Origin of the sequence: Pseudomonas sp. MIL9 (assembly GCF_016887925.1) — a bacterium.
GTDB lineage: Bacteria > Pseudomonadota > Gammaproteobacteria > Pseudomonadales > Pseudomonadaceae > Aquipseudomonas > Aquipseudomonas mohnii.
In genome coordinates this window covers 57,672-109,712 of sequence record NZ_JAFEHE010000029.1, presented here as the reverse complement: position 1 = coordinate 109,712, position 52,041 = coordinate 57,672, and the positions used below count along the sequence as shown (strand labels likewise).

Annotated in this window: 45 protein-coding genes and 1 pseudogene (1 of these 46 cut by a window edge); 21 read left to right on the top strand and 25 right to left on the bottom strand. The window is 58.9% G+C overall.

Features of this window, described 5'->3' with window-relative positions; translation table 11 throughout:
* Positions 1-81 precede the first annotated feature (81 nt).
* The 5 genes from JQF37_RS26970 to JQF37_RS26950 form a co-directional block, all read right to left on the bottom strand.
* Positions 82-603 carry an N-acetyltransferase gene (locus JQF37_RS26970; RefSeq protein ID WP_065896669.1) on the bottom strand — a complete coding sequence of 174 codons (522 nt, stop codon included), beginning with the start codon at positions 601-603 and terminating at the stop codon, positions 82-84.
* A gap of 53 nt (positions 604-656) precedes the next feature.
* Entirely contained in the window at positions 657-2,183 is a 1,527-nt protein-coding gene (locus JQF37_RS26965) for an IS66 family transposase (RefSeq protein ID WP_130211635.1), read from the bottom strand.
* Between the two features lie 62 nt (positions 2,184-2,245).
* Positions 2,246-2,581: an IS66 family insertion sequence element accessory protein TnpB gene (tnpB, locus tag JQF37_RS31560; RefSeq protein WP_130211636.1), complete on the bottom strand. Its 336-nt coding sequence runs from the start codon at positions 2,579-2,581 to the stop codon at positions 2,246-2,248.
* A complete protein-coding gene (locus JQF37_RS26955) occupies positions 2,578-2,910 on the bottom strand; it encodes a transposase (protein WP_130211637.1) in 333 nt (110 codons plus the stop codon). Before JQF37_RS26955 ends, tnpB begins: the two co-directional genes overlap by 4 nt.
* Before the next feature lie 770 nt (positions 2,911-3,680).
* Positions 3,681-3,851 carry a hypothetical protein gene (locus tag JQF37_RS26950; protein WP_204149865.1) on the bottom strand — a complete coding sequence of 57 codons (171 nt, stop codon included), beginning with the start codon at positions 3,849-3,851 and terminating at the stop codon, positions 3,681-3,683.
* Positions 3,852-4,014: 163 nt separating this feature from the next.
* Here JQF37_RS26950 and JQF37_RS26945 point away from each other — a divergent pair, with 163 nt between their 5' ends.
* The 3 genes from JQF37_RS26945 (at position 4,015) to JQF37_RS26935 (ending at position 5,180) form a co-directional block, all read left to right on the top strand.
* Positions 4,015-4,338, top strand: a complete 324-nt coding sequence (locus JQF37_RS26945; protein WP_204149864.1) for a hypothetical protein — start codon at positions 4,015-4,017, stop codon at positions 4,336-4,338.
* Positions 4,339-4,390: 52 nt separating this feature from the next.
* The gene (locus JQF37_RS26940) at positions 4,391-4,675 is read left to right on the top strand and encodes a hypothetical protein (protein ID WP_204149863.1); all 285 of its coding nucleotides are present in this window, start codon (positions 4,391-4,393) and stop codon (positions 4,673-4,675) included.
* 148 nt (positions 4,676-4,823) lie between these two features.
* Positions 4,824-5,180: a DUF805 domain-containing protein gene (locus JQF37_RS26935; RefSeq protein ID WP_204149862.1), complete on the top strand. Its 357-nt coding sequence runs from the start codon at positions 4,824-4,826 to the stop codon at positions 5,178-5,180.
* A gap of 251 nt (positions 5,181-5,431) precedes the next feature.
* Here the strand turns inward: JQF37_RS26935 and JQF37_RS26930 are convergent, their stop codons facing one another.
* Positions 5,432-5,797 (bottom strand): hypothetical protein, encoded by a 366-nt coding sequence (locus JQF37_RS26930; protein ID WP_204149861.1) that lies wholly within the window; start codon positions 5,795-5,797, stop codon positions 5,432-5,434.
* A gap of 432 nt (positions 5,798-6,229) precedes the next feature.
* On the opposite strand from JQF37_RS26930, the gene JQF37_RS26925 reads away from it, so the two are divergent.
* Both JQF37_RS26925 and JQF37_RS26920 read left to right on the top strand, forming a co-directional pair.
* A complete protein-coding gene (locus JQF37_RS26925) occupies positions 6,230-7,417 on the top strand; it encodes a hypothetical protein (RefSeq protein ID WP_204149860.1) in 1,188 nt (395 codons plus the stop codon).
* Positions 7,417-8,535, top strand: coding sequence for a hypothetical protein (locus tag JQF37_RS26920; RefSeq protein ID WP_204149859.1), 1,119 nt, complete (start codon positions 7,417-7,419; stop codon positions 8,533-8,535). The genes JQF37_RS26925 and JQF37_RS26920 overlap by 1 nt, the downstream gene beginning before the upstream one ends.
* Positions 8,536-8,567: 32 nt before the next feature.
* Here JQF37_RS26920 and JQF37_RS26915 read toward each other — a convergent pair.
* From JQF37_RS26915 to JQF37_RS26895, 5 genes and pseudogenes are all read right to left on the bottom strand, one after another.
* Positions 8,568-9,219 (bottom strand): annotated as a pseudogene (locus JQF37_RS26915) (recombinase family protein).
* Between the two features lie 209 nt (positions 9,220-9,428).
* Entirely contained in the window at positions 9,429-12,551 is a 3,123-nt protein-coding gene (locus JQF37_RS26910) for a type I restriction endonuclease subunit R (protein WP_204149858.1), read from the bottom strand.
* The gene (locus JQF37_RS26905) at positions 12,548-12,769 is read right to left on the bottom strand and encodes a hypothetical protein (RefSeq protein WP_239142538.1); all 222 of its coding nucleotides are present in this window, start codon (positions 12,767-12,769) and stop codon (positions 12,548-12,550) included. The genes JQF37_RS26910 and JQF37_RS26905 overlap by 4 nt, the downstream gene beginning before the upstream one ends.
* A gap of 125 nt (positions 12,770-12,894) precedes the next feature.
* The gene (locus JQF37_RS31555) at positions 12,895-14,205 is read right to left on the bottom strand and encodes a restriction endonuclease subunit S (RefSeq protein WP_239142537.1); all 1,311 of its coding nucleotides are present in this window, start codon (positions 14,203-14,205) and stop codon (positions 12,895-12,897) included.
* Positions 14,195-15,937 carry a class I SAM-dependent DNA methyltransferase gene (locus JQF37_RS26895; RefSeq protein WP_204149857.1) on the bottom strand — a complete coding sequence of 581 codons (1,743 nt, stop codon included), beginning with the start codon at positions 15,935-15,937 and terminating at the stop codon, positions 14,195-14,197. Before JQF37_RS26895 ends, JQF37_RS31555 begins: the two co-directional genes overlap by 11 nt.
* A gap of 1,336 nt (positions 15,938-17,273) precedes the next feature.
* On the opposite strand from JQF37_RS26895, the gene JQF37_RS26890 reads away from it, so the two are divergent.
* Positions 17,274-17,582, top strand: a complete 309-nt coding sequence (locus tag JQF37_RS26890) for a DUF3077 domain-containing protein (RefSeq protein WP_130209592.1) — start codon at positions 17,274-17,276, stop codon at positions 17,580-17,582.
* A gap of 120 nt (positions 17,583-17,702) precedes the next feature.
* Here the strand turns inward: JQF37_RS26890 and JQF37_RS26885 are convergent, their stop codons facing one another.
* Positions 17,703-18,323: a peptidase M41 gene (locus JQF37_RS26885; RefSeq protein ID WP_130209594.1), complete on the bottom strand. Its 621-nt coding sequence runs from the start codon at positions 18,321-18,323 to the stop codon at positions 17,703-17,705.
* A gap of 113 nt (positions 18,324-18,436) precedes the next feature.
* On the bottom strand, positions 18,437-20,791 hold the full coding sequence (locus JQF37_RS26880) for a glucose/quinate/shikimate family membrane-bound PQQ-dependent dehydrogenase (RefSeq protein ID WP_130209596.1): 2,355 nt from the start codon (positions 20,789-20,791) through the stop codon (positions 18,437-18,439).
* Positions 20,792-20,966: 175 nt separating this feature from the next.
* Here JQF37_RS26880 and JQF37_RS26875 point away from each other — a divergent pair, with 175 nt between their 5' ends.
* The 10 genes from JQF37_RS26875 (at position 20,967) to JQF37_RS26830 (ending at position 31,936) form a co-directional block, all read left to right on the top strand.
* Complete coding sequence (locus tag JQF37_RS26875) at positions 20,967-21,428, top strand: Lrp/AsnC family transcriptional regulator (RefSeq protein ID WP_007980298.1); 462 nt, start codon at positions 20,967-20,969, stop codon at positions 21,426-21,428.
* Between the two features lie 221 nt (positions 21,429-21,649).
* Complete coding sequence (locus JQF37_RS26870; protein ID WP_047534184.1) at positions 21,650-23,332, top strand: NAD(P)/FAD-dependent oxidoreductase; 1,683 nt, start codon at positions 21,650-21,652, stop codon at positions 23,330-23,332.
* A gap of 12 nt (positions 23,333-23,344) precedes the next feature.
* The gene (locus tag JQF37_RS26865) at positions 23,345-24,139 is read left to right on the top strand and encodes a carbon-nitrogen hydrolase family protein (protein WP_130209598.1); all 795 of its coding nucleotides are present in this window, start codon (positions 23,345-23,347) and stop codon (positions 24,137-24,139) included.
* 38 nt (positions 24,140-24,177) lie between these two features.
* A complete protein-coding gene (gene pqqF / locus JQF37_RS26860; protein ID WP_130209600.1) occupies positions 24,178-26,598 on the top strand; it encodes a pyrroloquinoline quinone biosynthesis protein PqqF in 2,421 nt (806 codons plus the stop codon).
* 155 nt (positions 26,599-26,753) lie between these two features.
* Positions 26,754-26,828, top strand: coding sequence for a pyrroloquinoline quinone precursor peptide PqqA (pqqA, locus tag JQF37_RS26855; protein ID WP_009045898.1), 75 nt, complete (start codon positions 26,754-26,756; stop codon positions 26,826-26,828).
* Positions 26,829-26,914: 86 nt separating this feature from the next.
* Positions 26,915-27,826: a pyrroloquinoline quinone biosynthesis protein PqqB gene (pqqB, locus tag JQF37_RS26850; protein ID WP_130209602.1), complete on the top strand. Its 912-nt coding sequence runs from the start codon at positions 26,915-26,917 to the stop codon at positions 27,824-27,826.
* A gap of 149 nt (positions 27,827-27,975) precedes the next feature.
* Positions 27,976-28,728, top strand: a complete 753-nt coding sequence (pqqC, locus tag JQF37_RS26845; RefSeq protein WP_130209604.1) for a pyrroloquinoline-quinone synthase PqqC — start codon at positions 27,976-27,978, stop codon at positions 28,726-28,728.
* A complete protein-coding gene (pqqD, locus tag JQF37_RS26840; protein ID WP_021784513.1) occupies positions 28,725-29,000 on the top strand; it encodes a pyrroloquinoline quinone biosynthesis peptide chaperone PqqD in 276 nt (91 codons plus the stop codon). The genes pqqC and pqqD overlap by 4 nt, the downstream gene beginning before the upstream one ends.
* Positions 28,972-30,144: a pyrroloquinoline quinone biosynthesis protein PqqE gene (gene pqqE / locus JQF37_RS26835; RefSeq protein WP_130209606.1), complete on the top strand. Its 1,173-nt coding sequence runs from the start codon at positions 28,972-28,974 to the stop codon at positions 30,142-30,144. The genes pqqD and pqqE overlap by 29 nt, the downstream gene beginning before the upstream one ends.
* Positions 30,110-31,936, top strand: a complete 1,827-nt coding sequence (locus tag JQF37_RS26830; protein ID WP_130209608.1) for a S9 family peptidase — start codon at positions 30,110-30,112, stop codon at positions 31,934-31,936. Before pqqE ends, JQF37_RS26830 begins: the two co-directional genes overlap by 35 nt.
* A gap of 103 nt (positions 31,937-32,039) precedes the next feature.
* On the opposite strand, the gene JQF37_RS26825 is transcribed toward JQF37_RS26830, so the two are convergent.
* Complete coding sequence (locus JQF37_RS26825; RefSeq protein WP_003228885.1) at positions 32,040-32,198, bottom strand: YqaE/Pmp3 family membrane protein; 159 nt, start codon at positions 32,196-32,198, stop codon at positions 32,040-32,042.
* A 209-nt stretch (positions 32,199-32,407) separates the two neighbouring features.
* Positions 32,408-33,691: an aminotransferase class III-fold pyridoxal phosphate-dependent enzyme gene (locus JQF37_RS26820; RefSeq protein WP_130209610.1), complete on the bottom strand. Its 1,284-nt coding sequence runs from the start codon at positions 33,689-33,691 to the stop codon at positions 32,408-32,410.
* Positions 33,692-33,860: 169 nt separating this feature from the next.
* Here JQF37_RS26820 and JQF37_RS26815 point away from each other — a divergent pair, with 169 nt between their 5' ends.
* Positions 33,861-34,790 carry a LysR family transcriptional regulator gene (locus JQF37_RS26815; protein WP_130209612.1) on the top strand — a complete coding sequence of 310 codons (930 nt, stop codon included), beginning with the start codon at positions 33,861-33,863 and terminating at the stop codon, positions 34,788-34,790.
* Between the two features lie 227 nt (positions 34,791-35,017).
* On the opposite strand, the gene JQF37_RS26810 is transcribed toward JQF37_RS26815, so the two are convergent.
* The 10 genes from JQF37_RS26810 to bioB form a co-directional block, all read right to left on the bottom strand.
* The gene (locus JQF37_RS26810; protein WP_130210242.1) at positions 35,018-36,796 is read right to left on the bottom strand and encodes an acyl-CoA dehydrogenase C-terminal domain-containing protein; all 1,779 of its coding nucleotides are present in this window, start codon (positions 36,794-36,796) and stop codon (positions 35,018-35,020) included.
* A gap of 188 nt (positions 36,797-36,984) precedes the next feature.
* A complete protein-coding gene (locus JQF37_RS26805; RefSeq protein WP_130210240.1) occupies positions 36,985-38,781 on the bottom strand; it encodes an acyl-CoA dehydrogenase C-terminal domain-containing protein in 1,797 nt (598 codons plus the stop codon).
* Between the two features lie 86 nt (positions 38,782-38,867).
* Complete coding sequence (locus JQF37_RS26800; protein WP_130210238.1) at positions 38,868-40,160, bottom strand: GGDEF domain-containing protein; 1,293 nt, start codon at positions 40,158-40,160, stop codon at positions 38,868-38,870.
* A 253-nt stretch (positions 40,161-40,413) separates the two neighbouring features.
* A complete protein-coding gene (locus JQF37_RS26795) occupies positions 40,414-42,219 on the bottom strand; it encodes a phenylacyl-CoA dehydrogenase (RefSeq protein ID WP_130210236.1) in 1,806 nt (601 codons plus the stop codon).
* Between the two features lie 278 nt (positions 42,220-42,497).
* Positions 42,498-42,794, bottom strand: a complete 297-nt coding sequence (locus JQF37_RS26790; RefSeq protein WP_103404136.1) for a pyrroloquinoline quinone biosynthesis protein PqqE — start codon at positions 42,792-42,794, stop codon at positions 42,498-42,500.
* Between the two features lie 107 nt (positions 42,795-42,901).
* Positions 42,902-43,582 (bottom strand): dethiobiotin synthase, encoded by a 681-nt coding sequence (bioD, locus tag JQF37_RS26785; protein ID WP_047534235.1) that lies wholly within the window; start codon positions 43,580-43,582, stop codon positions 42,902-42,904.
* Positions 43,579-44,391: a malonyl-ACP O-methyltransferase BioC gene (gene bioC / locus JQF37_RS26780; RefSeq protein WP_130210234.1), complete on the bottom strand. Its 813-nt coding sequence runs from the start codon at positions 44,389-44,391 to the stop codon at positions 43,579-43,581. Before bioC ends, bioD begins: the two co-directional genes overlap by 4 nt.
* The gene (locus tag JQF37_RS26775) at positions 44,384-45,115 is read right to left on the bottom strand and encodes an alpha/beta fold hydrolase (RefSeq protein WP_130210232.1); all 732 of its coding nucleotides are present in this window, start codon (positions 45,113-45,115) and stop codon (positions 44,384-44,386) included. Before JQF37_RS26775 ends, bioC begins: the two co-directional genes overlap by 8 nt.
* Positions 45,108-46,286: an 8-amino-7-oxononanoate synthase gene (bioF, locus tag JQF37_RS26770; protein ID WP_130210230.1), complete on the bottom strand. Its 1,179-nt coding sequence runs from the start codon at positions 46,284-46,286 to the stop codon at positions 45,108-45,110. Before bioF ends, JQF37_RS26775 begins: the two co-directional genes overlap by 8 nt.
* A gap of 194 nt (positions 46,287-46,480) precedes the next feature.
* A complete protein-coding gene (bioB, locus tag JQF37_RS26765; RefSeq protein WP_047534246.1) occupies positions 46,481-47,536 on the bottom strand; it encodes a biotin synthase BioB in 1,056 nt (351 codons plus the stop codon).
* A 90-nt stretch (positions 47,537-47,626) separates the two neighbouring features.
* Between bioB and JQF37_RS26760 the strand changes: the two genes are divergently transcribed.
* From JQF37_RS26760 to JQF37_RS26745, 4 genes are all read left to right on the top strand, one after another.
* Positions 47,627-48,367 carry a ComF family protein gene (locus tag JQF37_RS26760; RefSeq protein ID WP_130210228.1) on the top strand — a complete coding sequence of 247 codons (741 nt, stop codon included), beginning with the start codon at positions 47,627-47,629 and terminating at the stop codon, positions 48,365-48,367.
* 63 nt (positions 48,368-48,430) lie between these two features.
* A complete protein-coding gene (locus tag JQF37_RS26755) occupies positions 48,431-49,195 on the top strand; it encodes a TOBE domain-containing protein (RefSeq protein WP_130210226.1) in 765 nt (254 codons plus the stop codon).
* Between the two features lie 67 nt (positions 49,196-49,262).
* Complete coding sequence (locus JQF37_RS26750; RefSeq protein ID WP_130210224.1) at positions 49,263-51,164, top strand: PhoX family phosphatase; 1,902 nt, start codon at positions 49,263-49,265, stop codon at positions 51,162-51,164.
* Between the two features lie 179 nt (positions 51,165-51,343).
* Positions 51,344-52,041, top strand: partial view of a serine/threonine protein kinase gene (locus JQF37_RS26745; RefSeq protein ID WP_047534256.1) — the 5' portion only. The gene runs 277 nt beyond the window's last position; 698 of the gene's 975 nt are visible here — the first part of the coding sequence; its start codon is at positions 51,344-51,346; its stop codon lies off the right edge, out of view.

The following is a 52,041-nucleotide window of genomic DNA, read 5'->3' as shown; positions in this document are numbered from 1 at the left end:
GTAAGTGTCCGGTAAAGTCATCTGGCTTTTTCCACGTTTTCGTTTATGACGGCCTACCGACAGGAAGGTCATCGAATATGCCTATCGGGAAAGTTCACATGCCATTGCTACCATTCCAATTTCAAACAAGTCAGTTTTGAAAGGGATTTCACCGATTTCTTGGAAACCGAAACCCTCATAGAATCGCCGCGCATTTGAGTTGGTCTTGAGTACGTCAAGCCACAGCATGCGTTCTCCGCGCTCTCTCGCTCGGCTGCAAATGAAGTGCAGGAGTTGTTTCCCATATCCTCGTCCTGCTTCGGATTTGAGAAAGTAAATTTTTTGAAGCTCCGCACCCAATTCACCAGTTAAAGGCGCAGGCGTTGACCAGTTAACTTTGGAAAAGCCTACGACCCTATCGCTTTCGTCTGAAGCTATAAGCCACAAATGGCAAGCGGAGGATTCGAGTGATTTGCCGAGCGAGTTAGGGGAAAAGTCTTGATTAAGAAAGTCTTGCATGCCGGAGAGAGACCAGATGTCCGAAAAATGCTCTTGGTAGGTCTCACAGCCGATTTCACGTAGAACATCTAGGTCGGCTTTAGTAGCTTCACGAATATTAATCATATTTCTCACCGGTTTATTTGCATACACACGAGCATCAGGCCCCGCGTAAGTAGCTAGATCGGCTGCCACCTATGCGGCAGCAATTTGTCAATTTCACTTGCCCGCTGCGTCGGTAGACGCGTGAGAACGTTTTTCAAATAAGCATACGGATCATGCCCATTGACCCGCGCAGACTGGATCAAGCTCATGATCGCCGCCGCCCTTTTGCCGCTGCGCAGCGACCCAGCAAACAACCAGTTCGACCGCCCAAGCGCCCACGGCCGGATCAAGTTCTCGATCTGGTTGTTGTCGATGGGCACAGCACCATCCCCCAGGTAGCGCGTCAGCGCTAACCAGCGTTTAAGGCTGTAATCCAGGGCCTTGGCCGTAGCCGAGCCCTCTGGGACAAGTTCTCGTTGCGCCAGCATCCACTCATGCAGTTTTTCAGCAATGGGCACCGCCGTCTCCTGGCGTAGTCGCCAACGGTCTTCATCGCTCATTTCCTTGGCGTGTCGCTCGACTTCGTACAGCCCACCAATCGAGTGAAGCGCCTGCTCCGCCAATTGGCTTTTATTGGCTACATGCAAGTCAAAGAACTTACGGCGTGCATGGGCCATGCAGCCGATCTCGGTAATGCCCAGCTCAAAGCTGGCTTTGTAGCCGGCAAAGTCATCACAGACCAGCTTGCCGTTCCAGGTGCCCAAGAAATTACGCGCATGTTCGCCAGCACGGCTGGGGCTGAAGTCATAGACCACGGCCTTTAATGCCGAGAACGGCGTAGTGCTGTAGGCCCAGACATAAGCGCGGTGAGTTTTCCTCTCGCCGGGCGCCAGCATTTGTACCGGCGTTTCATCGGCGTGAACCACGCGCTGGGCCAGCACCACTTCGCGCAGCGCATCGACCAGGGGCTGGAGCTGCACTCCGGTTTGACCCACCCACTGCGCCAGTGTCGAGCGCGGTATGGCCAGGCCGGCACGGCCGAAGATCTTTTCCTGTCGATACAGCGGCAGATGGTCGGCGAACTTCGCCACCATCACATGCGCCAGCAGACCGGCAGTGGGGATGCCCTTGTCGATCACCTGCGCCGGTACCGGGGCCTGGATCAGTGTTTCGCACTGCCGGCAGGCCCATTTCCCGCGAACGTGCTGTTCGACGGTAAACACGCCCGGTGTGTAGTCCAGCTTTTCGCTGACGTCTTCACCGATGCGCTGAAGCTGGCAGCCGCACGCGCACTGGGTGTTGTCCGGCTCGTGATGGATCACAGTGCGTGGGAACTGCACTGGCAACGGCGCGCGCTTGGGTTGCTGGCGTGGCTCTGTCTGTGCAGGAGCGGGATGAAGAGCTTTTAACTCGGACTCGATGGCTTCGAGGTCGGTATTGAGCAGGTCGTCGAGCAAGCTGCCTTGCGCCGGGCTGATCTGCTCGCTGCGCTTGGCGAACTTGTGGCGTTTAAGGATGGCGATCTCGTGAGTGAGCTGCTCGATGATCGTTTCATCACGATGGATTTTTCGGCTCTGGGTGTCGACCTTGAACATCAACTGCGCAGCGAATGCACGCAGTTGGTCGGGAGTCATTTGATCGAGATTGGGCGAGGAAGTCATGCCGTGGATTTTACCAAAGCAGATCGCTTGCGGCAGTAGGTCAAGGCGCTAATTACAGCTTCTTAAAGCAGTGTGATTGCACCGCCTGCTCCAACGCGTTGCCAAGGTAGACCGAGCACCAATGCCTGAAGCTGTTCGGTATCCAACTGCATTTCGCTGTCTTGTCGAAGGCCAGGCCAATGAAATTTACCTTGGTTCAAGCGCCGTGCAGCTAGCCAAACGCCAATGCCGTCATGTACCAGCACTTTCATGCGGGTAGCGCGGCGATTGGCAAACAGATAAGCGCAGTGCGGCTTCGCCGCACCGAACACCGCGATCACCCTGGCCAACGCCGTTTCAGTTCCGGCGCGCATATCCATGGGCTCGGTGGCGAGCCAGATGGCATCGATGCGGATCATCGCAACAGGTCTCGCAGAAAGGTCGAGCAGGCAGCGGCGCTTTCAGTTGGCCAGTTCACTTTTACGGTACCGCGTGGGTGTGGGATTTCGAGGCAGATCATGGACGGAACGATGTCCGATCGTGGCGCTGACGACGGCAAGGCCACGGGGATAAAGGCAGGTTGCAGGATGGCAGTTCTCTGCGATTGCAGCCGAATCCATTTATGGACGAGGTTCGCGTTGAGACTGTGGCTCAGTGCGACGCTGGCAATCGACGCGCCGGGTTGGGCACACTCTTGAACGATTTGGGCCTTGAAGGATTTGGAGTAGGAACGGCGTTGTGGCTGCATGAAATACCCGCTTAGAAGGCTAGAACTGGTGCCCACTTAAATTTAAGTGCACACCATGTCTTGGCTTTGCGGGGCTGGGTAGATGACTTGGCCGGACGCTTACTCTCGGTTTTTTACCTGTACCGGTGAGCAGACACTGATGAACGACAGTGGGCGTAAGAGCGGTCAGCATAGCGTCAGCGATACTGCTTCGCTATCTGCGTTTGTAAATGCGCAGGAGGGTATGTGCGTGATTTGGCTGCAGCCTAGTGGCCACGCTATGTGCAGGCGAATTTATGAGCCTGACATAGCGGGGGTACGACCAACATATAACCTTCAGGATAAACGTGACCGCTTACGCATTGGGTTCGCACAAATGCGGCATGTCATACGATGGTGACAACGTAGAAAGTTTCGCCCAATAACGAGCCAATCCCGAAAGCACTCTAATGAGGGAACAGCCAACACAAGGCCTTATGAAGCGAGCCTTGCCTCATCCCACAGCGATTGAAAATTACTGACGCATGTACTGCGGTGTGCCAGCTTCAAGGACCGACATCAACTACAGCACCAGCCATCTCTGCGGGCGGCCACCTGCGCCGCCAAATCATACGTAATGCGTAAGCGGTAACGCAATGAAATTTGCTGTAATCTGCCCTTCAAATCATGGTCGATTGTGCCCACCAATGAAGACAAACCAGCCCCCTCCCAAGCCCAGCGCCGTCTCGATACGCCAGCAACGATATCGCGAACGGATGGAAGAGGCGGGCTTTCGGCGCGCAACGCTTTGGTTACACCAAAAGAGCGAGCAGCAAGGCTACGAAAGTGGCCATCGCGGCGAGAGACTTCTCCCTGTGCCGGAAGGCCTTGACCAACTCAGTTACTGCACTGGATGGCTCGTTGGCACTGGGGAGCAGCAGATGCCGATATTTTGTACGTGCTGCCAAAATCAGCTTGGCCAAGGCGTCGCCCGCGACTACTACGATCTTTTCACCATGCGACCGTATGAGTTGATCTGCGATGAGTGCGCTCCATTAATCGAGGCGGAAAAAAAATAGGCTGGTGACACGTCTGAACCAGCAACACGATGCCACCTCCCTTATCACTGTGCTTTGGAGGTGTTCTTTGAGTCAGAAAATTCGTATTTACGGCCTGTCGTTGACGCGGTGGCGTTTTGTTGTAGTCGCAGCCTGCTTTTTTGTATTTGCGCTAACTGCGGGTGGCGCTTGGCTCCCAATGGCCAGGGTCGATAGCAACCCGCTCGATTTGCTGTTCAGTGCCCAAGTGTTGTCATTCGTGTTACTGATCGGCGCCGCACTGTTTTCTTATGCCGGCGCGCTCAAAGCCCTGCCTGCCTGGGAGCGCGAAGTGGTGTTTTTCAACACGGCTGTACTCGGAAGCTATGCCGTAAATCAGTTGCTTCCGTTATTTCCAGGATGGAGCTGGTGACACACCCCAATCGCCCTGAAGCTGCAGACTCCTCATCATTAGGAGAGCCTGTATGTTCATTCAACCTCACAACTTTTCCAGCGATCTGGTGCTCGAGCTCGACAGGCAACTGACCCGCCTCGGCGCCGTCGCACACGTCGCAGTGAAGCACTTCGATACTCCGATCTTGGTCGCAATCGGTCAGGGCTTCCTTGCCCCCGTTTCTCTCCACCATCCAACCATCAGCTCGTTTGTCGAAGCTGAGCTAATTGCTGCCAGGCTCAACGCCTTGCAAGGGATTGGTGATCGTCAGCGTATTACGATTCTGCGGAGCATGGCTGGTGCAGCGGGCCACTGATGTCGTGGCTTGAAAGATGGGGGAGCTTACTCGAAGGCAAATGCTGAGTCTGAGATCCGCATCGAGCAAGCCAAATACATATGCCTTCTCTGAGCGCCAAGACAACCGATCATAGGGCGATAGGGAAAATGGAAAGGAGTTTAAAGGTATGAACCCAATTAAAGGCTACTGCAACTATATGATGCGCGTAGGACGCATGAATGAACGTATGACACGTAAAGAGTTTTGGCCGCCCTTTATCTTCAATTGGGGGATGCTGTACGTGCTTGATAAGGTGCTCAAGCCGTTGGCCGCTAATGGTGGCAGCTTGCTGTTAAACGTCGTGTGTTTTGTGCTGATGTTCTACATCTTTGGCCCAATGATTCAGCGTGTGAACGACGCGTATTTGCGCAAAAGATTCCTCTTTGTACTCATTGTGCCCTACGTCGGCCCGGCGATTGTTTTGCTTATGCTTCTCCGGAAGAGCCACCCGGAGACTACTGAATACGGACCATGCCGTGATTAATTACCCCTCTATACCGGACCACATTGTGGACGGCGCGGTAGCTTACTAGCTTGTGGTCAACCCGACGAAAAATTTGAGAAATGCTGATGAGATAGCATCTGCACGAAGGTGTCGAGAGAGAGACCCTCGCTCCTTTCACAGGCTCGAAGGGCAGGCCACAGTCAAGGCAAATATTGGGGGCGTACATAGGAAGCTCCGCATAGGTTGAGCCCCGGATATTGATGTCACGACCTAAATTTTTGCAGCGCAATCTACCCTCTAGGCATGCAGTTGTAGTACTGGTCACGCGCAACAATGTGGCGGCCGTTCCTCTCAATTCCCAAATACCATTTGTTGCCCTTAACCGTTGCCGGTTGAGAACCCTTCACCTCAAGAAACCCCATTGAGATGTCATGTTCCAGGACGATGAAGTCGCCGACTATGAGCTCGCAAGCCGGGTGGCGCTCCACCAGTTGTGAATCCCCGCCCTCATTCGCCAAGTGAATCCAAACCGGTTTATGGCAGGTGTTGCAGCGCCAAGTGCGGCGATCCAGATCCTCATGCCGATCCATGTCGGTCACTTCACAAGTCCTGCAGTCGTAGCGCTGATCAAATCCGGTGCTGATTCCTAACGGCACGAGGGGGCTCCTTTAATTCGTGATAACGGTTCCATCGTGCGTTAACCATTGCCGAAAGGCAAATCGCCATCATTCAATCTATCGCAGATCGTTGTAGGTCAGACTGAGAGGAATTTAGAGTTAGCGGTGTTACCTCCCCCTAAGGGCAAGGTTGGCAGTTCGAACCTGCCTTGTGACACCATACAAATCAAGGGTCTAGGTATTTATCATGTGGTTATACTTCCAACCATGGGTGCACCACGGGTGCAATTCTGATGTGATGTAGCCCCCAGTAGGCGTTAGCTCTAGCGAAGATTCTTGTATCTCTTCACAATAGAAGAATGACTGCCCCGCGCTAACTGCGCGTTGCCGTTTAGAGTGTTAAGGAGGCTCGGGGGGCGGATGATCAATCTGCTTGCTCCGTCTTAGATCTTATCGTATAGGAAGAGAGTCATGTTTCTCCATAAAATGGAAGATAGCCGGGTTGATTGCCTGTCAATGTTAACCAGCATGCCTGCTGTTCAATACCTTGAGATGATCGAAGACGTCTACGCTGATAAAGGAAAAATCGACGGTCAGCGAGGTGCGCTCAAAACCAAAACGGCGATGACAATCCGCAATAGAATGGTTGATGATATCAAGCAAGGAGCTATATTGCCTCCGATAGTTCTAGGGGTACGGGCAAATGACCAGCATATGCGGGCCATACGCGAGCTGGATTCCTCCGAAAAACTTTTTGAATATCTTAAGAAGCTCGATAAAGGAAATATTTCCATTATCGATGGCATGCAGCGAACCACGGCTATATTGGATGCGCAAAGAGAAGGCGGCATTCCCCAAGACAGCGAATTGCGAATTGAGTTTTGGATAACCAGAAATTTAAACTCTCTTATCTATCGGATGCTTGTTCTTAATACCGGGCAGGTCCCTTGGGATATCGGTCGTCAGCTAGAAACAATTTATGGTCAACTATTGCTACAGATCAAACAGTCTCTTGGCGATGAAGTAACCATATTTCTTGCGGATAGCAAGAAAAGGCGAGCACAACCAGGCCAGTATCAAAGCAAAAATGTTGTGGAGCTTTTTCTGCTGTTCTCATCTCGTAAGAGTGAGATAGAAATTAAAGATAGAATATCTGAAGACTTTGTTCGGCTCGATGCGATTGAGGCAACGGCCAATGATGAAGTTCTGGATTACTTCATTGCGACAATTTCGTTAATGAGTCGACTTGATCGGGAGTTTTCTCGGATAGCTCCCGCGCAAGGGGCGAAAGATGAAGATGTAGATCGAATCAATAACGGGAAAGATATTTTCAAAAGCTTTCCTGCAATGGCGGGTTTTTGTTCCGCATGTGCCATCGCCATTTTAGATGAGCCGGGCTTTCCTATTGATCGACAACTGGCTGCGACGCGTCAAAAAGATGTAGAGGTCGCCATAACTAATGTGTGTGATCGAATGGCTGATATGACGATAGAGCAGCTCAAGGAGTTTCTGCAGATCGAACTTTTGAACGAAAAGTTAAAGCAAAGGAGCAGTCAGGTCGGCCGCTTTGAGAGAGAGTTTTACCGGAAGGCTTTTGCTTCTTTGATCAGAAACTATGCGCGCCTTGAGACTCTAGAGCCCTGCTGGATGGCTCATTAATGGCACACGTGACGGTTCAAGACGGGGTTAAAGCGTCTTTTTACGAAATACTCTCGGCAGCAAATCGACCCAGCCCCGATGCTTCATTGACGACGGCTGTACTATCGCCAGAAATCCGGGCCGAGCAATTTTCTCGGTTCGCTAGCCTCAGGACCTGTATCCCACAAAAGCTTCAGCTTCATGGTGCTGGCTACATTATTCGTTTCGCATGTGACGGCTATCATTATCTTGCCATAAATACTGAGGGTATGACAGTTTCGGAAAAGGGAACCCTGAGTGAGTATTTTGCAACTAAGGGGCTCTACGATCATGCTATCGAAGAATGTTTTTTTCTCTATTTGAGATTTCATCTAGGCAGATTGTACCGACTCAAAGCTGAGCGAAGAGAAGCACAGGCGGCTGCTGATATTCTTGACATATCAAAAGAGCAAGGCTATAGCGGTCACGAGATATCTGATCTTATCTCATATCACGAAGAGGTTCAGTGCTATAAGCTTGATATGGATAGCAATTATAATTCAGAAAATATATGGTCAATAGCAGCAAGCCTGGCCGCAAACATACCGATTCTTAGAACCTCGCTCATGGTTGATGACGTAGCGCGCAACGTCGAAAGGGTATCGCTCTTGGCGCCACATCTTGCTGAAAACGCGTATACGGCACTGACGTCAATTCACTGGAAATATATTTTTTTCGAGCTCTACAAGTGTTTGGAAGGGATGTTTTTTTTGTCTTGGGGCCTCAAAGCAAAGCAGGTCCTAAAATTAAGCACTGCACTTGAGGCTCACAAGATTATTCGCGAAGTTACTTCGTTCAAAGAGCAAGAGAAGACTTCGATTGAAGGGCTTTTTGAACTGTTAACTGATGAGCTGCTCCAGCAAGTTTTGGGCTATGACGTCGAAAGCTTTAAAAATTTCCCAGCTGAAGTCACCAAGCCTCAGGTTGGACGTCGCATCTACAAAATTCGGAACCAACTCATTCATCAAGAAGATTACGAAGATCGCGAGGCTCTTGACCTCGAAAACGAGAATTGGGCTGATCTTATAATGGCTATGTGTGATATCGTTTGTGAGCTTTTTGCAAGCTTTAAAGCTGAAATCCAAGACGCTAAAGTATGATTGTCTCGATACCAAGTTGCGATATCGAAGCGCTAGGTTTGTAAGCTATATGAACGCATCGGGCAGTTTGGTGGTGCCTTTAACCTCAACACCGTAGTCGTTGAGCAGTCAGCGTGCCGAGCGGTGGCACGGATGCCCAGTCCGGCCTTTAGCAGTTCCTTGACCCGTTTGTGCAGATCGGCGTCGACCGGGCGCCCCTGATACTTGCCCTCGACCTTCGCCTTCTCGATGCCTTGGGCTTGGCGCTCGCGGCGCTGCTCGTAATCCTTCCGTGCGATCGCGGCCATCATTTCCACCAGCATCGAGATGATCGCATCGAGTATCCGGCCGGTAAACTCGTCGCCCTTGGTATCCTGCATTCCTTGGTGGCTGGTGGCTGGTGGACAGATCGAGGGCGACGATGCGCAACCCCTTCGAGTCGATGGCAGCCTTTAGCTTCTGCCGGTCGTCCACGGGCAGGCGCGAGAGACGGTCGATGGATTCCACCAGCAGCACGTCACTCTTTCACGCGCCCATGAGAAGTCGCAACAGTTCAGGCCGATCTGCCGTGGCGCCGCTAGCGTTCTCCAGGTACACGCTGGCGATGACCTTATTGTGATCGCTGGCGAACTGCTCGAGCGATGCACGGGCCCGGCCGGCGTTCTGCTCGTCAGTTGATGCTCGAAGGTATGCGCGAATGAACATGATGGGCGTCCGTATCAGTTTAGGTGTTTCACTAACGCGGTCCCATTATGGGTGTCACTTATCAAGCGAAATACGTAAAAAAGCTTGAATCTGCATGTATCAGCTCAGGCATACTTATTTAGTACCCACACAGAAATTTAGAAAGGTATAAGTGATTTATTGGGCCAAAGTCCTCCCATTCGCCACCTGATAAGACTACCAAATTCAGCCTACAACCATGCTTCGCACAGCGTTTCCGCTTGATTGAGTATTAACTGGGCCGCTTCCTCAGCTTGATCCGGCGGATACTTGTACTTGCGCAGAATCCGCCGGACCAGGATACGCAATTTGGCTCGCACGCTTTCACGGCTGCTCCAATCGACACTGACGTTGGCCCGCAGACTGGCCGTCAGCTCGTGGGCAATTTTGGCCAGGATCTCGTCGCCCAGCTCGCGCACCGAAGCCTCGTTGTTGGCCAAGGCATCGTAAAACGCCAGTTCATCGTCGTTTAGCCCCAGCGCATCGCCACGCCGGCTAGCGGCGGCGAATTTTTTGGCCATTTCGATCAACTCTTCAATGACTTGGGCGGTTTCGATCGATCGGTTTTGGTAGCGTTTGATCACATTGGCCAGCAGCTCGGAGAACTTCTTCTCCTGGGCCAGGTTGGTGCTGTAACGGCTCTTGATCTCGCCTTCGAGCAAGCGCTCCAACAACTCGACCGCCAGGTTCTTCTCGGGAAGGTTGCGAACCTCAGCGAGAAACGCGTCGTCGAGTAGGCCGATATTAGGCTTATCCAGGCCCACGGCCTGGAAAATGTCCACCACTTCGCCGGAAACTACGGCATTGCCGATGATCTGTCGGATGGCCAGCTCGCGCTCTTCGTCGGTCTTTTTCTGCTGGCTGACTTCACGTTTAATCAAGATCACCTTGATAGCCTGGAAGAACGCCACTTCCTCGCGGACGGCTTTGGCTTCATCCAAGGTGCAGCACAGGGTGAAGGCCTTGCTCATGGCCAGTGCGGTGTCGGCAAAACGTTTCTTGCCATCTTCCAGGCCCAACACATGGTTGGCGGCTCCGGCCAATAGTTTGTGGCCGCCTGTGAGGAACTCGCTGCAATCGAAGCCATGCAGCAGACTGCGCAGGACGTCGAGCTTCTCCTCCAGCACCGCATAAGCTTCATGGGCATCCACGGTCGGTCGACCTTTGCCCTTGCTGCCGGTGTACTCCTTGAGCGCGGCTTTTAGCTCATTGGCGATGCCGATATAGTCCACCACTAGACCGCCTTGCTTGTCCTTGAACACGCGGTTAACCCGGGCAATGGCCTGCATCAGGTTGTGGCCCTTCATGGGCTTGTCCACGTACAAGGTGTGAACGCAGGGCGCATCGAAGCCGGTCAGCCACATGTCCCGGACGATTACCAGCTTGAGCGGATCGAGTGGATCCTTGAAGCGCTTTTCCAGGCGCTTTTTGAGCTGGCCAGAATAGATGTGCGGCCGCAGCAAAGCTTTGTCCGAGGCGCTGCCGGTCATGACGATCTTGATCGCGCCTTTCTCCGGATCTTCGTCGTGCCACTCCGGGCGCAAGGCGACGATCTCGTTGTACAGGTGCACACAGATCTCGCGACTCATGGCCACCACCATGGCCTTGCCGGGCATCTGGCCCATGCTCATTAGACCCTGGTTGCGCTCCTCGAAGTGCGTGACCAGATCCGCCGCCACGCTATGAATCCGCGGTTCGGCCCCAACCACTTTTTCCAGGGCGGCCCAACGGCTTTTCAGGCGCGACTGCTGGTCGTCCTCTTCATCTTCGGCCAATTCATCGACCTGATCGTCGATCGCGGGGAGCTCGCTGTCTTTCAAGGACAATTTGGCGAGACGCGATTCGTAGTAGATGGCTACGGTCGCACCGTCTTCGGTGGCCTGCTGCATGTCGTAGACGTGAATGTATTCACCGAACACCGAACGGGTGTCGCGGTCTTCGCTGGACACCGGGGTGCCGGTAAAGGCCACGAAGGTGGCGTTCGGCAGTGCATCACGCAGGTGCTGAGCATAGCCCACCTGGTAACGGGTCTGGCTCTCGCCGGTCTGTGCCCCCTCCGAGGTTTTCAGCTCAGCGCCAAAGCCGTACTGGGTGCGGTGCGCTTCGTCGGCGATGACCACGATGTTCGAGCGCTCAGACAATACCGGGAAGGTGTCTTCGTCCACCCCCGGCATGAACTTCTGGATTGTGGCGAAGACAATGCCGCCACTCGGCCGGTTGGCCAACTTGCTGCGCAAGTCACCGCGGGTCTCCACCTGGACCGGCTGCTCGCGCAGCATATCTTGGGACAGCGAGAACACCCCGAATAACTGGCCGTCCAGGTCGTTACGATCGGTGATGACCACAATGGTCGGGTTCTCCATCGCCGCTTCCTGCATCACCCGAGCGGCGAAGCAAGTCATGGTGATACTCTTGCCCGAGCCTTGGGTGTGCCAGACCACTCCACCTTTATGGCTGCCGCCGGGACGTGAGGCGCTGACCACCTGACCAATGGCGGCGCGCACGGCGTGGAACTGGTGATAGCCGGCAATCTTCTTCAACAGCCGACCGTCATCCTCAAACAGGACGAAGTAGCGCACGTAATCGAGCAGCATCGGCGGCGCCAGAGCACCGCGCACAAGGGTTTCCAGCTCGTTGAATTGACCCAGTGGGTCGAGATCCTGGCCGTCGATGGTGCGCCAGTTCATGAAGCGTTCGGCATCGGCCGACAACGAGCCCATGCGCGCTTCGCTGCCATCGGAGATCACCAGGATTTCGTTGTACTGGAACAGATCAGGGATCTGCTCCTTGTAGGTCTGGATCTGGTCGAAAGCTTTACTCAGGTCAGCCTTCACATCGGCGGGGTTTTTTAGCTCCAGCAACACCAGGGGCAGGCCGTTGACGAACAGGAGGATGTCCGGCCGCCGGGTGTGTCTCGGCCCTTGGATGCTGAACTGATTGATGGCCACCCAGTCATTGGCTTTCACCTCGACCCAGTCGATGAGGCGGACGAAATCGCCGCGGGTCTCACCGTCTTTTTGGTACTGCACCGGTACGCCGCTGACCAATAGGCGATGGAACAGGCGGTTGGCCGACAGCTGTACTGGCAGACCCAGTTCGAGCACCTGCTTGAGTGCATCTTCGCGCGCGGCCAGCGGCACTTTGGGATTGAGCTTGGCTATGGCGCTGCGCAAGCGCTCGACTAGGATCACCTGACGATAGTTATCACGCTCAGGACTCTCGCCGTCATAGGCGATAGTCGGACCGTACAGGTGGGTGTAGCCCACCTCTTCCAGCCAACCGAGGGTTTCCTGTTCCAGTTGGTCTTCAGTCATTCCATTTCACTTCCAGTGTCTAGTTCCCCGGCCAGCTCCGCCTCGATCTCGGCACTGCTCGGCTGGTTGCGGCCCAAGCTTTCGGGAAAATCGCGCAGGAGTTGGTATTCGGCGACGCCGATAGGTTTATCGATATCCGACAGAGCGTACTCGGCCAACCATTCCTCATGGGTTGGGACTTTGCTAATAATAAAGCTTCTGTCTTCGGCACTGAGCATAAATAGGCAACCCAATCCTAGTGAGGTTCGTGGGCAATATTCACGAGTCCGGCCCTGTTGAGGTAAGGCATTTGGTTATGCAATCTGCTGACTCAATAGATGGCCCGTCAGCCGCAACCCTATACTCACACACCAATTTCTTCGATCTGCTCCTCAGCTTTTGGCAGGCGCAGCTGGCCAGAAATCAAACGCGGCAGCAAGGTGTCGCGGAGCCGGGTCAGGGTTTGAGCTTGCTCAGTGTTATGTCTCAGGCTCGCGTAAAGCGGCTTCAGCAACTCGCCAAATGCCAAAGCGATCTCGCTTGAAGGCATCAGGAAGTTAATTCGCCACATATTCGACTGACTTAATTTGGCCTGAACAGCTCCAGTGATGAACGGAGTGATATTTGTTTGCTTAAGCGAAAGCATCAAATGTTCAGTACTGACACCATTTTTTCCTTGAAGAACATGAGCATGGTTATTTACCCATAACCGCCCCCAAACATATTGGGTAATGGGATATCCCAAAGGGTCAGCTACTGATCCGTCCTCACCGCTTAACAGATAGATACCGTCAAAAATGTAACCGTCAACCCAGTCCATCAACGCTGCAGCACCATAATAGGGATAGTTTCCCTTCCGTTTAGCACGTTCTTGCCCAGCCAAAGGGACTCTCTGAGAGTCAAAAATTGAGGTAACTTCTTTTAAGCTTACATAGCTCCACCCCTTCGGTACCAAACCCAACGCGGACTCCTCGAAACTGTCGGGAAACAGCGCCGCAGTGGCCGCGTCCATGCCTACTGGATCAAGCCCTTCCGCCCGGGCACGCACCGCGTCGAAATCGACGAACCAGGATTTGAATAGCGCTTGAGCGATAGCTTCCAAGGTAGCATTGGTTTCGCGCAGCAAGGTGATGCGGTCTTCTATGGAACCCAGAAAAGCTGAAACCTTCATTTGCTCGCCGACTGGAGGCAAATCAATTTCTAACGAGTCTGCGAATTTCGTAAACTGAAAACGAGCAATACCAGTGTGCTGAACCTGATAGTTTTCAATCACACCGCTGAGATACAAGCTCTGCAGATGCCAATAAACGAATTCTGGGTCAGCGCGTGTGGCGTCTATACGTAAAAAACGAGCAAATGATGCGCAAGTTATCGGCAGCACACTTCGTTCAAAAAGAGCGGGGCGTAAAAATGTCGTTTTCCCCGTCGGCTTGCCCTTACTTCCCCCAGCCGTTTCAATGAGGATATCGAACGGCTGAAGGGTTTTCCGGCCTGCGGCCTTACCAGCAATATGCCTAACCGGAACCCCTTCGAGACGGCTTCTCTTTGCCGTATCAAAGTCGGTCCCGCGAATAACAGCCATTTCAACGCTATCGTCAAAGGGCTCAGCCTGCCCCCACTCTCCGTCCTTCGTTTCAACAAACAAATTTCGCAGCAGAATTGAACTAGAACTCATATCCCAGCCCTCCCAATTTCTGGCGGATCAACTGATCGAGTTCCACACCCTTGGCCAACTGCTCGCCAAGCAGAGCAGTGAGGTTCTGCATCTTGTCAGCAAAGGCTTCATCGTCATCCTCGACGGCCTCGGCCCCGACATAGCGGCCCGGGGTCAACACATGACCGTGCTCGGCGATTTCCGCCAGTTTCACGCTGCGGCAGAAACCGGCCACATCGGCGTACTCCTCGATCTCGCCGCCGACATCCAGCGGCTCGCCGCGCCAGTTGGCCACGGTCTGGGCGATACGTTCGATGTCGCTATCCAACAGTTCGATCTGCACCCGACTGACGTTAGTACCGAGCTTGCGCGCGTCGATAAACAACACTTCACCGGGGCGGGCGACTTTCTGCTTGACCAGAAACCACAGACAGGCCGGGATCTGGGTGTTGAAGAACAACTGGCCGGGCAGCGCGACCATAACTTCGACCACGTCGGCCTCGACCATGGCGCGGCGGATGTCACCCTCACTGTTCTGACTGGAGCTCATCGAGCCGTTGGCCAGGACAATGCCGGCACGGCCGCTGGACTTGAGGTGAAACAGCATGTGCTGCAGCCAGGCATAGTTGGCATTGCCTTGCGGCGGCGTGCCGTAGACCCAGCGCGGATCACCTTCAAGGCTGCCGTGCCACCAGTCACTGACGTTGAACGGCGGGTTGGCCAAAACAAAATCGGCGCGCAAATCGCTGTGCTGATTGCGGATAAAGGTGTCCGCCGGCTCACGGCCGAGGTTGAAGTCGATACCCCGAATGGCGAGGTTCATCGCCGCCAGGCGCCAGGTGGTCGGGTTGGACTCCTGGCCATAGATCGAGACATCACCGAGCTTGCCGCCGTGGGCCTCGATGAATTTTTCCGACTGCACAAACATGCCGCCGGAACCGCAGCAAGGGTCGTAGACCTTGCCATGGTGCGGATTGAGCACTGCGACCAAGGTCTTGACGATGCTGGCTGGGGTGTAGAACTGTCCGCCCTTCTTGCCTTCCGCACTGGCGAACTGGCCGAGGAAGTACTCATAGACTTGGCCGAGCAGGTCGCGGGCCTGGTGGGCGTCACCACCGAAGCCAATGATGGAAATCATATCGACCAGTTCGCCGAGCTTGCCGTCGGGGAGCTGAGCGCGGGCATAGCGTTTGTCGAGGATGTTTTTCAGTGGCGGGTTTTCCGCTTCGATCGCGGCCAGGGCTTCGTCAATGCGTTTTCCGATGTCGACTTGCTTGGCGTTGGCACGGATGGACTCCCAGCGCGCCACTTCCGGTACCCAGAATACGTTGACCTCTTTGTAGTAGTCGCGCTCTTCCAGCTCGCAGGCCAAGAGCCCGGGATCGTCGCTGCCCAGGTAGTAGTCGTCACTGGCTTCGACAAACCTCCGCTCCAACTCGGTGCGGCGGCCGGCGAAGCTGTCGGAAATGTACTTAAGGAAAATCAGGCCGAGAACGATGTGTTTGTACTCGGCGGCATCCATGTTGGCACGCAGCTTGTCCGCCGTAGCCCACAAGGTTTTTTCCAAGTCTTGCAGGGTACTGCTGGTGGAGTTGACTGCGGCCTTGCGCCCGGGCTTCTTTTTCGCCAGCTCAGGTTCGGCAGCGATAGCGCTTTCGCCGCGTTCGTTGGGTGCAAAACGGGCGCGGGCATGATTAAGTGCCTGCTCAGCCAGACTGCTGGCAGCCTGTTCGGCACCCTTTGGATCCGTCATAAATGATTCCCTACATTCGGCGCCGATGAATGACGCGGTAAACAATGGACACCTGGCCATCGAGGCCTGGGCAAAGATGTGTCGCATGATAGCGCGCTTACCTACGATCGTCTGGGCATGTGGGCCAAACGGGGCATAGATTCCATCGGAGGAAATCTCTATGCCTTTCATCCCGCGTAGCGGTCTGAACAGCGGGGTTTTTACCTGTCCGAGATAATGGCCGCAAGACCAAAAGGACATGGTTTTTTTGGGGAGGGAAGGGAGATGTGCTAACACCAAAAAAAAGACGCGCGCACGATTGATTTTCCCCTCAAAATTTGAGACGATTTTTCGTGAGCGCGCAATACAGACAATTTATCACAATCTTAAACTAGCACTTAAAGATTATGCATAAATTGACAAATTGTCAATACAGCAAACACCTTGCTCGACTGCTGGCGCTAAGCGGTGTCATTTCGACGCCCTCCCTATGGAGCTAAACATCACCAATGGGGGTAAGCACGCAATATAAGGTCCAAAAGTGGAGACTATCATCAACAACGCAAGCCCGGAGCTGGTGGAGGCCATCGTCGGCGTCCTGAAAGCAGTCTACTGGATGCTTCTCATCATCAAGCAGCTGTCCTAAAAACAGAGCCCCCCCTTCGCTAGATAAATCGGAGGGAGGGCCTTTATTAGCTACCAGCCGCATAGCCAAAAAAGAGTACAGCAGCGGTACAGTGCTCAGCTTCGCCTATCTGGCTAAAACTAGCTAAACCTACATGTAATCAACTTGTTAAGGCTATTGTACCCTTCTCCTCCCTGGCCTAGACTTTACTCACCTCGGTGCATCAGTCGGCGACTCATAATCCTTTGGTCCACGGTTCAAGTCCGTGTGGGCCCACCAAACAAGAAAGCCGCGCATTGCGCGGCTTTTTCGTGTCCGGGCGTTTTTATCGCTCAACGGGCAAAGCTCTCGATCGTTATCGCTTGCTGCGTTTAATTTCGTTTACTTAAGGTGTCGCAATATCGGATGACGCCGTAGGACCTTGTAGGCAAACTCCGAATCTTGCGTTTGGGCACTTTGCCGTCTTGTTGCGCTTTTCTTCGACGGGATACTCTCCGGCCGTCGCTGATCATTCAGCGATCGGGTGTGGTAACCCGGAGAAACCAGCGCAACAGCGCCTCCCATCCTGAACACAAGCATTTATGCCTGCGATCTTCAGTTATGGCGGCTGTGCGTGGGACGCCTTCGGGCGTGCCGGTTTCCTTGGTTCCCGGTTTACCACCCTGCGTACAGCTGCCACCCCCTTTCGTGTGGTAACGAAAGTGGCAGCTCCTCAAACCTTGGAGCAGCACCATGACTAAAACAGATTCTTCCACCACTTCAGAACTAAAAACCGTCGGCTTCACCCCCTTCCTCTATCGCTCGGACCAACCCCTGTTCCATGTCTGTCGCGGCGTCCCCATCGCCGACGCCCTGGCCCAGGCCTCCGATCTGCTGTTCCTCGCCAAGTCTCTGGCCGTCGATGCCGCCTACGCCCAAGACAGCGACCGCCACGCCTGGGCCGCGCACTACCTGACGACGATGAGCAAAGCGGTGATTGATGATGTGGTGAAGGTATTAACGCGACGGCCTGTTCAACCAAGCAGCAACGCAGGCCAGTGAACGGGTAGGAGCGAACCCGCTCGCGAAGACACCACAGGCGACGGTGAATAGCTGGTTTTTCGCGTTTATCGTTTACGACCTTCGCGAGCAAGCTCGCTCCTGCCATGGATTCGCCGCGTTTCAGCGTACCGGCCAACTCCGCTCAAGCCTCTCGCCCGTCAACACCACTTCATACGTATCCGCAGGCCTCCCCCACTGCTCCACTAGAACCATACGATCCACCACCGCAGCGCCCAACCCTGTAATGGTCTCGGCCAAAGCCTCCACCATTTCTTGAGCCCGCAGCCACAAGCGATCATTGATCGCTTTCAGTTCGGTCGCGATGCGGTCAGGTGATGTGAGGCCTGTATCGGGATAGGTGATGTTGCGCAGCAGGTGCCGCAGCTCCCTGATTTTTGCGTCGTCCCGCTCAGCACCGAGCGCCCCGTTGAGGATGGCTGCAGCGTCCGACAGGTCGACGCGTTTTGCGCCGACAGGTGCTGAAGGTAACGTCTGGGCCATCGCGCCTGCGAAAAGCATGATGATCCGGGCTTCCAGATAGGCCCTCATGGCGTCCATCGACGAGATGGGCCGAACCAGATTGATGGTCGCGCCCCCTTTGTGCCGCAAATCCATGGTCACGGTCAGGGTGACGCCACCTGTTTCAAAGCCCAGGGCACGGGCCACGACGTAGTGGCCCATTTCGTGATGGGCGATCTGCAATGCACGATCCCGTACAGCGGCAGGCAGTTTTGTCGTCATGTCCTTCCCCTCGCACTCTCGACTGCATCAATCCTAGCCGATCTCCACAGACGTTCTTTCGCCCAGAAAAAAGCCGCGCAATGGCGCGGCTTTTCCGAGTCAAACGTCAGACCTTATTTGGGCAACGCATACGCAATCACATAGTCCCCACGATCGGTCGACTGACGCGCACCGCCCACCGTCAGCAGGATGTACTGCTTGCCGGTTTTCGGCGAAACATACGTCATCGGCCCGGACTGACTGCCCACTGGCAGACGCGACTTCCAGATCTCATTGCCGTTGCCGGTATCGAAGGCGCGCAGGTAGAAGTCCTGGGTGCCGGCGAAGAACAGCAGGCCGGACTGGGTCGCGAGCGAAGCGCCGAGGGTCGGCATGCCGATCGGGATCGGCAGGTGCATGCGAATGCCCAACGGGCCGGTGTCTTGCACGGTGCCGACCGGGACTTGCCACATCAGTTTGTGGGTCTTGAGGTCGATGGCGGACATGGTGCCGAACGGTGGTTTCTGGCACGGAATGCCGACCGCCGAAAGGAAGCGTTCGCGCATGGCGCCGAATGGCGTGCCTTCCTGCGGTACCACGCCCATTTCGATGCCGCTGGCCCCGGCGCCGATCTTGGCGCGCGGGATCATGTAGTTGGCCAGGCCCAGGCGCATGTCGTTGACGAACATGTAGTTCGTGTGCGGATCCACCGAGACGCTGCCCCAGTTCATGCCACCCAACGAGCCCGGGAATTGCAGCGCGCGGTCCATACCCGGCGGGGTGTAGACGCCTTCGTGGCGCATGCCCTTGAACTGGATGCGGCACATCAACTGGTCGAACGGCGTGGCGCCCCACATGTCGGATTCGGTCAGGGTCTTGTTGCCGATCGAAGGCATGTCCACCGAGAACGGCTGGGTCGGCGAGTAGCGTTCGCCAGGCACATGGCCCTGGGGTACCGGACGTTCTTCAACGCGCGCAATCGGTACGCCGGTTGCGCGGTTGAGCAGGAAAATCTCGCCCTGTTTGGTGACTTGCGCCAGGGCCGGCTGCATACCGCCCTTATCGTCCGGCACGTCGTACAGCAGCGGTTGTGCCGGCAGGTCGAAGTCCCACAGATCGTGGTGAGTGGTCTGGAAGTGCCAGCGCACCTGACCGGTCTTCACGTCGACGGCGACGATGGAGGAGTTCCACTTGTCGTCGAACTCGGTACGCTGGCCGCCGAAGAAGTCCGGGGTGGCGTTGCCGGTTGGCAAGTAGACCAGGCCGAGCTTGGCGTCGTAGGACATGGCCGACCACACGTTCGGCGTGCCACGGGTATACGTCTCACCCGCTGGCGGGCGTTTGGTGGTGTTCGGGTTGCCCGGATCCCACGCCCACACCAGTTCGCCGCTGCGCACGTCGTAGGCACGGACCACGCCTGGCGGTTCGCCGGTGGAATAGTTGTCGGCCACGCGACCACCGACGATCACCACGTCTCCGGCGACCAATGGCGTCGAGGTCTGCTGGTAGTAACCGGGCTTCACTTCACCCATGTCGGTTTTCAGGTCGACCGTGCCTTGGTTGCCGAACTCTTCGCAAGGCTTGCCGGTTTCGGCATTGATGGCGATCAAACGCGCATCGCCGGTCGGCAGGAACAGACGTTTCGTACAGGCCGTTGGCTGAGCCCCAGCAGGAGCGGGGGCTTCGGAATAGCCCAGGCCACGGCAACGCTGCCAGTTCGGCGCGGAGCCTTGCGGGTCGAACTTCCAGCGCTGGGCGCCGGTGTCGGCATCCAGGGCGAAGACTTTGCCGTAGGCGGTGCAGGTGTAGACCGTGTCACCGATTTGCAGCGGGGTGTTCTGGTCTTCGGCACCGGCGCCGGTGCTTTGCGGGATATCGCCGGTACGGAAGGTCCAGGCCACCTGCAATTTGTCGATGTTGCCCTTGTTGATCTGGTCCAGCGCGGCAAAGCGGTTGCCGGCGGTGGTGTTGCCCCAGTGCGCCCAGTCTTTCTGCTCGGTGCCCGGCGCGACCGGCGTGATGGCTGGTTCGGTGGTGGCCTTGACCACATGGGTCGGCACAAACATGTAGGCCATGGTGGCGACGACACCGACGGCCAGAATACCGGCCAACCCATAGGCGCCACGCCCTGCGGACGCGCCCGAGGCACGCACCAGCGTCGGATAGATCAGCGCCACGACCAGGCCGATCACGGCAAAGGTCAGCACGCGCGAGACCAGCGGCCAATACTCGAGGCCGGCATCCCACACGGCCCAGATCGCGGTCAGGATCAGCGCCAGACCATACAGCCAGGCGCCTGCCGGTTTACGGCGGGCAATCATCAGGCCGGAGACCAGCATCGCCAGGCCCATCAGCAGGAAATACCCGCTGCCACCGAGTGAAATCAGGTAGCCACCACCCCCCGCCAGGCCGAGCCCGATCAGTGCAATCAGGACACCCAGCCCCGCCAGCAACCATTTGCTGCCGGCGGCAGCCCCAGAATTATTCATGTCGGAAATTATCCCCATTTGTGACAAGCGCGGAATAATGTACTACCTAGTTACTTATGGCAAATTGTCGCAGGTGAAAATGGCATGAACGGTAGTAAGCCTAGATCAAGCATCCGCTCCATGAGATGTGGCGGTAACATGCGTGCCCATTGCTCGGTCCCGTTGGAGACAACCTTTGCCTGACACTCGCCCGCCCGTTCTTGATGAAATCGACCGCCAGCTGATCGCGGCCCTGCAGATCAACGCCCGCGAAAGCGTGGCCATGCTTGCCCGGCAACTGGGCATCGCACGCACCACCGTCACTTCGCGTTTGGCACGCCTGGAAAAAGCCAAAGTGATTACCGGTTATGGCGTTCGCCTGGGTCAGCGTGTGGTCGACGGCGGATTGCAGGCGTACGTGGGGATTACCGTGCAGCCGCGCTCCGGCAAAGAAGTGCTGCGACGCCTGAGTGCGATGGCGCAGGTGCAGCAGTTGTGTGCCGTAAGTGGCGAATTTGATTATGTGGCGTGGCTGCGGACCGATTCGCCGGAGCAACTGGACCAATTGCTGGATCAGATCGGCAGTGTCGATGGGGTGGAGAAGACCACGACCTCGATCATCTTGAGCAGCAAGATTGATCGGGGACAGCCGGTTTGAGGTTCCGCCCGTCGTTACTCGTTGTCTGATCGGGCCTCTTCACGGGCAAGCTCGCTCCCACAGTGGACAGTGTGCGCAGCACCATCGTCATAATGATCATTAATCTGGCAAAACGACGACACTTTGCGTCTTATTAACGTGTTCCACGCTCTCTAGAATGGCCGGCATCTTTTCCTATACTCAGACGCGCACCCCGCGTCCGGACGCCAGTAAGGTCAGCCATGAACAAGAACAATCGCCACCCTGCAGACGGTAAAAAACCAGTCACCATTTTCGGCCCGGACTTTCCTTTCGCCTTCGACGACTGGATCGAACACCCGGCCGGGCTGGGCAGCATTCCCGAGCATAACCATGGTGCCGAAGTGGCGATCGTCGGTGCCGGCATCGCCGGACTGGTGGCGGCTTATGAACTGATGAAACTCGGCCTCAAGCCAGTGGTTTACGAAGCGTCGAAGATGGGCGGTCGCCTGCGCTCCCAGACCTTCAACGGCACCGATGGCATCGTCGCCGAACTGGGCGGCATGCGCTTCCCGGTGTCGTCCACCGCGTTCTACCACTATGTCGACAAACTCGGTCTTGAGACCAAACCCTTCCCCAACCCGTTGACGCCGGCCTCGGGCAGCACCGTGATCGACCTGGAAGGCCAAACCCATTACGCACAGAAACTGGCGGATCTTCCTGCACTGTTCCAGGAAGTCGCTGACGCCTGGGCCGATGCATTGGAAGACGGCTCGCGCTTCGGCGAAATCCAGCAGGCCATTCGCGACCGCGACGTGCCACGCCTCAAGGAACTGTGGAATACCCTGGTGCCGCTGTGGGACGACCGCACGTTCTACGACTTCGTCGCCACGTCCAAGGCATTCGCCAAGTTGTCGTTCCATCACCGTGAAGTGTTCGGCCAGGTCGGCTTCGGCACCGGCGGCTGGGACTCGGACTTCCCGAACTCGATGCTGGAAATCTTCCGTGTGGTGATGACCAACTGCGACGACCACCAGCACCTGGTGGTCGGTGGTGTCGAGCAAGTACCGCAAGGGATCTGGCGTCATGTGCCGGAACGTTGCGTGCACTGGCCTGAAGGCACCAGCCTTAAATCGTTGCACCGGGGCGCCCCGCGCTCCGGCGTGAAAAAAATCGCCCACGCCCCCGGCGGCCGTTTTGCGGTGACCGACAACAACGGCGACACCCGCGAATATGCCGCAGTGCTGACCACCTGCCAGAGCTGGCTGCTGACCACCCAGATCGAATGCGACGAAACCCTGTTCTCGCAAAAGATGTGGATGGCCCTGGACCGTACCCGCTACATGCAATCGTCGAAGACCTTCGTGATGGTCGACCGTCCGTTCTGGAAGGACAAGGACCCGGAAACCGGCCGCGACCTGATGAGCATGACCCTAACCGATCGCCTGACCCGTGGCACCTACCTGTTCGACAACGGCGACGACAAGCCGGGGGTGATTTGCCTGTCGTACTCGTGGATGAGCGATGCGCTGAAAATGCTCCCGCACCCGGTGGAAAAACGCGTGAAGCTGGCACTGGATGCGCTGAAAAAGATCTACCCGAAAGTCGACATCGCCGCGCGCATCATCGGCGACCCGATCACCGTGTCCTGGGAAGCCGACCCGCACTTCCTCGGTGCCTTCAAAGGCGCCCTGCCCGGCCACTACCGCTACAACCAGCGCATGTACGCGCACTTCATGCAGGAAGACATGCCGGCAGAACAGCGCGGGATTTTCATTGCCGGTGACGATGTTTCGTGGACGCCGGCCTGGGTCGAAGGCGCCGTGCAGACGTCGCTCAACGCGGTATGGGGCATCATGAAACACTTCGGCGGTGCAACTCACGCCGAGAATCCGGGTCCAGGTGATGTGTTCAACGAGATCGGACCGATCGCCCTGCCCGAGTAAGAGGAATCCGAAATGCGCGTAGCCCTTTACCAATGTCCACCGTTGCCCCTGGATGTCGCGGGCAACCTGCAACGCTTGCACCAGCTTGCGCTGGAGGCCAAAGGCGCCGATGTGCTGGTGCTGCCGGAGATGTTCCTGACCGGCTACAACATCGGCGTCGATGCCGTCCGCGTGCTGGCGGAGGTGTACAACGGTGAGTCGGCGCAACAGGTCGCGCGCATCGCCAAGGCGGCCGGGATCGCCATTTTGTATGGCTATCCCGAACGCACCGAGGACGGGCAGATCTACAACGCCGTGCAGTTGATTGATGCCAATGGCGAACGCCTGTGCAACTACCGCAAGACGCACCTGTTCGGCGACCTCGACCGCTCGATGTTCAGCCCCGGCACTGACGATTTTCCGGTCGTTGAACTCAACGGCTGGAAGCTCGGCTTTCTGATCTGCTACGACCTGGAGTTCCCCGAAAATGCCCGGCGCCTGGCTCTCGAAGGCGCCGAGCTGATCCTGGTGCCGACGGCGAACATGATTCCCTTCGATTTCATCGCGGACGTCACCGTCCGCGCCCGCGCTTTCGAAAACCAGTGTTACGTGGCCTACGCCAACTACTGCGGGCACGAAGGCGACATCCACTACTGCGGCCAGAGCAGCATCGCCGAACCGGACGGCAGCCGCATCGCCCAGGCCGGCCTTGATGAGGCATTGATCGTCGGTGAGCTGGATCGTCAGTTGATGGTCGATTCCCGTGCCGCCAATCGCTACCTCCTCGATCGCCGCCCCGAGCTTTACGGCGCGCTGAACAAGCGCTAATCCGCTAGCATTGGCACTTCACTGTTCTGGAAGTGCCCATGCCTGCGCTGAATCACCCTCGCCCCCCTTCTGAAACCCTGGCCAACGGTCTGCGGGTGACGCTGCGTCATGCGCCGGATTTGAAGCGCTGCGCAGCGGCGTTGCGAGTCGCCGCGGGCAGCCACGATGTGCCGCTGGCCTGGCCCGGCCTGGCGCACTTTCTCGAGCATCTGCTGTTTCTGCACACCGAGCGTTTTCCTGCGGACCAGGGGTTGATGGCCTACGTCCAGGGTCATGGTGGGCAGGTCAACGCGCGCACCAATGAACGCACCACCGACTACTTCTTCGAGTTGCCGACGCAGGCATTGGCCGGTGGGTTGGAGCGTCTGTCGGACATGCTCGCTCACCCGCGCATGAATCCGGATGATCAGCAGCGCGAAAGAGAAGTGCTGCAGGCCGAGTTTGTCGCCTGGTCCCAGGACGTCACGGCCCAACAGCAATTGGCGCTGTTCAACGGGCTGAGTGAAACGCACCCATTGCGCGGCTTTCACGCCGGTAACCGCGACAGCCTTCCGCTATTGCAGCCGGAGTTTCAGCACGCCTTGCAGGATTTTCATCAGCGCTTTTATCAAGCCGGACAGATGACGCTGAGCCTGGCGGGGCCGCAAAGTCTGGAAGAGTTGAAAGCGCTGGCCCAGGCTTTCGCTGACGCCATACCCGCAGGCGAAGCGATCACCCAACAAGCGCCTGCGCCGCTGATGAGCACTGCCGACAACAGTTATCAACAGGTGGACGCCCATCGCCTGCATCAGTTGTTCGCCCTCGAAGCACTGCCCGACTCATCGGCTGACGCATTGGCGTTCCTGTGCCATTGGCTCAACAGCGCCAAGCCCGGCGGGCTGCTGGCCGGTTTACGCGATCGGGGCTGGGCCACCCACCTGAAAGCGGCGCCGCTGTATCAATTCGCTGGGCAAGCCTTGCTGCATATTGAATTCACGCTGAGTACCGGTGCGCCTTCAACGGCGATTCGCGAGCAGTTGCTGGATTGGCTGGGCTTTTTCGCCCGGCAAGACTGGAACGCCTTGAGCACCGAATACACGACCCTGCTGCAACGCCAGCAGCAAATCAGCACAGCCCTGCAACTGGCCCGACTGGACAGCGAACAACTCGAAGCCGGGTTATCCGAACAGGGGGCGACGGCCCTCAGGCAAGTGCTGAATCAAATCGGCGCTGTGGATAACTTCAGCGGTCAATGGCAATTGCCGACACCCAATCCCTTCCTGCGCTCCGATGCACCGGCCCCCAACGCGGGCCTGATTCGTGGCCAGACCAGCGTTCACCGTGGCCTGCGCACCTTTGCCCAGGATCGCTCGCGCACTCGTCGCGAACGCTCGCCCATGCAGTTCAGCCAGGCGTTGTCGGACAGCGGTGCACAAGGGGCGGTGTATCTGCGTTGGCGTCTTGATGCGGCACCCGGCACTCTCCTGCAATCGGGGCTGGACAATTATCTGCAACCATTGCGCGAAGAGGCGCGGCAGGCGGGTGTGGATGTCTCGTTCAACGCCTCGGGCAATGAATGGTTGCTGAAGATGACCGGACTGCAGGAGCCGATGCCCGTTGTACTGGAGCATGTGCTGAAAGCGCTGGCGAAACCTGAAATCGACGGTTCGCAGGATGAATCAGCGTTGATGCCCATTCGGCAGCTGCTCAAGGCGCTGCCCGGTTGCTGCCTCGAACCGTGCGCACGCTCGGATGACCTGCAACAACTCTGGTCAGGCGCCCGCTGGGATGGCCTGGCGATAGGCCTGTCGGCACAGACCCAAGCGGCCATGGGCCTGGCATTGAGCCGCATCCCCGGCACGCCGGACAGTCAGCTGACACCGCCGCCATCGAGCCAGTGGCAATCTCTGTGGAGCACCATCGATACCGGCACCAGCGAACACGCGTTGCTGCTGTTCTGCCCATCCGCGAGCGAAGCGATCGCTGACGAAGCCGCGTGGCGCCTGCTGGCACACGTCTGCCAGACGCCGTTCTACCAGCGCCTGCGGGTGGAATTGCAACTCGGCTATGCGGTGTTCAGTGCCTTGCGCCAGATGCACGGGCAGACCGGACTGCTATTCGGTGTGCAATCGCCAAGTGTCGAGCCAGTCGAACTGCTGCAACACATCGAGCAGTTCCTGGACGGGTTACCGCCGATGATCCGAGACATCGATGACGAGAGCTTCATCGCCCTGCGCCAGACCCTGGCCGACCAATTCGCCAGTACGGTATTGCCCGACGCCCAAGCGGCCGAACTGCTGTGGCAAGGCAAACTGGCGGGCCGCTCGTCGGATTATCTGAGTCAACTGCCCCAGGCAATTCTGCTGGTTGATCGACCGACACTCATCGCCGCTGCCCAACGCCTGAAACAGGCCGAAGGCGGCTGGCGCTGCCTGTCCAACGGGAGTTGCCCCGGTTCGCCCTGGCAAGTGACAAAATGATCGTTACTGAGGCCGCAATTAACTTTCTCGAACATTTGCGGCCAATTATTGTGAAATTTTAAGTAACATAGCTGCCTAACTATCTGAACATCTCCCGTTGGAGGTGGACTATATGTATAGATCTCAACTGTCCCATCACCTGAAGGAGCGCTCCCATGTCCTGGTCCAAACCTGCTTACACCGACCTGCGTATCGGCTTTGAAGTCACCATGTACTTCGCCAGCCGTTGAGTCCTGCCGCCAGGCAGAACATGCGGTCCAACGCCTCGGTTTGCCGAGGCGTTTTTATTTTCAGCTGTTGAATGATTGGAGCCTCCATGTTTGTCCAGATCCTGGGATCCGCCGCTGGCGGCGGTTTCCCCCAATGGAACTGCAACTGCGCGAACTGCGCAGGTTTTCGCGACGGTAGCCTGAATGCCAGGGCGCGCACCCAATCGTCGATCGCGATTTCCGATGACGGGGTCAATTGGGTGCTGTGCAACACTTCGCCGGACATCCGCGCCCAACTTCAGGGTTTCGCGCCGATGCAACCCGGCCGCGCCCTGCGTGATACCGGGATCGGCGCGATCATTCTGATGGACAGCCAGATCGACCACACCACCGGCCTGCTCATGCTGCGTGAAGGGTGTCCGCATCAGGTCTGGTGCACGGACATGGTCCACGAAGACCTGAGCAGCGGTTTCCCGCTGTTCAACATGCTGACCCACTGGAATGGCGGCCTGACCTGGAACCGCATCGAACTCGATCAGAGCTTCAGCGTCCCGGCCTGCCCCAACCTGCGCTTCACCCCGCTGCCGCTGCGCAGTGCCGCGCCGCCCTACTCGCCCCATCGCTTCGACCCGCACCCGGGGGACAACATCGGCCTGATCGTTGAAGACATCAACACGGGCGGCAAACTGTTCTACGCACCGGGCCTGGGCAAGGTCGATGCGCCGTTGCTGGAGATCATGGCCGGCAGCGATTGCCTGCTGGTGGACGGCACGCTGTGGGACGACGACGAAATGCAGCGCCGTGGCGTCGGCACCCGCACCGGGCGGGAGATGGGTCACCTGGCGCAGAATGGCCCCGGCGGCATGCTCGAAGTACTGGAGCAACTGCCCACGCAGCGTAAAGTCCTTATCCACATCAACAACACCAACCCGATTCTCGATGAGGATTCGCCGCAGCGCGCGGAACTGGATCGGCGCCAGGTTGAAGTGGCGTATGACGGCATGAGTATTGTGCTGTAGCGGATGGCCTCATCGCTGGCGAGCCAGCTCCCACGGGTTTGATGTGCACCACAAAACATTGTGGGAGCTGGCTTGTCGGGTCGCCGCATCGCAGCGATGACATCCGACCAGACACCACAGAATCAAATGGTTGTTCCCGGAGAACAGACATGACTGAAACGCCAATGTCCCCCAGCGAATTCGAAGCCGCCCTGCGCGCCAAGGGGGCCTACTACCACATCCATCACCCGTACCACGTGGCGATGTATGAAGGCCGGGCGACCCGCGAGCAGATTCAGGGCTGGGTCGCCAATCGCTTTTATTATCAGGTGAACATCCCGCTCAAGGACGCCGCCATTCTGGCCAACTGCCCGGACCGCGAAATCCGCCGTGAGTGGATTCAACGCCTGCTCGACCATGACGGTGCGCCCGGCGAGGACGGCGGCATCGAAGCCTGGCTGCGCCTCGGTCAGGCTGTCGGCCTCGACCCGGATCAACTGCGTTCCCAGGAACTGGTGCTGCCCGGCGTGCGTTTTGCCGTGGATGCCTACGTCAACTTCGCCCGCCGCGCCAGTTGGCAGGAAGCCGCCAGCAGCTCGCTGACCGAACTGTTCGCGCCGCAGATCCACCAGTCGCGCCTGGACAGCTGGCCGCAGCATTACCCGTGGATCGACCCGGCCGGCTACGAGTATTTCCGCACGCGCCTGGGTCAGGCGCGACGCGATGTCGAGCACGGCTTGGCCATCACCTTGCAGCACTACACAACGCGCGAAGGCCAGGAGCGCATGCTGGAAATTCTCCAGTTCAAACTGGACATTCTTTGGAGCATGCTCGATGCCATGAGCATGGCTTACGAACTCAAGCGTCCGCCGTATCACAGCGTGACCGAACAACGGGTCTGGCATAAAGGAATCACCTTATGAGTTTCGATCGCAGCAAGACCCCGACCTGGCGGCCCGGCTACCGCTTCCAGTACGAACCGGCGCAGAAAGGCCACGTACTGCTGTACCCCGAAGGCATGATCAAACTCAATGAAAGCGCCGCGCTGATCGGTGGCTTGATCGATGGTCAGCGCGATGTCGCGGCGATCATCAATGAGCTCGACAAGCAGTTCCCCGGCGTGCCCGAGCTCGGTGACGACATCGAGCAATTCATGGAGGTTGCCCGTGCGCAGCACTGGATCGAACTTGCCTGAGTCGTCGGTGCAAGTACCGCCCACACCCGAAATCGGCCTGCCGCTGTGGCTGCTGGCCGAGCTGACCTACCGCTGCCCGCTGCAATGCCCGTACTGCTCGAACCCTCTCGACTTCGCCGAACAAGGCAAGGAGCTGAGCACCGAGCAGTGGATCAAGGTGTTTCGCGAGGCGCGGGAGATGGGCGCGGCGCAACTGGGCTTTTCCGGCGGCGAACCGCTGGTGCGCCAGGACCTCGCCGAGCTGATTGCCGAGGCGCGCAAGCTGGGCTTCTACACCAACCTGATCACCTCCGGCATCGGTCTGACCGAGCAGAAGATCAGCGACTTCAAAAAGGCCGGTCTCGATCACATCCAGATCAGCTTCCAGGCCAGCGACGAGCAGGTGAACAACCTGCTGGCCGGGTCGAAAAAGGCCTTCGCGCAGAAGCTCGAAATGGCCCGCGCGGTGAAGGCCCACGGTTATCCAATGGTGCTCAACTTCGTGACCCATCGGCACAACATCGACCAGATCGACCGCATCATCGAGCTGTGCATTGCGCTGGAAGCGGACTTCGTCGAACTCGCCACGTGCCAGTTCTACGGCTGGGCACAGCTCAACCGCGTCGGCCTGTTGCCGACCAAAGAGCAACTGGTACGCGCCGAACGCATCACCAACGAATACCGGGCAAAACTCGAAGCCGAAGGTCATCCGTGCAAGCTGATTTTCGTCACCCCGGACTATTACGAAGAACGCCCGAAAGCCTGCATGAACGGCTGGGGCAGTATTTTTCTGACGGTCACCCCGGACGGAACCGCACTGCCCTGTCACGGCGCCCGACAGCTGCCGGTGCAATTTCCCAACGTGCGCGACCACAGCATGCAGCACATCTGGTACGACTCGTTCGGCTTCAACCGCTTTCGCGGCTACGACTGGATGCCTGAGCCCTGCCGCTCCTGCGACGAGAAAGAAAAGGACTTCGGCGGCTGTCGCTGCCAGGCGTTCATGCTCACCGGTGATGCGAGCAACGCCGACCCGGTGTGCAGCAAATCGCCACATCATGGCGTGATCCTCCAGGCCCGCGAAGAAGCCGGGCACGCCACCCAGACCATTGACCAACTGGCCTTTCGCAATGAACGAAACTCACGCCTCATCGCCAAAAGCTGAACCCTTCAGCGCGGCCAACGCCGTCGCCGCCGGTATCGACTTTGCCGAGCTACAGGCCGGCGCCAACGGTCTGTTCTGGAACGAATACCGCCCGGAAGATGGCGCCTGCCGAATCTGGCACTGGCGCGATGGCACGGCGAAATGTCTGACGCCACCAGGGTTCAGTGTTCGCAGTCGGGTGTACGAATATGGCGGTGGTGCGTTTTGTCTGACTGACGACGGCGTCGTTTTCGTCAACGAGGCCGACCAGCAGCTGTATCGGCAATCGCTGCTGGATGAGTCGCCCGAATTGCTGACATCAGGGGAGTGCCGTTATGGCGATCTTCAGTTCGCCAAGGGTCAAGTGCTGGCGGTAGAAGAGAACCGCGACCGACATCGCCTGGTGGCGATTGATCTGGCGGACGGCGGACGGCATTTGCTGGCCGAGGGTGCGGACTTTTACGCGGCACCAACGCTGAGCCCGGATGCCCGTCGCCTGGCCTGGGTCGAGTGGAATCGCCCGCATCAGCCCTGGACGGCGACGCGCCTGATGGTCGCCGAACGCCAGCGCGATGGCGGGTTTGCACCGCCCCGTTGCGTCGCCGGTGACGGCGCTCAAGAGTCCCTGCAACAACCACGATTTGACGACAGCGGGCGCTTGTTTTGCCTGACCGATCGCGGTGGTTTCTGGCAACCCTGGGGGGAATCCACCGAGGGGTTGAGCCCGTTACCCAGTGTCGCTGCCGATCATGGCCCCGCGCCCTGGCAACTCGGTGGCTGCACCTGGCTGCCGCTGGGCGAGGCCGATTATCTGGCCACTTGGACGCAAGAAGGTTTTGGCCGATTGGCGGTGTGTGGCGACAACAACGAGGACTTCACGGGCGAATACAGCCGCTTCCGTCATCTCGCTGTGGATAACCAGTTCATCTACGGCATCGCGGCATCGCCGATCAGTTCGTCAGCGGTGATCGCCATCGACCGCCAGACCCGCGAGGTGAAGAAGCTCGCCGGCGGCATCACACCGCTACCTGCCGAGCAGATCAGCCTTCCACAAACCCTGCGTTACCCGAGTGGTTCGGGCGAGGCTCACGGCTTCTTCTACCCGGCGATGACGGGCGAGGCCAAACCGCCGCTGGTGGTGTTCATCCACGGTGGCCCGACATCGGCGTGCTACCCGATGCTCGATCCGCGCATTCAGTACTGGGCGCAACGGGGTTTCGCCGTGGCCGATCTCAACTACCGCGGCAGCAGCGGCTATGGGCGAGCCTATCGCCAGGCCCTGCATTTGAGCTGGGGCGACGTCGACGTCGAAGACGCTTGCGCAGTGACCAGTCACCTCGCCGAACATGGATTGATCGACGGCGACAGAGCGTTCATCCGTGGCGGCAGTGCCGGCGGTTACACCACGCTGTGCGCACTGGCGTTCCACAAGGTCTTCCGCGCCGGCGCCAGCCTCTACGGGGTCAGCGATCCTGTCGCCCTGGGCCGGGCGACCCACAAGTTCGAGGGGGATTATCTGGACTGGCTGATCGGTGATCCGGTGCAAGACGCCGAGCGCTATGCCGCACGGACGCCATTACTGCATGCGGGCAACATCAGCGTGCCCGTGATCTTCTTTCAGGGCGAACTGGATGCGGTGGTGGTGCCGGAGCAAACCCGCGAGATGGTCACAGCGCTGCAGAACAACGGCATTGCCGTCGAAGCCCATTACTACGCGGACGAACGTCATGGCTTTCGCAAGGCCGGCAATCAGGCCCATGCGCTGGAACAGGAGTGGTTGTTTTATCGAAAGGTGATGGAGCAGGTGGGCTGAACACAGCAATCAATAAAGATCCCAAGTGCCCCATTCGCGAGCAGGCTCGCTCCCCTGTGGGAGCGAGCCTGCTCGCGAAAGCGATCTGCCAGGCGCAGCAAACTCAACGCTTGGCGATGATGTACACCGCATGCACGATTCCTGGAATGTAACCGCACAACGTCAGCAGAATGTTCAGCCAGAACGCCCCGCCAAACCCGACTTGCAGAAACACGCCCAGCGGCGGCAACAGAATGGCGATGATGATGCGAATGAAATCCATGGGGTCAGCTCCTGATTGAAGTCGGCTCATGCGAGCCTCACACACAATCGACCTGCGCCGCTGGTCAGGGTTCACTGTCGATATGCTTGAGCATCAAAGTGCCATAGAGAATGACGCCCACAAAAAAAACGCCCCACGCCAAAAAAATCCAGCGTGGGGCGTGCGTTATACCGCGAGACGGTTCGGGGATTCGTGCAGGGTGTGTCTGATCAGACGGCGATCCCTTTGCGGCACTGCAACTGGGCGGTGCGTACACGGGAGAAGGCGCGGGCCAGTCGCAGGAGCATTTCGTCGATGTTGGCTTTGCTGACATTCAGCGCCGGTGTGAAGCGCAGGCAGTCGGGTTGCGGGGCGTTGAGCAACAGGCCTTCGTAAAGTGCAGCCCTGACCACGGCGTCGGCGGAATCATCGGACAGGGTCAGCCCCCAGAGCAGGCCTTGACCGCGTAACTCGCCGTGGCCATAACGGCGCGCCAGACGCTGCAGTCCTTCACGCAGATGCTGGGCACTTTGCCCGACATGCTCGAGAAATCCCTTGTCGTGCACGCTGTCGAGCACGGAGAGCCCCGCCGCTGTCATCAAGGCATTGCCGTGATGAGTGCCGGTGATTTCACCGGTTTCAAAACAGCAGGCCTTGCCCCGCGCCAGCAACGCCGCCACGGGCACGCCACCGCCCAGCCCTTTGCCGAGCACAACGATATCCGCCCGCACGCTGTAGGACTGTTCGGCAAGCAAGGTGCCGCAGCGCCCGATGCCGGTTTGCACTTCGTCGAGGATCAACAGGATGCCGAGTTCACGACACAGGCGCTCGACGCCTTTGAGGTAATGCGCGGTCGCCGGTATCACGCCGGCTTCGCTCTGGATCGGCTCGAGCATGATGGCGACGGTGCGTTCATCCACGGCCGCGTGCAGCGCTGGAAGATCGTTGAACGGAACGTGGCTGAAGCCCGGCAGCTGCGGCTCGAATCGATTGACCTGCGCCGAACTGTCTGACGCGGAGATCGTCGCCAGACTGCGACCATGACAGCCGTTATTGGCGACGATGATCCGCGAAGCGCCACCGCGATGCTGTTGGCCCCATTTGCGCGCCAGCTTGATCGCCGCCTCACAGGCTTCGCTGCCACTATTGAGCAGGTAGGCCTGGTCGCTGCCGGTGCTGACACACAGTCGCTCGGCGAGGTTCAGCATGCCGCGGTTATGCAACCCGAAACCGGGGTTGATCAGTGTTTGTGCCTGCGTCGCGATGGCATTGACCAGTGCCTTGGGGCTGTGTCCAAGGCTGTTGGCGCCACCACCTTGGGAGAAATCCAGATAAGCCCGGTCATCGTTGTCCCACAACCAAGAACCCTGGCCGCGGACAAAAACCTGTTTCGGTCGCTCGACACTGGGCATCAGGCACTCACTGGAAAGGTTGTCGCCCCTGGACTGAAAGGAAGCGTGCGCCACTAGATCATCAAGGCTCGGTGAGTGACGACGCAGACTGAACAAATTCATCCGTTCAATCTCCGTTTTGGATTTTTTGCCTTACCTATGTCAACACCATCGAAGCAAACGGTAATCATCGCGCTTTGTGGCCCTGTAAGCCTTGTGAATGCGGTTAGACTAGGCTCAGGCAAGGCCTTTGGCCATTTCGATTTCTCAACATTTTCGATAAGTATTACTTATGGATTTTAAACAACTGCGTTATTTCGTCGCGGTCTACGAAGAGGGCCATGTGGGCCGTGCCGCCGAGCGGCTGTCCATCTCTCAACCGGCGCTGTCCCAGCAGATCCGGCAACTCGAACAAACGCTGGACGTGACCCTGTTCGAACGCAGCAGCAAACGACTGTTGCCGACGCTGGCGGCACATACCCTGTACAACCACGCCTTGCCCCTGCTTGATGGCTTGCAACGGGCGCGCGAGGCGCTGGGCAATTTCAAGGGGCAAGCGCTGCGCACACTGGCGATTGGCGTTTTGCAGACCGTGCATACCAGCCTGGTGCCGCAGATGCTCGAACGGGTGCGCAAGGCGCAACCGCATCTGGTGGTGCAGATCTATGAGTTGACGGGCCTGGAAGTCGAGCGACGCCTGCTCAATGGCTCGCTGGACATCGGCATCAGCTACCTGCCGCCCCGGCAACCCGGGTTGCACGGCGTGATGCTGTACGAAGATGAACTGACGCTGGTGATCCCGACGGACCATCCGCTGCGGGAATTCAAGAAGGTATCCATGAGCCAGGCCGCCGAGTTGCCCATGTTGCTGCTGGGCGAGGAGTTTCAAGTGCGGCAGATCTGGCAAACGCAACTGGCCAGCATGGGGAGACGACCGCAGGTACAAGCCGAACTGAACAACATGGCGGGGATTCTCGACAGCCTGCCGCACACGCGATTGGCGACGGTACTGCCTGGGCGCTCGCAAAAAGCCCACGGCAGCAAAGACCTGTTGTGGAAGCCCCTGAGTGAACCCCGGGTACCGCTGAAAATCGGACTGGTGTGTCGGGATGTGCAACGGCAACAGGCCTCGATGGCATTGTTGCGAACATTGCTGGAGGAGGTGATAAATCGACCGGATGAGCAATTGAACAACCCATCGGCACTGGATGGACTGAGCTGAGTACTTTTTTGCGGGCATAAGAAAACCCCGCCGAAGCGGGGCTTTGCAGACTGTTTCCCTGACATCCATTTCACTCCGCCGTCCTGGCAGAATCCTACGTGTCCGTGTTGTTGCTTTGCGCTTCCTGCGCTACGTCCATGTGAAGTAGATTAGCTGTGGATCCAATCTGCTTCTATGGGAGAAGTGCAGCACGTCGTGTAAGAGAATGCTTACATGACGTTACACCTTCAGAATTGCGCGGCATCCAGCAGGAACAGCGACTCGCTGCCAGCCTTCACCGACGCACTCAACGAGTGAATCCGCGGCAGCAGCCGGGCGAAGTAGAAACGTGCCGTGCCCAGCTTGCTGGCGTAGAAATCGTCCTGCGCTTCTTTGCCGAAAGCAGCCTTGGCCATCAGTGCCCACATGTAAGCGTAGGCGGTGTAGCCAAACACTTGCAGATATTCAACCGACGCGGCGCCGATTTCATTCGGGTTGTTTTTTGCCCGATCCAGCAACCACGCCGTCAGCTCATCGAGGGTCGTCACGGCATCGTTCAGCGGCTTGGTGAACTCCGCCAGGTCGGCGCTGGCCGTGGCGGTGAAATGGCGAATCTCGTCAGCGAACAGTTTGTAGAACGCCCCGCCGCTGCCGACGATCTTGCGCCCGACCAGGTCCAGCGCCTGAATGCCGTTGGTGCCTTCGTAGATCTGGGTGATGCGCACGTCGCGCACCAGCTGCTCCTGGCCCCATTCGCGGATGTAGCCGTGGCCACCGAAGATCTGCTGGCCATGTACGGTGGTTTCCAGACCCAGATCGGTCAGGAATGCCTTGGCCACCGGCGTCAGCAACGCCACCAGGTCCTCCGCACGCTTGCGGGTCGTGGCGTCTTCACTGAACTTGGCAGTGTCCAATTGCATGGCCACGTACGTCGAGAAAGCGCGGCCGCCTTCGTTCGATGCCTTCATGGTCAACAGCATGCGACGCACGTCCGGGTGGACGATGATCGGGTCGGCCACTTTGTCCTTGTTCTGCGCGCCGGTCGGCGAACGGCTTTGCAGGCGGTCACGGGCGTATTCGATGGCGTTCTGGTAGGAACGCTCGCCCGTGGCCAGGCCTTGAATACCAACCCCCAGACGCTCGTAGTTCATCATGGTGAACATCGCTGCCAGGCCTTTGTTCGGCTCGCCAACCAGATAACCCACGGCTTCGTCGAAGTTCATCACACAGGTCGCGGACGCCTGGATGCCCATCTTGTGTTCGATCGAACCGCAGTTGGCCGGGTTGCGCGCGCCCAGGCTGCCATCGGCATTGACCATGAACTTCGGCACCAGGAACAGCGAGATGCCTTTCGGTCCCGCCGGGGCATCCGGCAGTTTGGCCAGCACCAGGTGAATGATGTTCTCGGTCAGGTCGTGTTCGCCGCCGGTGATGAAGATCTTGGTGCCGCTGACCTTGTAGGAACCGTCGGCCTGAGGTTCGGCCTTGGTGCGGATGATGCCCAGGTCGGTACCGGCATGCGGTTCGGTCAGGCACATGGAACCGGCCCAGACACCGGCGTACATGTTCGGCAGGTAGGCGGCTTTCAGTTCTTCGCTGGCGTGGGCGTTGATCGACAGACAGGCACCGGCCGTCAGCATCGGGTAGAGACCGAACGCCAGGCTGGCAGAGTTGACCATTTCTTCGACCTGGGCCGAAACGGCCTTGGGCATGCCCATGCCACCGTAGGACGGGTCACCGCCGACACCGACCCATCCGCCCTCGGCGTAGGTCTGATAAGCCTCCGTGAAGCCGGCCGGCGTGGTGACGGCACCGTCCGCCCAGTGGCAACCTTCTTCATCAGCGGCACGGCTCAGGGGCGCGATGCTTTTGCTGGTGACCTTGCCGGCTTCTTCAAGGATGGCCTCGACCGTTTCCGCGTCGACGGTTTCGGCCAACGCAGGCAGCTCGGCCCAGAGTTTGGCGACCTCGAAAACTTCATTGAGGACGAAACGCATATCGCGCAGGGGCGCTTTGTAGTCAGCCATGGCAAACCTCGCAAGATCTAAACGGGTGAATCGTAGGGGTAGTATTTTCGTTGTATCCGAGTGTAACCCAACAACTTTTGCGACACATAGGGTCAGGCGGTGACCGTTTTGTAATGTTTGGTCACTGAATCACGCACTCAAAAAAAAGCCCGCAATAACACGGGCTCCTTTGTCACTGGTTTTAAAGATTAAAGCGCAAACAACTCCGCCGGCAGCTGCATCAGGCAGTCGCTGCCCGCCTCGATCGCCGACCGATGAGCGGCTGTACGGGGCAGCAGGCGCTTGAAGTAAAACTCGCTGGTCGCCAGTTTGGCCTTGCAGAAATCCGCATCGCCGCTGCCATTCTCCAGCCGCGCCTGGGCCACCAGTGCCATGCGCAGCCACAAATAGCCAAGGATGATGTAGCCGCTGTACATCAGGTAATCCACCGAAGCGGCACCCACTTCATTGGGGTTTTTCATCGCCGCCATGCCGACCCTGGTCGTCAACTCGCCCCACTGCTGGTTCAGGCCATTGAGTTGCGCCACATAGCTGGCCAGCTGCGGATGTTCAGCGTTCGCCGCGCAAAACTTGTGAACGATCCTGGTAAAGCCGCGCAACAGTTTGCCCTGGCTGCCCAGGACCTTGCGCCCCAGCAGGTCCAGCGCCTGAATGCCATTGGTGCCCTCGTAGATCGGCGCGATGCGGCAATCGCGCACCAGTTGCTCCATGCCCCATTCACGAATGAAGCCATGACCACCGAACACCTGCATGCCGAGGTTGGTCACTTCCAGGCCGGTGTCGGTCATGAAGGCCTTGCAGATCGGCGTCAGGAACGCCAGCAAGTCTTCAGCGTCCTGGCGCGCGGTTTCGTCCGCACTCAGGTGTGCAACATCCAGCAATTGCGCCGTGAAGTAAGTCAGTGCGCGATTGCCTTCGTTGAAGGCCTTCATGGTCAGCAGCATCCGGCGCACGTCCGGATGGACGATGATCGGGTCGGCCACTTTGTCCGGTGCTTTGGGGCCGGTGAGCGCACGCATCTGCAAGCGCTCGTTGGCGTACTTGATCGCGCCCTGGAAACTCGCCTCCCCCAGGCACAAGCCCTGCATCCCGGTGCCCAGGCGCGCATGGTTCATCATGGTGAACATGCAGTTCAGGCCCTTGTTCGGCTCGCCGATCAGGAAGCCTCTGGCGCCGTCGAAGTTCAGCACACAGGTGGCCGACGCCTTGATGCCCATTTTGTGTTCGATGGAGCCGCAGGACACGCCGTTACGCTCGCCAGCCTCACCGGTGGCATCGGGCAGGAATTTGGGCACGATGAACAGCGAAATGCCCTTGGTGCCGGCCGGTGCGTCCGGCAGCTTCGCCAGTACCAGATGAACGATGTTGTCGCTCATGTCGTGTTCGCCGGCGGAGATGAAGATCTTGCTGCCGGAGATCGCGTAACTGCCATCGGCCTGCGGCACGGCGCGGGTCTTGATGATGCCCAGGTCCGTGCCGCAATGGGCTTCGGTCAGGCACATGGTGCCGGTCCATTGGCCGGCGGTGAGTTTGCTCAGGTAGGTCTGTTTCTGTTCGTCGGTGCCATGGGCGTGGATCGCTGACATGGCGCCGTGAGTCAGGCCGGGGTACATGCCCCAGGACGTGTTGCTCGACGCCACCATTTCGCTGATGACCAGGCCCAGAGAGCTCGGCAGCCCCTGGCCGCCGTACGCAGGATCGGCCGCCAGGCCATGCCAGCCGCCGTCCACATACTGTGCGAAAGCCTGCTTGAAGCCTTTCGGGGTAGTCACTACGCCATTGTCGAAATGGCAGCCTTCTTCGTCACCGCTGCGGTTAAGTGGCGACAACACGTTCTCGCAGAACTTCGCGCCCTCTTCAAGAATCGCACTGACCATGTCCGCACTGGCGTCAGTGGCCCCCAGTGCGGCGTAGTTGCTGTGAAAGTCGAAGACGTGGTCGATCAGAAAGCGCATGTCGCGCAGGGGAGCTTTGTACTCGGGCATGGTCATTTCTCCGGCAGCAGATGACTCAAACCTACTGCCGCCGACCACGCCTCACAATCACAGTCCAGACGCTGAATGCGCCATCATCACTCAACCGCAGCGGCGTCCATGCGCACCGCACCACGACGAGTCTGACCGAATGCCATGACACAGTTACGGCCTGCGCCCTTGGCGCTGTAGAGCGCCTGATCCGCGGATTTGAGCACTTCTTCAGGGGTGCGTTGTTCAATGCGCTCGGCGACGCCGATGCTCACCGTGACCGACACGCTCGTAGCATTGGCGCCCGAGCGGCGCTGGCGTCCCTGACTATCGTCCTGCGGACGGCTGTCCTGGTTACGCAGATGAATGTTGTAGGTGGCGATGGATTCGCGGATGACCTCCAGGTGCGGCATGCACTCTTCGAGGGTCTTGCCGGCGAACACCAGGGCAAACTCCTCACCGCCATAGCGATACGCCTTGCCGCCCCCGCCGATTTTCGACAGTTTGCTGGCGACCAGTCGCAGCACCTGGTCACCGACATCATGGCCGTGGGTATCGTTGAATTTCTTGAAGTGGTCGACATCGCTCATGGCCAGCACGTAGTTGCGCCCCAGTCGCTGCATGCGCTCGTTCAAGGCACGACGCCCCGGCAGACCGGTGAGTTCATCGCGGAACGCCATTTGATAGGCCTCGTGCGCAACGGCGGCGGCGATCATCAGCATCACCTGGCTGCACATGATGTTCAGGGTGAATGGCAGGATGAAGGTCTTCGGCAACATCCAGAACAGTCCGAGCATGCCCACCAGTTGCGCGGCGTGCAGCGGTCGCGGATTGCGCCAGTACTGATACACCAGCAGCAGGAACGAACCGATGAACACCGGGTAGGACAACTGGATCAGGCTCATCCAGGCACCGTGCAACGCCGGCCAGCGGATCTCCGACAGCCAGATCAACAGCGCATGCGGGTAACTTTGCTCCAGCCCCAACGCCACGCTGCCCACGGCCAGCAACACGGCGAAGCGCGCCACCATGTCCTGGAACAGATGAGTACGCTCCTGCCAGGCGGCGAATACGCCAAATAGCAACGGCAATAGCAAGCAACACAAGTGGAAGACCACGGCCGCGTCATCGCGCACCTTGCCGTTATCGCGGTAGTAGTCGGTCTGGGTGTCGAGCAGGTAGTAGGCGATGTACACCGTGACCATCAGAAACAGTTCACGCTGACGTCGGTACACCGCGCAGTAAGAACCGCCGAGCAACAGCACCAGGGTTGGCAGCACGTTGAACAGCGAAGTGAAGAAGACGTTCAGATCCTTGACGTAAGCCGCCGCAAGTCCCGCCAGCAATAGCAGTAATGACGGCAGGAAATGACTGAAACGTACAGCGGAAGAACGCGGCAAGGGTAAAGCTCCGACCGTCAAATCAAAAAAGATGGCAATGTGCCCACCACTTTAACGGCAAAATTCCCGGATTGCTGAGTGAATTACTGAGGTATTTTTGTAAAAAAGAGCATCACTGGCGACGAACGGTCTGCCAGTGACACAGGGGAAAGCCCCGACACGCTGGACGAGTCCCGCTGTCGCTTGAGCATTGCCGCAAAAAAAACCGCCAGTCCCGAAGGAATGGCGGTTCTTTACACGACAGCGTTAAGGCTTAGTAGCCCAGCGCGAAGTCTTCTTCTTTCATGTCCATCAGGTTATTGGCGCCCGACAGCATGGTTGCCACGTGAGTGCGGGTACGCGGCAGGATGCGCTGGAAGTAGAAACGCGCAGTCTGCAACTTGGCGGTGTAGAACGCCTGTTCGGTGGTGCCGGCAGCCAGTTTTTCCGCAGCCAGACGCGCCATGTCAGCCCAGAAGTAGGCCAGGCAGGCGTAACCGGAGTACATCAGGTAGTCCACGGAGGCCGCGCCGACTTCTTCGCGATCCTTCATGGCGGCCATACCGACCTTCATGGTCAGCTCGCCCCATTCCTTGTTCAGTGCAGCCAGCGGTGCGACGAATTCCTTGACGGCTTCGTTGCCTTCGTTGTTCTGGCAGAACTTGTGGACGATCTTGGTGAAGCCTTTCAGGGCCTCGCCTTGAGTCATCAGCACTTTACGGCCCAGCAGGTCGAGTGCCTGGATACCGGTGGTGCCTTCGTACAGCATCGAAATGCGGCTGTCGCGAACGTTCTGCTCCATGCCCCACTCGGCGATGAAACCGTGGCCGCCGTAGATTTGCACGCCGTGGTTAGCCGACTCGAAACCGACTTCGGTCATGAAGGCTTTGGCGATTGGCGTCATGAACGCCAGCAGAGCGTCCGCTTTCTTCTTCTCTTCTTCGTCCACACCGTACTTGACGATGTCGACTTGCTTGGCGGTGAAGTACACCATCGCACGGTTGCCTTCGGCGAAGGCCTTCATGGTCAACAGCATGCGACGTACATCAGGGTGCACGATGATCGGGTCAGCGGCTTTGTCCGGCGCTTTCGGGCCAGTCAGGGAGCGCATTTGCAGACGATCGCGAGCGTATTTCAGGCCGCCCTGGAAACCGATTTCGGCGTGGGCCAGACCTTGCAGCGCGGTACCCAGGCGTGCGGTGTTCATGAAGGTGAACATGCAGTTCAGGCCTTTGTTCGCCGGGCCGATCAGGAAACCGGTGGCCGCGTCGAAGTTCATCACGCAAGTGGCGTTGCCGTGGATGCCCATCTTGTGTTCCAGGGAACCACAGGACACCGCGTTACGCGCACCGATCGAACCGTCTTCGTTCGGCAGGAATTTCGGCACGATGAACAGCGAGATGCCTTTGGTGCCGGCCGGTGCATCCGGCAGGCGGGCCAGCACGATGTGGACGATGTTATCGGCCATGTCGTGTTCACCGGCCGAGATGAAGATCTTGGTGCCGGACACTTTGTAGGAACCGTCGGCCTGAGGCTCGGCCTTGGTGCGCAACATGCCCAGGTCGGTGCCGCAGTGTGGTTCGGTCAGGCACATGGTGCCGGTCCATTCGCCGGACACCAGTTTGGTCAGGTAGGCGTGTTGTTGCTCTGGGGTGCCGTGCTCAGAGATGGTGTTCATCGCGCCATGGGACAGGCCCGGGTACATGCCCCACGACCAGTTGGCTTCGCCGACCATTTCGCTCACCGCCAGACCCAGGGACTCCGGCAGGCCCTGGCCACCGTGATCCACGTCGTGGGCCAGGCTTGGCCAGCCGCCTTCGACGAATTGCTTGTAGGCTTCTTTGAAACCGGTCGGGGTCTTAACGCCGGACTCGCTCCAGGTGCAGCCTTCGATGTCACCCACGCGGTTCAGCGGAGCCAGCACCTGCTCACAAAACTTGGCGCCTTCTTCGAGAATGGCGTCAACCATGTCCGGAGTTGCGTCTGCGCAAGCCGGAAGGCTCTGATAGTGCGCTTCGTAGCCGAGCAGTTCGTCACGAACGAAGCGAATATCACGCAAGGGGGCCTTGTAGTCAGGCATAGCGATAAACCTCTGCTGATGTAACCGGGAATGAGCGACCGTGTCGATTTGTTGTGACGGTCAAACAGTTGTTTGAAACATACGTTTACGCCCAAATCTTGTCAAGCGCCGATCTTTTGCCGTTCGTCATCACTGTTCGGGAATGGCGGACGCACCGATGCGCAACGCCGTTGACCGAGCAACACGCCGTATCGGAAAGATTATTTTTGGCAAGAAGGACTTACACAGCAAAACGCCGCGAATGTTCGCGGCGTTGCAGGTGCAGATTCAGCGAGGAATCAGGCGAACGTATCGATCAGCGTACCGAGCATTTCATCGGATGCCTTGGCCACCCTGGCCCCCAGCTCCACCTGAAATTTGCCTTGGGACAGCTCGACCACGTTGCTGGCCAGGTCCGATTGCTGACTACGATCGACCGAACGCAACCGATCGACTTGAGCTTCTGAAGATTGGCTGGTCACCGAGCGCTCGATCGTCGTGTTGGCGATCTGACTGGCGGCCTGGTCGACACGGTTCTGCCCTGTCTGAATAGTGCTCAGACCGGCATAAAAAGCGGTGCTTCCTGAGATTTCCATGGGAGAACCCGTCTTTGCAAAGGATCAATAGTGCGCATTGAACCAGAGCCGGTGGCAAAACACCCGACAAAAACACTAATGGCATTGTGCCTTGTCATAGACAAAGCCTAGTCAAGCAGATCCAGCTGAAGATGCTCCGCCACCGCTTCAGCCGTCACCACCTTGAGTTTCGGCACACGTCCCAGGCACGGCGCCGGGATTCGTTCGGCGAGGGTCGCCAGGTTTTCTTCCAGCCGCGAGGTTTTCGGATCGATGATGTTGGCCACCCAGCCTGCCAGTTGCAAACCGTCCCGGGCAATCGCCTCGGCCGTCAGCAACGCATGGCTGATGCAACCCAGGCGCACGCCAACCACCAGAATCACCGGCAGGTCCAGCGCTATCGCCAGGTCGGACAGATTGGCCTGGTCCGCCAACGGCACGCGCCAGCCACCGGCGCCTTCGATCAGGGTGAAGTCGGCCTGCCTATCGAGAATCTGCCGCATCGGCGCCAACAAGGACTGCACCGTCAACGCCACGCCCGCCTCACGTGCGGCCAGGTGCGGGGCGATGGCCGGTTCGAACGCCACCGGGTTGACCTGTGCATAAGTCAACGGCAGTGAACATTCCGCCAGCAGCGCCAGTGCATCGGCATTGCGCAAGCCCTTGGGGGTGACCTCGCAACCGGAAGCGACCGGCTTGCCCGCCGCGGTGCTCAGGCCCGCCGAACGCGCCGCATGCAGCAACCCGGCGGCCACCGTGGTCTTGCCGACATCGGTGTCGGTGCCGGTGATGAAATAGGCTGCACTCATAAGGGTTTCTCCAAAACGGCATACACCACTTGATAAGTCGCCGGCAGTCCCTGGGCCTGACGAAACTGCTCATAAGCCTCGATCAACCCCAGAATCCGCGCCCGGCCGGTCAAACCGCCCGGCCGACCAGGATTCAGATTATGCGCCCCCAGCGCCTTGAGTTCATGGGTCAGGCTGCGCACATCGGGGTAATGCAAAACATGGGGACGGGTTTCCAGGCTGATCGCCTGCAGACCACTGGCCGCGCACAAGCCTTGATAAACCGCGAACTCGCGGAAGCGGTTGACGTGGACCATGCCGTCCACCTGTCGCCAGCTGTCACGCAATTCAAACAAGGTGCCCACGCACAGACTAGCAAATGCGAAAACACCGCCCGGTTTCAGCACGCGCCTGGCCTCGCCGAGCACCGACGCGAAGTCCTCGCACCACTGCACTGCCAGGCTGGAGTAGATCAGGTCGCAGGTCGAATCCTGTAGCGGCAAACGCTCGGCATCGCCCGCGATGAAATGCGTGGCGCCGCCCAACGGCCGGGCATGCTTGAGCATGCCCTCGGCAATATCCAGCGCCACGCCGTGACTGGCGGGAAACCGCTCGCCCAGTGCACGACTGAAATGCCCGGTGCCACACCCGAGATCCAGCCAACGCCCCGGCACGAAATCATCCGGCAAACGACGCAGCAACTGGCTGCCGACGTCACGCTGCAACTCGGCCACACTGTCGTAACTCGCCGCCGCACGGGAAAAGGACGCCGCCACCTGGCGCTTGTCGGGCAAACCGCCGGGTGGAACGGGAAGGGATAAATCAGTCATCACCGGACTCATGCAAAAAGGCCTGGATCGCCCCCGCCACACCGTGGGGGTCTTCCAGAAGAAACGCGTGGCTGGCCTGTTCAATCAGACCGATTTCGATATCCGGCAGCAACGCCAGCAAGTCGCCCGCCGCTTCGGCCGGCACCAGCCCGTCGAGGCCGGCGAACAAATGCAATTGCGGGCCGCGAAACGCCTGCAACGCTGGCCGGGTGTCCAGTTGTGCGAGCAACTCCAGCCCACTCATCAACACGGGCGCCGCCGTATGGGGCGCACCACCAAGCAACAAACGCGACAAGCCGCGCGGGTCTTCGGCACCTTGCGCGCAGAGCAGTGAAAAGCGTTTCAACGTCATCCGTGGGTCGGCGGCACAGCCTGCCAGAAACGCATCGAAGGTTTCGCCGGGCATCGCACTCAGCCACTGTTCATGGGCGACAAAGGACGGGTTGCTCGCCAGGGTCAGCAAGCCGCAGCAACGATCACCGCGACGCGCCGCCAATTCGCAAGCGAGCATGCCGCCCAGGGACCAACCGCCGAGCCAGGCGTCCTGTGGCAGCGTCGAGTCGAGTTCGTCGAGCCATTCTTCAAGATCGCTCGATTCCAGCTCCGGCAGCGGCTCGATCTCGACACGCAGGTGCTCGTCCAGGCCCTGCAACGCCGCAGCCAAGGGTTCCAGCGGTGAAACGCCGAGTCCCCAGCCGGGCAGCAGAATCAGTCGATCACGCATGGCTTGGCTCCGGTCCCAGTTGCTGAAAACAATCGGCCAGTCCATCTAACAATAGCTGCACCTGCGCCTCGCTATGGGCGGCGGTCAGGGTCACGCGCAACCGGGCGCTGCCGGCGGGCACGGTCGGTGGGCGGATCGCGGTCACCATCAGGCCGCGCTCGCGCAACATCTGCGACAGGCGCACCGCACGCCCGGCGTCGCCAACCATGATCGGCTGGATCGGCGTGAAGCTGTCCATCAACTCCAGGCCGATCTGCTCGGCACCTCGGCGGAATTGGCTGATCAACGTTTTCAGATGCTCACGCCGCCAGTGCTCGCTGCGCAGCAGCTCCAGGCTTTTCAGCGTGGCGCAGGCCAGGGCCGGAGGCTGGCTGGTGGTGTAGATGTAGGGGCGGGCGAACTGGATCAGGCTTTCGATGAGCTCCTCACTGCCAGCGACAAAGGCGCCTGCGGTGCCAAACGCCTTGCCGAGGGTGCCGACCAGCACCGGCACGTCATCCTGGCTCAGGCCGAAATGCTCGACGATGCCGCCGCCGTTGGCCCCCAGCGGACCGAAACCATGGGCGTCATCGACCATCAGCCACGCGCCTTTGGCCTTGGTTTCCCGGGCCAGCGCCGGCAAGTCGGCGATGTCGCCGTCCATGCTGAACACGCCGTCGGTGACCACCAGCGTATTGCCGGTCGCCTTCTCAAGGCGCTTGGCCAGGCTCACCGCGTCGTTATGCAGGTAACGGTTGAAGCGCGCGCCGGACAACAGCCCGGCATCGAGCAACGATGCGTGATTGAGCCGGTCCTCGAGCACCGTATCGCCCTGCCCCACCAACGCCGTCACTGCACCGAGGTTGGCCATGTAGCCGGTGGTGAACAGCAAGGCGCGTGGGCGCCCGGTCAGGTCGGCCAGCGCTTCTTCCAGCGCGTGATGGGGACCGCTGTGGCCGATCACCAGATGCGAAGCCCCGCCACCGACGCCCCACTTCGATGCGCCAGCGCGCCAGGCTTCGATCACTTGCGGGTGATTGGCCAGGCCCAGGTAATCGTTGTTACAGAACGCCAGCAACGGCTGACCATCGACCACCACTTGCGGGCCTTGCGGGCTTTCAAGCAGCGGGCGCTGACGATAGAGATTTTCGGCACGACGGGCAGCAAGGCGTGCGGCGAGATCGAAAGACATGCAGGCCTCGGGGATCAGGTTTCAGAAGCGATCGCAGTTCCGTGTGGGAGCGAGCTTGCTCGCGATGAGCTTGAGGACGCCGCGGGGGTATCAGATTTTCCGCGTCATCGTTGACGACCATCGCGACGGTGCGACGATTCGACAGGCTCGCTTCCACAGTGTTTTGCATTCCAGCAATGGAACAGGTGCAGTCATCAAACCGCCGCGTTATAGAACTGCTCGCTGCTCTTCTGCTCCACCAGCGCCTGCTCGATGGCGGCCTGATGAACTTCGTCCGAGTGCTCTTCGCGGGCTTCCGGCAGGATGCCCAGACGCGAGAACAACTGCATGTCCTTGTCGGCCTGCGGGTTGGCGGTGGTCAGCAATTTCTCGCCGTAGAAAATCGAGTTGGCGCCGGCAAAGAACGCCAGGGCCTGCATCTGCTCGTTCATGGCTTCGCGGCCGGCGGACAGGCGCACGTGGGATTTCGGCATCAGGATCCGCGCAACGGCGAGCATGCGGATGAAGTCGAACGGGTCGACGTCGTCGGCATTTTCCAGCGGCGTTCCGGCAACTTTCACCAGCATGTTGATCGGCACCGACTCCGGATGCTCCGGCAGGTTGGCCAGCTGGATCAGCAGGTTGGCGCGGTCATCAAGGGACTCGCCCATGCCGAGAATGCCGCCGGAGCAGATTTTCATCCCCGAATCACGTACGTACGCCAGGGTTTGCAGGCGCTCGCTATAGGTGCGGGTGGTGATGATGCTGCCGTAGAACTCAGGCGACGTATCGAGGTTGTGGTTGTAATAGTCGAGGCCGGCCTTGGCCAGCGCTTCGGTCTGTTCCTGATCCAGGCGACCGAGGGTCATGCAGGTTTCCAGGCCCAGGGCTTTGACGCCTTCGACCATTTTCAGCACGTAAGGCATGTCTTTGGCCGACGGATGTTTCCACGCCGCGCCCATGCAGAAACGGGTCGAACCGATGGCCTTGGCGCGAGCGGCCTCTTCGAGGACCTTCTGCACCTCCATCAGTTTTTCTTTTTCCAGGCCGGTGTTGTAGTGACCGGACTGCGGACAATATTTGCAATCTTCCGGGCAGGCGCCAGTCTTGATCGACAGCAGGGTCGATACCTGCACGCGGTTGGCGTCGAAATGCGCGCGGTGCACCGTCTGAGCCTGGAACAACAGGTCATTGAATGGCTGAACGAAGAGTGCTTTGACTTCGGCCAAAGACCAGTCATGACGCAGGGTTGCAGAGGTGCTGGCGCTCATGGGTGTTTCCTTTGTTTTATGCTTGGCAAGCGCCGGGAACGGAACCCCGCAGGCGCATCACAGATGTTTCGGCATATTTAAGGAAGAGCGATGCGCTGTCAACCACGATACAAAGGACCGGTTTACAACTGGTTAAAAAACAAACAACCCTGTTTGCTGTGTGATGAGCGGACTGATGGCGTCACGCCCATCTGCATGGCCTGTGAAACCGAGCTGCCCTGGCTCGGCGATCATTGCCAGACCTGCGCCCTGCCCTTGCCCGCTGCCGGCCTGACGTGCGGCCAATGCCTGAACCAGCCGCCGGCCTTCGAACAGGTGATCGCGCCCTGGACTTACAGCTTCCCGATCGACAGCCTGATTACCCGCTTCAAGCACAGCGCCAAATGGCCATTTGGCCACCTGCTCGGCGAACTTCTTGCCCAATCGCTGCAACATCGCTTCGACAATGACCTGCCTCGACCCGACACGCTGGTAGCGGTGCCCCTGGCCGTCCGGCGCCTGCGCCAACGGGGGTTCAATCAGGCCGCCATGCTGGCGCGCTGGCTCAGCATTCGCCTCGAGATCCCTTCCGATGAACGGTTACTCCTGAGACCCCGGGACACGGGCGCTCAACAGGACCTGAATGCCGAGGCGCGCAAGAAAAACCTGCGCCACGCCTTTGCCCTTGCACCCGATGCGTCACCGAAGGGACGCCACCTGGCGCTGGTGGATGACGTACTGACCACCGGCGCCACGGCGCACGCACTGGCCCGCCTGCTGATGGATGCCGGGGCCACCCGCGTCGACGTTTATTGCCTGGCGCGCACGCCCAAGCCTGGCGAGTCACCGTGACTTGACTCCCGGGCCCCGAGCCGCCAACGTCCTCACCCTCGTCACAGCCCAAAGCGTCTTGCCATGTCCTTGCCTACGTTGTTGTCCCAGCACATTGTCCGCCGCCCGCAACGCATCGCCTTGCTGCAACACATCGCCGAGCAAGGTTCGATCACTCGCGCGGCGAAGAGCGCGGGGCTGAGCTACAAGGCCGCTTGGGATGCCATCGACGAGCTGAACAACCTCGCGCAGAAACCGTTGGTGGAACGCAGTGTCGGCGGCAAGGGCGGTGGCGGCGCCAGACTGTCCGCCGAAGGCGAGCGCGTGTTGCGCCTCTATCAGAAGCTTCAGGCGCTGCAGGCCCAGGTACTGGAGGCCGCCGAGGACGCCAGCGACCTCGACTTGCTTGGCCGGCTGATGCTCCGGACCAGCGCACGCAATCAGTTGCACGGTAAGGTCGCGGCCATTGAAACCCAGGGCTACAACGACCGGATTCGCCTCGAATTGGCCGCTGGCTTGAGCCTCGATGCGCAAATCACTCACGACAGCACCCTGCGCCTGGACCTGCAAACCGGTACCGAAGTCGTGGCCCTGATCAAGGCCGGTTGGCTCGAGGTGCTGGGCAGCGACGACGACGCAACAGCCGGACACAATTGCCTGGAAGGCATTATCGAGGAGATTCTCGACGCCGAGGACGGCCCCTGCGAAGTGCGCATCGGCCTGCCCAATGGCCAAACGCTCTGCGCACTGGCCGAATCCCGGCATTTGCAATCGCGCCAGTTGAGCACCGGAAAACCGGTACGCGTGCAGTTCTCGCCGTCCAACGTCCTGCTCGGCACGCCGCTGTAAGGACAACTGCAACAAAAGCGTCATCACCCATCATTAAGGTGACTGCAAAATACGCAGGGAGCCTGATGTGAGCCTATTAAAAGACAACCAACCCACCGACCTCGAACAAATGGTCGGCCTCAGCCGTCGCGGTTTCATCAGCGCGGGCGCCCTGTGCGGTGCCGCCATGTTTCTCGGCGGCAACCTGTTGAGCCGTAGCGTACTGGCCGCCAGCGTCAGTGCAGGCACCAGCCAGTTGCTGGGTTTCGACAGCATCCCCGCCGCCACCAGCGACGCGATCACCCTGCCGCCAGGCTACAAATCATCGGTACTGATCAGCTGGGGCCAACCGCTGCAGAAAAACGGCCCGGCCTTCGACCCGAGCGGCAATGGCACGGCCGAGCATCAGGAAGTGCAGTTCGGCGACAACAACGACGGCATGAGCCTGTTCGAATTCCCCGGTGAAAAAGACCGGGCGCTGATGGCGATCAACAACGAATACACCAACTACCGCTACCTCTATCCCCACGGCGGCATGCCGCAGTCGGCGCAAGACGTGCGCAAGGCGCTGGCCTGCGAAGGCGTGTCGGTGATCGAGGTGCAGCGCAAGAACGGTCACTGGCAGTTCGTCCAGGGCTCGCACTACAACCGACGCATCCACGGCAATTCGCCGATCAGCCTGAGCGGCCCGGCCGCTGGCCACGACCTGTTGAAAACCAGCGCCGATCCGCACGGCAAAAACGTCCTCGGGACATTCCAGAACTGCGCCAACGGCAAGACGCCCTGGGGCACCTATCTGACCTGCGAAGAGAACTTCACCGACTGCTTCGGCAGCAGCAACGCCGAACAGAAATTCGATGCCGCACAGAAACGCTACGGCGCGGTGGCGACCAGCAAAGAAATCAACTGGCACCCGCACAACGAGCGCTTCGACCTGGCCAAAAACCCCAACGAACTGAACCGTCACGGCTGGGTGGTGGAGATCGACCCGTTCGACCCGAAATCGACCCCGGTCAAACGCACCGCGCTGGGCCGCTTCAAACATGAAAACGCGGCCCTGGCGGAAACCGGCGACGGTCGCGCCGTGGTGTACATGGGCGACGACGAACGCGGCGAGTTCATCTACAAATTCGTCAGCCGCGACAAGATCAACCACAAGAACCCCAAGGCCAACCGCGACCTGCTGGACCACGGCACCTTGTACGTGGCGCGTTTCGACGCCGGCGACGGTAATGCTGATCACCCCAAGGGCCAGGGTGAATGGATCGAACTGACCCACGGCAAGAATGGCATCGACGCCAGCAGCGGTTTTGCCGATCAGGCCGAGGTGCTGATTCATGCGCGCCTGGCCGCCAGCGTGGTCAAAGCCACGCGCATGGACCGCCCGGAATGGATCGTCGTCAGCCCCACGGACGGCCAGGTTTACTGCACGTTGACCAACAACGCCAAACGCGGTGAAGACGGCCAGCCGGTAGGCGGTCCGAACCCGCGGGAGAAGAACGTCTACGGGCAAATCCTGCGCTGGCGCACCGATCGCGACGACCATGGCGCGAACACCTTCGCCTGGGACTTGTTCGTGGTCGCAGGCAACCCGCAGGTGCACGCCGGGACGCCAAAAGGCGGATCGTCAAACATCACCGCACAGAACATGTTCAACAGCCCGGACGGATTGGGTTTCGACAAAGCCGGGCGCTTGTGGATTCTGACCGATGGCGACATGAGCAATGCCGGCGACTTTGCTGGCATGGGCAACAACCAGATGCTCTGCGCCGACCCGAAGACGGGTGAGATTCGCCGTTTCATGGTCGGGCCGATTGGTTGCGAGGTGACAGGGATCAGCTTCTCGCCGGATCAGAAGACGCTGTTCGTCGGGATTCAGCATCCTGGCGAAAACGGTGGTTCGACCTTCCCCGAGCATTTGCCGAACGGCAAGCCGCGCTCTTCGGTGATGGCGATTACCCGCGAGGATGGCGGGGTCGTCGGCGCCTGATCCGGCCTCATCGCGAGCAGGCTCGCTCCCACATGGGCAACACCGAACCTGTGGGAGCGAGCCTGCTCGCGATGACGTCAGCCCAAACCACACACATCTCAAGCCCAGTCACTAAAGATGCCCCGTCTGCGCTACCATGCTTGGCCGGACGCGGCAGCCTGCTGCGCGCAGGAGTCAGCATGGCCCATCCGTTTGAAACCCTCACCCCAGACCTCGTGCTCGATGCCGTCGAAAGCATCGGCTTTCTCAGCGACGCGCGCATTCTGGCGCTCAACAGCTATGAGAACCGCGTCTATCAAGTCGGCATCGAAGACTCCGAGCCGCTGATCGCCAAGTTCTACCGCCCGCAGCGCTGGACCAACGAAGCGATTCTCGAAGAACACCAGTTCACCTTCGAACTCGCTGACGTCGAGGTGCCGGTCGTCGCGCCGTTGATCCACAACGGTGAAACCCTGCACGAACACAAAGGCTTTCGTTTCACCCTGTTCCCCCGCCGGGGTGGCCGTGCGCCGGAGCCGGGCAACCTCGATCAGTTGTATCGCCTGGGGCAATTGCTCGGGCGCCTGCACGCGGTGGGTGCGACCAAACCGTTCCAGCACCGTGAAGCCCTGGGTGTGAAGAACTTCGGTTACGACTCGCTGACTACCTTGCTCGAAGGCAACTTCGTCCCCCGCAGCCTGTTGCCCGCTTACGAGTCAGTAGCCCGCGACCTGCTCAAGCGCGTGGAAGAGGTCTACGACGCCACCCCGCACCAGAACATCCGCATGCACGGCGACTGCCACCCCGGCAACATGATGTGCCGCGACGAGATGTTCCACATCGTCGACCTCGATGACTGCCGCATGGGCCCTGCGGTGCAGGACATCTGGATGATGCT

Excerpts from the sequence above, each read along its gene's own strand:
- JQF37_RS26790 (WP_103404136.1), bottom strand. The coding sequence starts at position 42,794 with ATGGAAATCTCAGGAAGCACCGCTTTTTATGCCGGTCTGAGCACTATT.
- JQF37_RS26935 (WP_204149862.1), top strand. The coding sequence starts at position 4,824 with ATGAACCCAATTAAAGGCTACTGCAACTATATGATGCGCGTAGGACGC.
- JQF37_RS26830 (WP_130209608.1), top strand. The coding sequence starts at position 30,110 with ATGAACGAAACTCACGCCTCATCGCCAAAAGCTGAACCCTTCAGCGCG.
- JQF37_RS26865 (WP_130209598.1), top strand. The coding sequence starts at position 23,345 with ATGCGCGTAGCCCTTTACCAATGTCCACCGTTGCCCCTGGATGTCGCG.
- JQF37_RS26965 (WP_130211635.1), bottom strand. The coding sequence starts at position 2,183 with ATGACTTCCTCGCCCAATCTCGATCAAATGACTCCCGACCAACTGCGT.
- JQF37_RS26940 (WP_204149863.1), top strand. The coding sequence starts at position 4,391 with ATGTTCATTCAACCTCACAACTTTTCCAGCGATCTGGTGCTCGAGCTC.
- JQF37_RS26970 (WP_065896669.1), bottom strand. The coding sequence starts at position 603 with ATGATTAATATTCGTGAAGCTACTAAAGCCGACCTAGATGTTCTACGT.
- JQF37_RS26880 (WP_130209596.1), bottom strand. The coding sequence starts at position 20,791 with ATGAATAATTCTGGGGCTGCCGCCGGCAGCAAATGGTTGCTGGCGGGG.
- JQF37_RS26925 (WP_204149860.1), top strand. The coding sequence starts at position 6,230 with ATGTTTCTCCATAAAATGGAAGATAGCCGGGTTGATTGCCTGTCAATG.
- tnpB (WP_130211636.1), bottom strand. The coding sequence starts at position 2,581 with ATGATCCGCATCGATGCCATCTGGCTCGCCACCGAGCCCATGGATATG.
- JQF37_RS26870 (WP_047534184.1), top strand. The coding sequence starts at position 21,650 with ATGAACAAGAACAATCGCCACCCTGCAGACGGTAAAAAACCAGTCACC.
- JQF37_RS26805 (WP_130210240.1), bottom strand. The coding sequence starts at position 38,781 with ATGCCCGAGTACAAAGCTCCCCTGCGCGACATGCGCTTTCTGATCGAC.
- JQF37_RS26910 (WP_204149858.1), bottom strand. The coding sequence starts at position 12,551 with ATGACTGAAGACCAACTGGAACAGGAAACCCTCGGTTGGCTGGAAGAG.
- JQF37_RS26920 (WP_204149859.1), top strand. The coding sequence starts at position 7,417 with ATGGCACACGTGACGGTTCAAGACGGGGTTAAAGCGTCTTTTTACGAA.
- bioF (WP_130210230.1), bottom strand. The coding sequence starts at position 46,286 with ATGTCTTTCGATCTCGCCGCACGCCTTGCTGCCCGTCGTGCCGAAAAT.
- pqqF (WP_130209600.1), top strand. The coding sequence starts at position 24,178 with ATGCCTGCGCTGAATCACCCTCGCCCCCCTTCTGAAACCCTGGCCAAC.
- JQF37_RS26810 (WP_130210242.1), bottom strand. The coding sequence starts at position 36,796 with ATGGCTGACTACAAAGCGCCCCTGCGCGATATGCGTTTCGTCCTCAAT.
- JQF37_RS26885 (WP_130209594.1), bottom strand. The coding sequence starts at position 18,323 with ATGACGACAAAACTGCCTGCCGCTGTACGGGATCGTGCATTGCAGATC.
- pqqC (WP_130209604.1), top strand. The coding sequence starts at position 27,976 with ATGACTGAAACGCCAATGTCCCCCAGCGAATTCGAAGCCGCCCTGCGC.
- JQF37_RS26760 (WP_130210228.1), top strand. The coding sequence starts at position 47,627 with ATGCGCTGTCAACCACGATACAAAGGACCGGTTTACAACTGGTTAAAA.
- bioD (WP_047534235.1), bottom strand. The coding sequence starts at position 43,582 with ATGAGTGCAGCCTATTTCATCACCGGCACCGACACCGATGTCGGCAAG.
- JQF37_RS26895 (WP_204149857.1), bottom strand. The coding sequence starts at position 15,937 with ATGACGGATCCAAAGGGTGCCGAACAGGCTGCCAGCAGTCTGGCTGAG.
- JQF37_RS31555 (WP_239142537.1), bottom strand. The coding sequence starts at position 14,205 with ATGAGTTCTAGTTCAATTCTGCTGCGAAATTTGTTTGTTGAAACGAAG.
- JQF37_RS26815 (WP_130209612.1), top strand. The coding sequence starts at position 33,861 with ATGGATTTTAAACAACTGCGTTATTTCGTCGCGGTCTACGAAGAGGGC.
- JQF37_RS26775 (WP_130210232.1), bottom strand. The coding sequence starts at position 45,115 with ATGCGTGATCGACTGATTCTGCTGCCCGGCTGGGGACTCGGCGTTTCA.
- bioB (WP_047534246.1), bottom strand. The coding sequence starts at position 47,536 with ATGAGCGCCAGCACCTCTGCAACCCTGCGTCATGACTGGTCTTTGGCC.
- JQF37_RS26820 (WP_130209610.1), bottom strand. The coding sequence starts at position 33,691 with ATGAATTTGTTCAGTCTGCGTCGTCACTCACCGAGCCTTGATGATCTA.
- bioC (WP_130210234.1), bottom strand. The coding sequence starts at position 44,391 with ATGACTGATTTATCCCTTCCCGTTCCACCCGGCGGTTTGCCCGACAAG.
- JQF37_RS26755 (WP_130210226.1), top strand. The coding sequence starts at position 48,431 with ATGTCCTTGCCTACGTTGTTGTCCCAGCACATTGTCCGCCGCCCGCAA.
- JQF37_RS26905 (WP_239142538.1), bottom strand. The coding sequence starts at position 12,769 with ATGCTCAGTGCCGAAGACAGAAGCTTTATTATTAGCAAAGTCCCAACC.
- JQF37_RS26890 (WP_130209592.1), top strand. The coding sequence starts at position 17,274 with ATGACTAAAACAGATTCTTCCACCACTTCAGAACTAAAAACCGTCGGC.
- pqqB (WP_130209602.1), top strand. The coding sequence starts at position 26,915 with ATGTTTGTCCAGATCCTGGGATCCGCCGCTGGCGGCGGTTTCCCCCAA.
- pqqD (WP_021784513.1), top strand. The coding sequence starts at position 28,725 with ATGAGTTTCGATCGCAGCAAGACCCCGACCTGGCGGCCCGGCTACCGC.
- JQF37_RS26955 (WP_130211637.1), bottom strand. The coding sequence starts at position 2,910 with ATGCAGCCACAACGCCGTTCCTACTCCAAATCCTTCAAGGCCCAAATC.
- JQF37_RS26795 (WP_130210236.1), bottom strand. The coding sequence starts at position 42,219 with ATGCCTGACTACAAGGCCCCCTTGCGTGATATTCGCTTCGTTCGTGAC.
- JQF37_RS26825 (WP_003228885.1), bottom strand. The coding sequence starts at position 32,198 with ATGGATTTCATTCGCATCATCATCGCCATTCTGTTGCCGCCGCTGGGC.